Below are 57671 nucleotides of genomic sequence, written 5' to 3' on the forward strand. Positions count from 1 at the left end.
GGTTACTTTCATCAGAAAAGATGAAGCAACTCATGGGATATTTCCAAAGAACCTTTGACTTAGTGATTTATGACGTTCCTCCTATTGTTGGATTAGTTGATGCCAGAATGCTAGCACCCTACACAGATGGGGTAGTGTTAGTTGTCAGAATAGACAAAACAGACAAAACAGGCATTTTGCAAGCACAGGAAAGTCTCAGACTCTCACCCATTAATCTCTTAGGAGTTGTTGCCAATGCGGATAAAACTACATACAAAGGCTATAAGCATTACTATAAAACCTATTAGGTTGGGCATTGGGCAATTCAATTTTGGATTTTGGATTTGAGATTTTGGATTAGGTTTAAATCTAAAATCCAAAATCTAAAATCTAAAATTCCTAGCCCCTATTTTCACAGTACGTTAGGCTGTATTAGTTGGGTGTTCTAGATAAAGCCATGCGTGTTGCAGTGATATGGGGAATAGCGATCGCAACTATATTTGGATTTGCAGGATACACTGATAAATCGAGTTCAGCCATTCAGTTGCAAGATGGCACAGTATATTTTGCCTCACCACCGCGCCTGGTTGGTGCCTCTACCACTTTTAATGAAGTTTATGTTTGGGGTGCAACCTATTACTTTACTGCTCCAAAAAACTTACCTAAACTTGCTCAAACTTGTTGATTAGTTTAGCGTTTTCTTCCTGCTTCAACCAAGGTAGACGACTACTTCTTGTCCACAGGCGTATTCGTTAAGGTTGAGCCAACCTTACTTTATTAGATGGGGCATTTTCAAGGTTGATAGATGCGTTTTCATCTCGACATTGAATATGCCCACAGTTTTGACAGTTGAAAATTCTGTCAGACAAGCTCATCGGTTGAAGATGATGACATTTACAACACTGCCTGGAACTGGGATAGCATCTATCGACCAATTCAACTTTTGTGCCGTAAAAAGACTGCTTATAAGTTAATTGACGACGAATTGCGTAAAAGCAGTGATTGCTGACAGCATCAGCTAACTTATGGTTAGCAATCATCCCTTGGACATTTAAGTCTTCAATGCGAATAACATACGCTTTACGACTTAAGTCAGTTGTCATCTTTTGTGCCGTATCTTGCCTAATACTGGCAATGTGAGCATGTTTTTTAGCTACTTTGGTGTAGAATTTTTGGGCATTGTTAGATGCCCTGATTTTTAATTTCTTGTTCCCCATTACCTTATTTCGATTCCGCCATTGCAATAACTGAAGCTTGGTTTTCGCTATTTTTGTAGTAATTGGCATGGCATAAGTTGTGCCGTCAGAACAAGTTGCCAAAGTTTTTACACCAAGATATACACCAATTTTTTCTATTGGATGAATAATTGGTGGGACTTTTTCAGCATCCAACACAAATGATACGAACCATCTATCCGCAGTTCTTGAAACAGTAAATGTTTGCGAACTGCAAATAAAGTTAACCCCCTCCTTTAATCGCAAGCCGAGCGGAGTCGAGGCTTTAATTCCAGGAAGAGCAATATTTTTCCCTCGGTTAATTACCACTCTATTGGTAAAAGGTATCGCTGGCTTGCCTTTTTCTGGATAGATTCCTGATGTTTTGTAAATAGTGAACGAATCACCTTTCTTTTTACTTTTTTTGACCGGGAATTCTCCTGAGCCTTTACGCCAACGACTAAAAGCATTTTTCAAGTCTTGAAAAGCTGATTGATATACAGTGGATGGATACTTTTTTGTCCATGTATATTCTGGCTTATTCATCGTGACTTGAGTGAATACTTTTTTGATGGCATCCAGTCGTTTTGAATCACCGACTTTGATGTCATCAAAATCCCAACTTGCCATGATTAAATCCAGGGCATAGTTGTAAACAAATCTTCTGAATCCTGCCATGCCACGCATTAGAGAGCGCTCTTTCTTATTCAGTTTTAGCTCTCTGTTTATTGCATACATAGCTATACTTACTCAGACTTATTTATGCGAGTCAGTATATCGGTTATTCTGTACATGGGTCAATACTTTCTACATCTTTTTTACTGATGAACACCTGCTATTTCACCAAAATCAGATACCTTCCACATAAACTTCCTCATGTTGACTAACTATGAGTAAGTTTAAGTAAGAATTTCACTATTTAGTCAAGCTCTCAGCCTTCCAGAAAATGCTGGCGAACCCCTACAAAAAATCGCTATCAACCAGCGTGAAGGAGTAGACTATATTCGCTTCAATCTCAAAAATAGTTTTGCCTTTGAAGGGACGAGTTCCCATGAAGGGCAAAAGTTAGGATTAAAAGAGGCGAATAGCGAACGTAAAACTCAGACAGTAACACTGACATTTGATCCGCCAGTATCTCCCGGAAAAACAATTACAATTGCGCTCCAACCTCAACAGAATCCTTCAGTTTCCGGTGTTTATTTATTTGGTGTCACAGCTTTTCCCGCCGGTGAAAAATCTCACGGGCAATTTCTCGGTTTTGGCCGACTACATTTTTACAATCACGGCCACTCTATTTTTTCACCTTTTGGGTGGTGATATCAATTCAAAATTCAAAATTCAAAATTCAAAAATAAATTATCAATGCCCAATGCCCAATGCCCAATGCCCACTCGCCCTGAGCGAAGCCGTTCGCGTAGCGTCTCGAAGAGAAGGGATGCCCAATGCCCAATGCCCCATGCCCAATGCCCCATGCCCAATAAATATTACTTTTCCTTAAACGTCCACACACCTTCATCCCAGTCTGCGTCTGATGGCGGTGATTGTATCCAGTGCTGACAACGGCGCAGGTATAAGAGAGCCGCTTTATCATTACTATCAATAGCGAAGACTCGACTAAATTCGCTTAGTGCTTGCTGAAATTGCCGATTTAAGTAATACTCTCTTCCTTTTTGGTAGCGTTCAATTACTTCTAATTTTTGGCTACTAATGGAATCGGAACGTAAACTGATGAGTTCGTAAATCGCCACTGGCTCATTTCTGCCTTTAACACGAATATAATCTAACTCTCTGGCCCAAATATTATCTCGACATGGTTTATAAGTATTATCGCTAATAATGATGTCACAACCGTACTGTTTACTGACACTTTCCAGGCGGGAGCCTAGATTTACACCATCGCCAATGGCAGTAAATTCCATTCTTTTACTAGAGCCAATATTACCGCTAATTACGGTATCAGAATTAATGCCAATACCAATGTTAATTCTGGGTTTATTGGTGAGGTAGCGGCGATGATTAAATTCTTGCAAGCGATGGCGCATTTCTAATGCTGTTTGTACTGCCATCCAAGCATGTTCTTCTAATGGTAAAGGCGAACCAAATACAGCCATAATGGCATCACCAATATATTTATCGAGAGTGCCTTTATGTTTAAATACTGCTTCTACCATTGATTCAAAATATTCATTGAGCATACTCACAACTTCTTCAGCTTCGAGATTTTCTGTTAGCGTTGTGTAGCCACGAATATCAGAAAAGAGAATTGAAACTTCTTTGCGATCGCCTCCTAATTTGGCATCATCTAATTTGAGTAATTCTTCGGCTAATTCTTGCGTCATGTAGCGATACATAGTACTTTTAAGCCGCTTTTCATCGCTGATATCTTCCATGACGACTAGTGCGCCTTGAATTTTTTGGCGATCGCTAGCATCGGCAATGGTATTAATTGATAAATTGATGCTGTGCTGTTCTGTACCTGAAGCGATCAAAGTGCGATCGGGGTAATATTGCTGGCGATTTTTAAAGTCGGCTGCATTTAAGGCATTTTCACACCATTTACTAAAATTACCTTCTTTAATGTTAATTAAATCTTGAATTAATTTACCTTCTAATCGGTCTGATTCTGGTAATTCTAATAGGCGTTTAGCACTTTCATTGGCAGCAATAATTAATCCAGATTTATCTGTAGAAATTACCCCATTAGATAAACTGCGCAAAATATCTCGCTGCATTTGTTCTTGTTGTTTGACTTTGGCAAATAACTGGGCATTTTGTAGCGCTACACCTGCTTGAATATTAAAAGCTTCCATAAATTCTTCATCATCACGATCAAAACTTGCTTGGAAGCATTCTGGAGCTTTCGGCCAAAGAGAATAATCGTAGGGGGGAAAATCGCCTGATTTACGTTTATTCACTAATTGCGTCACGCCAATCAATTCTTGATCGGCGTTAAATACAGGCATACAAAGTAAACTACAGGTACGAAAATTAGTTTCTTGGTCAATTTTTTTGGCGGTTTCTGAATCTGGATGATTGTATAAGTCAAAGGGAATATTCAGTTTTTTACCTGAGGCGGCGACTATCCCCGCAAAACCTTTACCTATGGGAATTCGTAATTCTTTTTTTATGCCATTATCTTGAGTAATTTTCGTCCATAATTCTTGGCGATCGCGGTCGATTAACCATAATGTACTGCGATCGGCGTTCATCAGTTCCTTAGCTTCATCCATTACCCTTTTTAGGGTATCTTCTAAGTCTAAATTGCTTTGGGAAAGCGATTTAATGGCTTTCATTAAAGCGGCGGCGGCTCTTTGTTTTTGAGTAGCTATATAAAAGGAACGAGATGATTCTAAGATTAATCTAATTGATGGGGCAAACTCTTGAAATAATGCTTCGTCTGCTTTGGTAAAGCCTTGAGTATCGATTCGCTCGGCAATGGGAGAATTGAGATTATGGACGGGTTTTAATTTATTCAGTAATTGGACGACAGCAACTAATTTCCCTTGTTCGTTTAACAATGGCAAAGCCAGCATTGTATATGTTCGATACCCAGTGATTTTTTCTTGTTCTCTGGCAAATACTGAGCGAGGATCTTGATAAAAATCATAGGGAATATTGATGACTTTTTTAAAGGTTGCTACTTCGCCAGCAATTCCTTTATCGGCGGGAATGCGAATTTCTAAAGAGCGATCGCCTTCACTAGCCGCTAAAATTGACCATAGCTGTTGCTTGTCTTCATCTAATAAAAAGATTGTCGTTCTGTCTGCGCCTAATAATTCTCCGGTTTTGAAAGTAATTGAATGCAGCATTTCTTCCAAAATGGTATCAAACCCATGAGAATCTAATCTCGATAAGGTTTGATGCACAATCTGTAATTTCTGCTCGACTTCTTTGACAACTTGTTTAAAAGTTTCCTGAGTTAGGGGAGCAAGAAAAGAAGAAATAGTGCCTTGTCTTTTTGCCAACGCACCTACAGTAACGGTATTTTCTTGTAAATAGCCATTTTCAGAATTACGTACACCAATAATTAAATCGGCAGTCTCATCAAAACTAGGTTGATGCGATGACATAATGAGCTTTATATATATAATGGTTATATTTTAGAACTGGAATTTAATTGTTGCAGATGACAACAACCACTAGACAGTATCCACAGTTTAATCTGTTGTTGAGCTAGCGTCATCCTGTGGAAAACTGGGTAGAATTAATGATTCTGGATTTCTATTCAAATCAAATACAGTAATTTCCATGCCTTTACGCCTCTTGCGAGCTGCTTCAGGATCAGCAATGAGCCAAACTTTGATTTCTTTCCTTAGGAGTTGTGTGAAAATAAGTTGAACAATTTAATATTTGTAGTGTGGGCAGCGTTTGACTGAGCGCTCACGCCGAAGTCTTGCCCGCGCGAGCAAGATGCTCGCACTACTTATTTTTACTTGATGCCTTAGCCACTTTCTTACTGGCAAATTTCATCACAATCAAGACATACCCTAATTCTGGCTGGCTGTAAAGATATCATGCTGATACGTTGGGAAAATGTCAACAAATAAATCATCAAATTGCATAATTAAATATAAATACAGAGAATAACTGATTGGACAAGAGACTTTTATGGGAATAGAGGGTGTTGATGATTTAGTCAGGCGTGCAGATATTACGCGCGACCAAATATAAAGTTTTGTAAAAAAATTAGCTATCTGCATAAAACCTAGATAACAGGGCGATGTATAGATACAGACGTTGAATATTCCCTCAACAAAGTCTCAAACCTCATATTTTAATCTTTTTCCACAGGAAAATTAACTTATGGTTCAAACATTAGAACGCCCAACAACAGTAGTCAAGAGTACCTATACTCCCCCTAATCCCAAACCTTTATTACCGGATCTCGATCCAAAAACTGAACCCAAGGAGACAGAAGAAACTACTGCACCTGCGGAGACAGAAGAAACGCCTGCGCCTGCGGAGACACAAGAAGCTTCATAATCAAGGCCCATCACCAGGTATACTAGATTGCTAATGCCTTACCAGACGCTATTTATAGCGTTTTTTTTTGGTAATTTTTCAGCAGAGGCAAATTCTGGAGATGGGTAAAAGTTGGAAAAATTTTGCTTGTAAACTGGGTATAGCAACTCTTAGGGGAAGCAGTATAAGCTTGTTGATGAGCAACTGCGTATTTGCCCAGAGTGTGATTATTCCCGATAATAACCTTGGTAATGAAAGTTCTCAAGCGATCGCCAATTACCAAAATGCTACAGATGCGATCGCAGGTGGGGCAATACGCGATCGCAATTTATTCCACAGTTTCCGAGAATTTAACGTCAGTGAAGGACGTACAGCCGTTTTCTTGAGTCCTAACGGTAATATTCAAAATATCCTCGTGCGGGTGACTGGGAATAACCGCTCGGAGATTTTTGGCAAGCTGGGTATATTGGATTCTAATGCCAATTTATTTTTTATTAACCCCAACGGCATATTTTTTGGTGCTAATGCCCAACTGAATATAGCTGGTTCCTTTGTTGCTAGTACAGCCAGTGGCATTAAATTTGCTGATGATACAGTTTTTAGCGCTACTAATCCCCAAACAGCACCGCTATTAACCATTAGTACACCTGTGGGGTTGCAATTTGACAAACTAGGGGGAGAAATCAATCATTATGGCTCCCTACAAGTACCTACAGATAAAACTTTAGCTTTAGTCGGCGGGAATGTTAATCTATTTGGTAACGGTCAATTAGATCCCAATCGGAGAACGCTCAAAGTTATTGGTGGACAAATTGCGATCGCGGGAATCTCAGCACCAGGGACAATCCAAATCAATCTTGATAGTCAAAATCAGCCTTTAAGCTTTCCTGATAACATCACCCTAGCCGATATATCATTGCAAAATCTTGCTGTCATCTTAACTGATGGACTTGATGGTGGTTTTATTCAACTCCAAGGTAGACAAATTCAACTTACCCAAGGTTCAATAGCCCAAGCAGAAAACTTAAGCAGTGAAGATGGCAGAGGTATAGTTGTGCAAGCACAGCAGTTAACTCTGGAAGATGGTTCCCAAATTACGGCTAGTGTAGGTGAGAATATCACAGGTTCTGGAGGCAGTTTAACAGTTAAAGTCTCAGACTCAATTCAAGTCAGGGGAACTATCCCCCCTGGTAAACCTTTTGCGGGTGCGCCCAGTGGTTTAGTTACCAGAAGCTTTGGCGATGGTTCAGCTGGAGCCTTGACTGTAGAAACCAAAAAATTAATTATTGATGGTGGGGGAAATATTACCACTACTGCTTGGCGAGGTAAAAGTAATAGCGGCATATTAACAGTCACCGCCTCAGACTCAATTTTTCTCGATGGCGCTTCTTTTGAGGATTTCCCTAGCGGCTTGTTTTCCCAAACTCTCCGTTTAGGAAATGCAGGTTCCATAACAATTAATACCAGACAGTTTATTGCCAAAAATGGCGGAGTTGTCACCGCCGGCACAGGGAAAGATAGTCAAGGTAAAGGAAGTAACCTGACAGTAAATGCTTCTGAATTTATCGATTTAAGCGGAGTCTCACCCCGCGATAAAGATCCTAGCGGTTTATTTGCTCGCAGTCGCGGTACTGGTGAAGCGGGTTCCTTATTCGTAAATACACCAAAACTAATTCTCAGAGATGGCGCAAGATTGACAGTAGAAGCGCTAAAAACAGGAAATGCAGGTACATTGGCAGTTAATGCCACAGAAATGCGTTTGGAAAGACAAAGTAAAGTAGTTGCGGAAACTGTCTCTGGTAATGGTGGCGATCTCAGACTAGAAATTCAAAATTTACTATTGTTACGCGATCGCAGTCAAATCTCCACCACCGCAGGCACAGCTGGTGGTGGTGGTAACGGTGGTAATATTACCATTGATACCCCCAATGGCTTTATTGTTACCGTCCCCAAAGAAAATAGTGATATCACAGCTAATGCTTTCGCCGGTTCTGGTGGGAGAGTGCAAATCAACGCCTATGATATTTTTGGCATTGAACAGCGCAGCCGAATAGATTTAGTAACATTGCTCAACACTAACGATCCGACTAAACTTAATCCCCAACTGCTACAAACCAACGATATTACCGCCATTTCCCAAACAAACCCCACCTTAAACGGCGTAGTTGATATTAATACCCCAGATGTTGATCCCAATAGTGGCTTAGTCAACTTACCTACCCAACCGATAAACTTGAAAGTAGACGAAACTTGTAAAGTAATTGTCGCTAATAATAAAAGTAGTTTTACCATCGCCGGACGCGGGGGTATACCTTCCAGCCCCACAGAAACCTTGAGTAGTGATGCTGTCATGGCTGATTGGATTGCGGTTGATAGCATTCGTCAACCATCCTCTCAACCCACCGCTAACCTAGATTCCCCCCAATCTCCCAGCGCCAACATTGTAGAAGCGACAGGATGGGTAATTAATCCCCAAGGTGAAGTTGTACTCACAGCCAATGCATCGACCGCAGAAACTCACAGTTCTTGGTACAAGTCAAGTGATTGCAACATACCTCATTGAATCAATTCAAAATTCGCGCATTAAATACATTTTCACTCGCGGAGTGTTTGCGGTACATGAATATATTCTAGAGGGCATGGCAGTGCCATGCCCCTACCATCTGTCATATTCTTTTTTTAAATTGGTATGACTATTGACCATTGACTATTGACCATTGACTATTGACCATTGACTATTGACAACCCATCACCAGTATTTTCCTTACTGTCTCCTACTTGCTTGATAGTTTAAGACTGAAGTCCCTGGCTCTGAGATAATAAATAATGTTTGTCTAATCAATTAAGGAATACCAAAAAGGCAATTATCCGGGAATTTAGGGTATTTACGGGAATTTCGGGAATTTTTACCTTGGCTGTTCCTTATTTTCAATTACGAATTAGTCAGCCATCCTTTAGATGATGTCAAGAGAGGAATTTATGAACTGGATTCAGGTTATTGCTGAAAACGAACTACCACCAAATGAACGCAAAGTAGTCAAAGTTGAAAACCGTTCTATTTTACTAGTTCACCATAACAACAAAATTTACGCATTAGAAAATTCTTGCCCGCACATGAAATTACCCTTAAAGAAGGGCAAAATTACAGAAGAAGGTGCTATTGTCTGTCCTTTTCACCGTAGTGCTTTTGACTTAAATACTGGTAATCCTACTGAGTGGATTACTTTTCCACCTGGGATTAATAAGCTCATGGGTTTAGTCTCTCAGGAAAAAGCGATCGCTGTTTTCCCCACCCGCGTAGAAAATGGCAATATTTTGATCGGCGTGTAAAGCCTACCAAGTATTTCTTGTAGGTTGGCACGATCTCTCGATATATCTTTTAAGGTATAGCTGGAGATTGTGCTTCCTGATTTCATTACTTTGGTGCAAGATGAGAACTAACCAGCCTGCCAAATTCTGATGGTTTTATCTTCGCTGGCACTAGCGAGAATTTTAGCATCGGGGCTGATATCGAGAGATAAAATACTACCAGTATGTCCGGTGAGGGTTTGTAGCAATTGTCCTGTTTGTAAGTTCCAAATTTTGATGGTGCGATCGCCACTTCCACTAATTAAAGTCTGTCCATCTGGGGTAATGACTAAACTTTCGATTAAACCTTTATGTCCTTCTAGCTGTTGTTGTAGCTTTCCTGTTTGTAAGTTCCAAATGTTAATGGCGTTACCGTAACCGCCACTCGCAATAATTTGTAACGCTGAACTAATAGCCACTGTACGCACAAAACCAGGGTTATCGGGAATAGTGCGCAGGAGTTCGCCATTATCTAATTGCCAAATTTTAATGGCGCGATCGCTCCCTCCGCTAGCAATCAATTTACCATCAGGACTAATGGCTGCGGCGTACACTAAACCGCTATGTCCGGATAAGGTTTGCAGTAAATTTCCTGTCTGTAATTGCCAAATTCTAATCGTTTTATCCCTACTCCCAGTTACCAACAGTTGTCCGTTAGGACTAATCACCAGGGAATTAATCAAGTCAAAATGTCCCCGGAGGACGCGCTGTGGTCTGTTGACGTTCAGATGCCAAATTTTGATTGTATTATCGTTACTACCGCTCACAATTGTCTGTCCATCAGCTGCGATCGCTGCGACTATCCACATTCCCGTATCATTTAGCATCATTTGTTGCTTACCTGTTTGCAGGTTCCAAATTCTGATTGTCTTATCGTTGCTGCTACTAATCAAAATTGGCGAATTTTTACTAAAAGCAACAGATCTGACTAAGTTTCCATGTCCACTGAGACTATAAGCAAAAGCTGCTGCTTGGAATTGTGGTTTTGATTGCGGTTTTGATTGCGGTTGTGAGTATGGCTGTGAGTTTACAGGGGTATAGCCGCGCTGTATAGATAAAATATAATCACGCCCTTGCAGCGCTTGGGTAAACTGAGGATTGATCGTCAAAGCGCGATCGTAATCTGCAAGTGCAGCATCATAATTACCCAATTTTAAATACACATTACCTCGATTACACCAAGCCTCACAATAACTAGGATTTATTTGTATCGCTTGGTTGAAATCTGTCAGCGCACCTTGGTAATCTTGGCGTTGCAGTTTATCTAAACCCCACAAGTGAAAAGTTTGTGCATTATCTGGGGATTGGTTGTGAAAAACTGGTACGGTGGGTGGTATATTCGATGTCCGATACTGCAAATCTTGTAAAACTTCTGCTGCACTTTGATATCTTTCTCTCACTAAATGCTTCAGCAATTTATCAAGAATCTGTCCTAAATCCTCGCTAATACTTAAACCTTGTTCTCTCAACCTTTCTCGCCACAACCAGCGCGCCTCTCTTACATCATAAAGCGAGTCAGCCAAATTACCGTAAGCATCATGTAACGGCAAACATCTAGTTAACAACCGCGCACAAGTCGCACCCAAAGCATATAAATCGCTTGCTGGGTAAGCGTATCCTTGCATTTGTTCTAAAGGCGCATAACCAATTGTATAAATTCCCGTTCCTTGACGCGCTAAAGTTGTTTGGGTGACTTGTTTCGCACCGCCAAAGTCAATCAGTACCAATTTGCGATCGTAGCTTCTGCGAATAATATTTTCTGGTTTAATATCTCGATGAATGATATGGCGATCGTGAACAAATTGGAGAATCGGCAATAAATCATTTAACAATTCTCGAATCTGCGTTTCATCAAACGCATGTTGTTGGAGTTCTGTAGCTAAAGTTTCCCCAGGAATAAATTCTTGCACTAAATATAAATTTAATCCTTGCTCAAAATAAGCCACCAGTCGGGGAATTTGGGGATGATTTTCTCCCAATTCAAATAAACGCTTGGCTTCTTCTTTGAACATTTCCGCCGCTTTTTTCAACGCGCCTGTACCTTGCACTTGGGGAACAAACTGCTTAATGACGCAAGACGCTTCTAATCTATCTATATCTTTGGCTTCATAGGTTTTACCAAAACCACCTTCACCTAATAATCGGCTGATGCGGTAGCGGTTTTTGAACAATGTACCAAAATTATTAGTACCACAACTAGTGCAAAATCTATTGTTATCAGGGTTAAAAGGATTTGAGCAATTCAGATTTTGACAGATTTGCATATGTAAATAATTTAAAATTTATTAAATTTATCGATAACCAAGCTAGAAACGTTGTATTATTTAAAGTTAATATTTTTTTAATTGATAAATTAGCAATACTTACTGATACTATTTTAGTATTAAACTTGCGTAAAAAATTTTAACTAAAATTTAAATTTATTGGTAAATATTACAAAATATTAATAAGCGTAAAACCATTAGCCATGACTAATGACCAATGACAAATTACTGCAAAGCATAATTTTTGAATATATTTAACCGCAGAGTAGACAGAGGGCACAGAGAGTAGAAGATGAGTTTATCTGAGAATTGATGGTAGTAAACTTGGGGCTAATAATATTGCATAACCAATAAAGGCAAATATCCCGGTAATTAAAACAGTAAATATATAGCTAATACACATCAATAAACCATCAGATTCGATGGTGGCTACTGCTAATAATAAAATACCGACGGTAGGTAGAGGATTGGTAAAGGGAATTGGTGAAATCAGGAGTATTGTTAATAGAGAAATACAAAATCCATTGAATCGCCAAGCCCAACGACTATTAGCAATTTTTCCTAGTCGGGGACGCGCAATTTTTTCAAATATTCTGGTAACTCGGCGTAAGTTATTCAATAATATATGCGCGAAGCGACGCGGAAATTGATAGTTAGCTATTTTTTGAGGTAGCCAAGGCGATCGCCTGCCTAAAACCATCTGCATTGATAATATCAAACAAGCAGCACCAAAGGGCCCGGTTAATCCCGGTGGCATGGGAAATAAAAATGGTAAAACTAATAAAGCTATTACCAAGCTAAAACCACGTTCGGAAGTTTTAGCCAGAATTTCTCCTAAGGTTAACGGCTGTTCGGCTAAATTTTGCAGCAGTGACTTAATTTCTTGAGAAAATCTCAGGTGCGTTTGGCTTGATTCGAGGCGATTTTCCACAATACCCAGGTTTAGTTAAGTAAATCACTGATAAAGATATACATTTGTTCTACTCGGAATTCCGTAAAAAATCAAATTTTATCTATGTTTAATATCTTCTGTATTACTAATTTACCAGTCATTAATTAAAACTGTTCTCCTCCTGTCGGGACAAACACGGATATGGCTTTGGGAATAACGTAAAAATGCGCAGGTGTATAGGTAGTAATTTCACCATCGGTATTGATGGGGCGGGGTTTTCGCGTATAAATTACTATGTCTTGACCTTGCAAATCTCTTACTTGTTTCGCTTGGATATGTTTTCCTTGGCGCATAGCGGGAAGCAAAGGTATAATTTGCCACCAATAATTTATTTCTATGCTGTAGAGATCTAGTCTTTGATCGTCAATCGTAGCATCATGAGCTACTGCCATTCCCCCACCATAATAACGACCATTACCTACAGCGATTTGTACAGTGCGCACGCGAATTGATTTACCATTCATGCGAATTTCAGCGCTAAATGGTCGAGATTCCCAAACTACTTGTAATGCTGTAGCAAGGTAAGCTAATACTCCCCAGCGACGCTTGACTTCTTTGGTAAGTCGTTGAGTGATTTTTACACTCAATCCCATGCTAGCAACGTTGAAAAAATGCTTACCATTTACCCATCCTAAATCAATCCGTTGCTGCTGACCGTTGGCAATAATTTTGCAAGCTGCGGTTAAAGAATTAGGTATTCTTAAAGTTCTGGCTAAGTCGTTGGCTGTACCTAAAGGTAAAATACCTAAAGGTAATTGTGTTTTTACTAATGCATCGGCTGCAGCATTAAGTGTACCATCACCCCCACCAACAATTACTAAGTCCACTTGATTGCGATAGTGGAGGATAATTTCATGAATTTGATGGGGTTTTTCTGTAGATTCTTCTATTAAATCAAAGCCTGATTTTTCTAAACATTGAATTGCTTCTGCGAGGCGCTTTTGTCCGTGGCGAGCATGACGATTTACCAATAGCAGTGCGCGGGGAATCATGGATATTACCTTTAATATCGTCAGTTTTTAGTTGTCATTGGTCATTGGTCATTGGTCATTGGTCATTTGTCATTTGTTATTTGTAAGTAGGTAATATTTATGTGTTTTCTTTATGTTCTTATACCCTGATATCATGATTGTGATGAAATTTACTTGTAATCTGTTGAGACAAAGGTTTTTATATTGTCGGCGTTACTTTTTTAGAGGGTGTTTATTTAGTCTAGCTTTATTAACTTTGGGTGTACTCATCCCCAGGAAATGGAGTTATCAACAGCAGGATAATTGTAATTTAGATGTTTGTATTTCTAATACAGGTATTCATTCTAATATAATTTTGCCCACAAAGAATTATGCTTTTGATTGGCACGAGTATATATCTGTAGAGGGAATTGGTATAGATAATTTCAATGATTACAATTATCTCAGCTTTGGTTGGGGCGATCGCGCTTTTTATATGTCAACGCCTTCTATGGCAGATTTGCAATTGTCTACTACCTTTAAAGCTTTATTTTTACCTACTCCTTCAGTACTATATGTTAAAGGTTACCAATTAATACCAGATAATCTAGAGGTTAAATGTATTAAAGTTAATAAAAATAACTATTTGCAACTAATAAAATTTATTCAAGCTACTTTTAAGGTAGACGATCGCGGTAGAGTTATCCGCATTGGTAATGGTCACACTACTAATGCTGGCTTTTATGATGCCTTTGGTAGTTATTCAATATTACGAAATTGTAATAATTGGACAACAGAAGCTTTAAGACAAGCTGATGTGAATACTCCGCTTTGGGGTGGGCTTTCGGCGGCTATTATGTTGCAATTAAGAAGTGGGTGTGAGACGCGATGAACCCTTGTCTGTACAATAAATGGTCATTTGTCAGAATTTGAGGCGACAAATAGCAAATTTATTCCCCTAGTCCCTAGTCCCTAGTCCCCTATTTTCAAAACTACCTTTCGCCAATTAAAGTAAACGCCGCCCAATCGCCGGGGGAAGAAAACTTCTCCTTCGTCTTCAACATCGCCTGACGCAACGCCAGCGCTTTATCTGGCTGAGTTTGCAAACTCTTATAAAATTCCACCATTAAATATTGTGTCGGTGCATCCGGTACTTGCCATAGAGAAACTAACACGCTGGGAACACCCGCAGAAATTAAGGAACGCGATAACCCAATTACACCATCACCAGAAAGTTTTCCTTTCCCCGTTTCGCAAGCACTGAGAACTACTAATTGCGCTTTTAATTTTAAATCTAATATTTCCTCAGCTTTGAGTAAACCATCATCTTTTCCCGAAGGTGCAAGGGCTATCCAGCTACCCAAACCCCGGTAATCATCAGCCCAACCGTGAGTAGCTAAATGAATCACATCAACCTGTGATAAGCGTTGCAGAATATTTGCTTTAGTTGCATCTTTACCCAGAATTGCCTTAGTTTTTAATAAATCAGCAATAGTTTTTGCTTCTTGTTCCGCCCCTGGTAGTGGATCTAACCGTGTTCCCGGTTTACCTGGTTCTGTAGATACTACAGGCATAGTAGGATTACCGACAATCAAGGCATTCTGATAATTAGTTTGTCTCCCTTGCTCTAATTGATGAGTAAAGTTTAACACCTGAATTGCTGGGGCAGTGAGAATGGTATGTTTTTCAACTAAATATTTACCTTGTTCATCTCGCAAAGCTGGAAAAGGTGCAAGAAATAAAGAACCTTGGGGAATGAAAATAACTCGCTCGCTAGGGTTTTTTGGTAATAAATCAGCGATATTTTTAATTAAGATATCATGCAATTTTTGTAATGGCTTTTTAACATTTGCAGCCTCAGGATTTTGACTGACAGTAATACCGCCGCGACCTCTACCCACACCAATATTTATCCGACTATTGGTAATCAATTCATCTAAAGTTGTATTATCTTTTTGCCATAGTGGTTTAAGGTCAACTTTGCGGAATGTGACTTCCCCTGTTGGTTTGACAACCCAAATATAGAGGTTTGATTCTTTAGTTTGTTGTTTACCTCCTACTTTGAAATCATCAGTAATAATTGAATATTGAATGAAAGTGGCATTTTGCTGTTGAGCAATTTGTTTAATCTCGGCAATTGTCGGTGATTGTGGTGATTTATCCGCCTGTTGATTGTTAGTAGATACACGAGATGCTAACAACTCAACAAACGCCCTAGCGCGACCACGTTCGGCAATTTCTAAAGCTGCATCGGTTTTATTTTGAGCGATGAGGACTTGTTGTAAAGTTCTGTAGGTGTTGCTTTGGGTGTCAAAAAGTGAAATTTTGTTAGTATCAGCTAACTTTTTACCTCGTAGAGATTCATAAACCTGAATTCCCTCATACAGGGTTTTCTCTGCTGCGGAAAGATTTCCTTGTTTGTAAAAAGCATATCCTAGATTATTTAAAGATTGTCCCTCGCCTAATTTATCTTTAATTTCTTTGGCGATCGCTAATCTCTGCTGCTGGTAGTCAATCGCTTTTGGGTAGTCTCCCAAAGAAATGTACGCATTACCGAGATTACCCAGCGCCTGACTCTCGCCTAGTCTATCTTTAATTTGTTTGGCGATCGCTAAACTCTGCTCGTAGTACTCAATCGCTGTTGGGTAGTCTCCCAATGCATAGTAAGCAATACCGAGATTACCCAGCACCTGTCCCTCGCCTAGTCTATCTTTAATTTCACGGGCGATCGCTAATCTCTGCTGCTGGTAGTCAATCGCTGTTGGGTAGTCTCCCAATGCATAGTAAGCATTACCGAGATTACCCAGCGCCTGACTCTCGCCTAGTCTATCTTTAATTTGTTTGGCGATCGCTAAACTCTGCTCGTAGTACTCAATCGCTGTTGGGTAGTCTCCCAATGCATAGTAAGCATTACCGAGATTACCCAGGGACTGTCCCTCGCCTAGTCTATCTTGAATTTCTTTGGCGATCGCTAATCTCTGCTGCTGGTAGTCAATCGCTGTTGGGTAGTCTCCCAATGCATAGTAAGCATTACCGAGATTACCCAGCACCGTACCCTCGCCTAATCTATTTTTAATTTCTTTGGCGATCGCTAAACTCTGCTGCTCGTAGTCAATCGCTGTTGGGTAGTCTCCCAATGCATAGTAAGCATTACCGAGATTACCCAGCGCCTGTCCCTCGCCTAGTCTATCTTGAATTTCTTTGGCGATCGCTAATCTCTGCTGCTGGTACTCAATCGCTTTTGGGTAGTCTCCCAACTGAAAGTAGGCAATACCGAGATTACCCAGCGCTTGTCCCTCGCCTAGTCTATCTTTAATTTCTTTGGCAATTGCTAATCTCTGCTGCTGGTACTCAATCGCTTTTGGGTAGTCTCCCAACTGAAAGTAGGCAATACCGAGATTACCCAGCGCCGCACCTTCGCCTAGTCTATCTTTAATTTCACGGGCGATCGCTAAACTCTGCTGCTGATACTCAATCGCTTTTGGGTAGTCTCCCAAGGCTTTGTAAGCAAGACCGAGATTACCCAGCGCCGCACTCTCGCCTAGTCTATCTTTAATTTCTTGGGCGATCGCTAAGTTCTGCTGGAAGTACTCAATCGCTTTTGGGTAGTCTCCCAATGCACCGTAAGCAAGACCGAGATTACCCAGTGCTGCACCTTCGCCGAATGTGTCTTTGATTTCACGGGCGATCGCTAAGTGCTGCTGGAAGTACTCAATCGCTTTTGGGTAGTCTCCCAACTGAAAGTAGGCAAGACCGAGATTACCCAACGCCCCACCCTCACCTTGACGGTCTTTAATTTCTCGGTAAATAATTAGTGCTTGTTGCAATGATTGTAATGCAGCTTCAAATTGACTGGTTTGATACTGCTGATTACCTTGATTAAACAGTCTATCAGCTTCGGCTTTCCGCGCCTGTGGGGTTTGGGCTAACGCCTGGGTTATTCCCACTGTGGGTAGGTTGATGGGTGTTTGGGCGATGGTGGTGAGTAGGGCGATTAGGCTAACAAGTGCGATTTTCTGTAACTTCATGGGTGTTACTGCGGTAATCTTGTCAGTAGCATATATCTCTGTAATGGCAAAGCCTATGCAGTTTTGGTGAAATTTGTTTTTGGCATCAACGGCAGCAAAACAATGTTACATTACCCCCATCGTTGGTTGGTTGGGGCACGGCATCTACAAATTTTCGCTGATACAGATATTTGATCGGTGTCCATTGGTGTCAACTTAACGCGAAACCTGCTTGGCGATAACGTTCTGCCCTCACCCCCAGCCCCTCTCCCACCAGGAGAGGGGAGCAAGAGATTTAATTCCCCTTCTCCTGGGGGAGAAGGGGTGAGGGGATGAGGGCGAGGGTTTTTGTACAACACGCGCTGTATATAGCTTTTAGCTTAAGTTGACACCTATAATCGGTGCCGTGCCCCTACATGCATTTCCACGCTCATAAAAAAAGCTATAAATTGGTTCACAAAACCTGTAAATGCGATCAATTGCAGATTACCTTTCGCCAATTAAGGTAAACGCCGCCCAATCACGGGGGGAAGGAAACTTTTCTTTCGTTTTCAACATCGCCTGACGCAAAGCCAGTGCTTTATCTGGTTGAGTTTGCAAACTTTTATAAAACTCCACCATTAAATATTGTGTCGGTTCATCCGGTACTTGCCATAGAGAAACTAGCACACTAGGAACGCCGGCAGAAATTAAGGAACGCGACAACCCAATTACACCATCACCGGATAGTTTACCTTTACCCGTTTCACAAGCACTAAGAACAACTAATTGAGCTTTTAATTTTAAATCAAATATTTCCTCAGCCGTGAGTAAGCCATTATCTTTACCCGATGGTGCTAACGCAATCCAGCTACCTAAACCCCGGTTATCATCAGCCCATCCGTGAGTAGCTAAATGAATTACATCTGCTGTTGATAGGCGTTGCAGAATATTGGCTTTAGTCGCATCTTTACCAAGAATTGCTTTAGTTTTTAACATATCAGCAATCGTCTTGGCTTCTTGTTCCGCCCCTGGTAGTGAATCTAACTGTCTTGCAGGTTGATCTGGTTCCGTAGAGACTACAGGCATAACGGGATTCCCGGCAATTAGGGCATTATTATAATTTGTTGTTCTCCCCTGTCCTAATTTTTGAGTAAAATCTAATACTTGAATTGCTGGGGCGGTGAGGATGGTATGGTTTTCCAGCAAATACTTACCTTGTTGATCGCGCAAAGCTGGGAAAGGAACAAGAAATAAAGAACTTTGAGGGATGAAAATAACTCGATCGCTCTGGTTTTTTGGTAATAAATCAATAATATCTTTAATTAAGATGTCATACAATTTTTTTAAGGGTTTTTTACCTTTAGCAGACTGAGAATTTTGTACTGGTAAAATACCGCCAGCATTTCTACCTCTAAAAGCACCAACTCCTGTGCGAATTTGGGTAACTAATTCATTTAAATTTGTATTATCTTTTTGCCATAAGTATTTCAGGTCAACTTTGCGGAATGTAACTTCATCTGTTGGTTTAATAACCCAGATATAAAGGTTTGATTCTTTCGATTGTTGTTTACCTGCTACTTTGAAATCATCATAAATAATAGAATATTGCACAAGGGTGGCATTTTGCTGTTTAGCAATTTGCTTAATCTGGGCAATTGTGGGTGATGAAGATGATTGATTAGTCTGTTGATTTTGAGTAGATAGGCGAGATGCTAACAACTCAACAAACGCCCTAGCCCGACCACGTTCGGCAATTTCTAAAGCTGCATCAGTTTTATTTTGAGCAATGAGAACTTTTTGTAAAATTCTGTAGGTGCTACGTTGGGTGTCAAAAAGATATACTTTATTGGTATCAGATAATTTTTGATTTCGCAGAGATTCTTTAACCTTAATTGCCTCATATAATGTTTTCTCAGCAGCGGGAAAATTACCTTGTTTGTAGAAAGCTAGCCCTAAATTGTTTAAAGATTCACTCTCACCACTACTATTTTTGATTTGTTGGGCGATCGCTAAACTCTGTTGTTGGTACTCAATAACTTTGGGGTATTCTCCTAAAGCCAGATAAGCATTACCCAGATTACCCAGGGCGTTTCCTTCTCCTAATCGGTCTTTAATTTCACGGGCGATCGCTAAACTCTGTTGATAGTAGTCAATTGCTTTTTGGTAATCTCCCAAAGCCTCAAGCGCCAAACCAATATTACCTAAAGCCTGTTCCTCCCCTAAGCGGTTTTTGATTTGTTGGGCGATCGCTAAACTCTTTTGATAGTACTCAATGGCTTTTTTGTAATCTCCCACCGCATAGTAAGCATTAGCGATATTACCCAGGGCGTTTCCCTCACCTAAGCGGTCTTTAATTTCCACTGCGATCGCTAAACTCTGTTGTTGGTAATCAATCGCTTTTTGATAGTCTCCCAAAGAATAGTAAGTAACACCGAGGTTACTTAAGGATTTTACCTGACCTACTCGGTCGTTGATTTGTTGGGCGATCGCTAAACTCTGTTGTTGGTAATCAATCGCTTTTGGATAGTCTCCCAAAGAATAATAAGCAGCACCGAGATTACTCAGGGGTCTACCTTCTGCAAAACGGTTTTTGATTTCCCTAGCAATGACTAAACTTGAGGAATGGTAATCAATAGCTTTTGGGTAATCTCCCAACGCAGCGTAAGCAAGACCGAGATTCGAGAGTGCATTACTCTCACTGAATCTATCTTTAACTTCCACTGCGATCGCTAAAGTTTGCTGGAGGTACGCGATCGCTTGTTTGTAGTCTCCTAAAGCGTGATAAACAATACCGAGATTACCTAATGATTGTCCCTCACCTTGACGGTCTTTAACTTCAACTGCGATCGCTAAACTCTGCTGATGATACTCAAGGGCTTTTTGATAGTCTCCTAAATCATAGTAAACAAGACCGAGATTACCCAGCACTGCACCCTCACCTTGACGGTTGTTGATTTCTCGGAAAATAATTAGTGCTTGTTGCCACGATTGTAATGCCGCTTCAAATTGACTAGCATCATACTGCTGATTACCTTGCTGAAATAGTTTGTATGCTTCGGCTTTCCGCGCCTGTGGGGTTTGCGCTGACGCTTGGGTTATTCCCACAATGGCGCTTTGCTTAATTGGTGTTTGTCCAATGGTGATGAGTAGGGTAATGAGGGTAATCAGTGCGATTTTGCGTATTTTCATCGGTGTTACTGAGGTAATCCTGTCAGTAACATATATCTCTGTGATGGTTTAGGCTATGCAGTTTTGATGAAATTTTTTCTTTGTCAGTTGGTGATTGTCATTTGAGTACGTCGAAATAGCAAATGTAGTATCAACAACAGCAAGCCCTAATTACCGTTCCCCAATCAAGGTAAACGCCGCCCAATTCACAGGAGAAGGAAATTTCTCCTTCGTTTTCAACATCGCCTGACGCAAAGCCAGCGCCTTATCTGGTTGAGTTTGCAAACTCTTGTAAAACTCCACCATTAAATATTGTGTCGGTTCATCTGGTACTTGCCACAGGGAAACTAACACGCTAGGAACACCTGCAGAAATTAACGAACGGGATAACCCAATTACCCCATCACCAGAAAGTTTACCTTTCCCCGTTTCACAAGCACTGAGAACGACTAATTGAGCTTTTAATTTTAAATCTAATATTTCCTCAGCCGTGAGTAAACCATCATCCTTTCCTGATGGCGCAAGCGCAATCCAGCTACCTAAACCCCGGTTATCATCAGCCCAACCGTGAGTAGCTAAATGAATTACATCTGCTGTTGATAAGCGTTGCAGAATATTTGCTTTAGTCGCATCGTTACCAATAATTGCTTTAGTTTTTAACATATCAGCAATTGTCTTTGCTTCTTTTTCTGCGCCTGGTAATGGCTTTAACTTTGTTGCAGGTTGACCCGGTTCTGTAGAAACTACAGGCATATTTGGATTACCAACAATCAGAGCGTTATTATAATTTGTTGTTTTACCTTGATTTAATTGATGGGTAAAATCTAACACTTGAATTGCTGGCGCTGTCAGAATAGTATGTTTTTCAATTAGAGATTTACCTTGTTCATCCATAAGTGCGGGGAAAGGAACAAGAAACAAACTACTTTGCGGGACAAAAGTTACACGTTGATTGGAGTCAGTTGGTAATAAGTCAGCGATGGGTTTAATTAGTAGTTGATGGAGTTTTTGTAAGTTATATCTTTGGGCTTTTTCATTATTAGGGTTATTGAATTGTGATTCAAAAATACTCCTGTCGTCATCAACTACGCCCAAAGAGTCGCGGGTGCTGAAAACTAATTTATCTAAAGTTGTATTATCTTTTTGCCATAGGGGTTTAATATCAACTTTGCGGAATGTGACTTCACCTGTAGGTTTGATAAGCCAAATATAAAGGTCTGATTCTTTGAATTGTTGTTTACCTGCTACTTTGAATTCCTCATAAATAATAGAATATTGCACAAAAGTGACATTTTGCTGTTTAGAAATTTGTTTAATCTCAGCAATTGTCAGTGATGGGGATGATTTATCCGCTTGTTTATTATTAGTAGATACACGAAATGCTAACAACTCAACAAACGCCCTAGCGCGACCGCGTTCAGCAATTTCTAAAGCAGCATCAGTTTTATTTTGGGCGATGAGGACTTGTTGTAAACTTCTGTAGGTGTTGGTTTGGGTGTCAAAAAATAAGACTTTATTGGTATCAGCTAACTTTTGATCTCGCAAAGATTCTCTAACCTTAATTCCGTCATAAAGGGTTTTCTCGGCTGCGCTGAGATTTCCTTGTTTGTAGAAAGCATATCCTAAATTATTTAAAGAGTTTCCTTCCTCTAATCGGTTTTTAATTTCACGGGCGATCGCTAAACTTGAAGAGTGGTAATCAATAGCTTTTTTGTAGTCTCCCAAAGAAATGTACGCATTACCAATATTACCTAGCGCTTTCCCCTCGCTGTGACGGTCTTTTATTACATGGGAGATTTGGAAATACTGTTGATTATATTCAATGGCTTTTTTATAGTCTCCCAAAGAATAGTAAACATTACCAAGATTACCCCACACTTTCCCCTCACCTTGAAGGTCTTTTATTTTCTGGGCAATCCTTAATTGCTCCTGATATTTCTCAATAGATTTCGGGTAGTTTCCTTGAGAGTAGTAAGTATTGCCAAGATTACCCAGTGCATAACCCTCGCCTTGAAGGTCTTTAATTTCACGGGCGATATCTAAACTCTGTTGGTTGTATTCAATAGCTTTGGGGTAGTCTCCCAAAACATAGTAAACATTACCAAGATTAACTAGTGCAGAACCCTCACCGTAACGGTTTCTGATTTTCTGTGCGATGCTTAAAGACTCCTGATGATACTCAATTGCTTTTGAATATTCGCCCAAATTGAAATAAGCATTACCGAGATTATTCAGTGTAGTACCCTCACCTTGAAGGTCTTTAATTTCACGGGCTATTTTTAAAGATTGCTGATAATACTCAATTGCTTGTGGGTAGTTACCCAGAGCTAAGTAAGCATTACCAAGATTAACCAAGGACTGTAACTCGCCTTGGGAATCTTTAACTTCCCGTGCAATTTTTAAATCTTCATTATGATAATAAATCGCTTTCTTATACTCTCCCAAATTGTCGTAAGCATTACCCAGATTACCTAGTGCTTTTCCCTCATACTGACGTTCTCCAATTGCTCGAAAAATATTCAGTGCTTTCTCTTCATACTCAATAGCTTTTCTATAGTCTCCTAAAAAATTGTAAGTAGCACCAATACTATTCAGCGCCTTACCTTCTCCTTTCAGGTCTTTGATTTCACGGTAAATAATTAGTGCTTGTTGCCACGATCGCAATGCTGCTTCAAATTGACTGATTTGAAACTGTTGTTTAGCTTGGTCAGACAGTTTATCTGCCTCGGCTTTCCGCGCCTGTGGGGTTTGCGCTAACACCTGGGTTATTCCCACAATGGCGCTGTGGTTAATGGGCGCTTGCCCAATGGTGATGAGTAGAGTAATGAGGGTAATCAGTGCGATTTTGTGTATTTTCATCGGTGTTACTGAGGTAATCCTGTCAGTAACATATATCTCAGTGATGGTTTAGGCTATGCAGTTTTGATGAAACTTTGTTTTTGGCATCAACGGCAGCAAAACAATGTTACATTACCCACATCGTTGGTTGGTAGGGGCACGGCATCCACAGATTTTCGCTGATACAGATATCTGATCGGTGCCGTGCCCCTACGGCGGACTGGGGGGCGATCGCATTTCCCACATATACAATCAAAAAATCGCCTTGTATAATTAAAAACCTTTTGCCCTCTGCCTGGCACTGAGCGAAGTCGAAGTGCTGCCCTCTGCCTTCCCATAAAAAAAAGCCAAAAATAAAAGGCTGGTTGTCAACTAAAACCTTTTATTTTTGACTCGGTGCTAACCTTTCTTTGTTGTGTCGGGGGGACATTTTAGCCTACGTCATCGTGGGCAAATCTGTTAAATAGGAAGTCCAGGGCATAGTTCCGCAGCTTGTAATATTCTGGATCTTCCATGATGCGGGCGCGATCGCGGGGACGAGAAAAGGGTATTTCCATGACTTCTCCAATCTTGGCGTGGGGGCCATTGGTCATCATTACCAATTTGTCGGCTAAAAATAGCGCTTCATCAATATCATGGGTAATCATCAACACTGTGCAGCGATTATCACCCCAAATCTTCAGTAATTCTTCTTGTAATTCTTCTTTGGTAATTGCATCTAACGCCCCAAAAGGTTCATCTAAAATCAAAACTTTGGGACGAATCGCCAATGCACGCGCAATCGAAACGCGCTGTCTCATACCACCGGACATTTGCATTGGTTTCTTTTCCATTGCATCCCCCAGTCCCACCATTGCCAAATGTTCCCGGACGATCGCTCTTTTCTCCTGTTCTGGTTTTTCAGGATACACTGCATTTACAGCTAGATAAATATTTTCAAAGGCTGTGCGCCAGGGAAGTAAAGCATAGTTTTGGAACACCACCATTCTATCCGGGCCTGGTTTGGTGATGGGTTGACCTTCTAGGAGTACTTGCCCTGATGAGGGAAAGTTAAAACCAGACACCATATTTAACAAAGTGGATTTACCACAGCCAGAGTGACCAATTACACAAATAAATTCACCTTTTTCGACGTTGAGATTCACGCCATCAAGTACTGTGAAGGGGCCTTTTTTGGTGGGGTAAACTTTAGAAACATCTCTAATTTCTAGGAAAGGCTGACGGCTGCTTCCACTGGCGTAGCTTGTTCTTTGTGCATCTCTGGGGGTTTCGGCTAATCTTAAGTTGCGGTTTTGCATAGGGGTAAAGAAAGGTGAGAGATTAAGGTGTTGTTGCGGGGGTTTTAGGAATTTGTCTCACGCAGAGGCGCGGAGGCGCAGAGGTAGAGAGAATAGAAGGGTGAGATTGAGTCTTTGAGGCTGATTAATGAGTCTTTGATACTGATTAATGAGTCTTTGATACTGATTAATGAGTCTTTGATACTGATTAATGAGTCTTTGAGGCTGATTAATGAGTCTTTGAGGCTGATTAATGAGTCTTTGAACCTCATTAATGAACTTCTGAGCCTCGTTAACGGAGTGCAAAACTGAAATTATGTAGGTTGGGTTGAGGCTTTGCGAAACCCAACATTTTCGCGGTTTGTTGGGTTGCACTCCGTTTAACCCAACCTACAATGTGGAAAAATTATTTTGAATTTTGAATTTTGAATACTTCGACAGAGCTTCAGTACAAGTTTTGAATTTTGAATTCCCCCTACGCTGCTGTTCTGCGCGGTGCATCGAGAATAACTTCAGCAACGGAGAAGTCGCGCTTGATGTCTAAACTGTTGAGATAGGAGATTGGATCGTCAGCGTTAAATGGTTTACCATCAAATAGCTGAATCGGTTGGCGAGTATAGCTGATATCTAAACCTAATTCTCTGGCGGCGGTGCTGAAGACGCGGACGCGACAAACTCTTTCCACAACTTCTACCCAGTTTCTGGGGAAGGGAGTATCACCCCACCGCGCTAGTTGACTCATAATCCAAATTTGTTCGGTACGGCTGGGGCGGTTGATTGCCGACTCAGAATAAAATTGGTGATGGGCGTAATCCCGTAAGGGGTGGTCTAAATCACAGCTTAAATTTTCCGGATCTTCGAGTTGAATATACTCTATATCGGTGCTGACATAATCCCTACTGGCTGTAATTCTTCTAATTTCCTGGGCATTTTTGGGATCTGCACAGTAAACGCAAGCTTCTAGTAAGGCTTTGGTTAAGGCAATATGGGTATTGGGGTAAGCTTCCGCCCAGTCTTCCCGGACACCGAGAACTTTACCGGGGTGTCCTAGCCAAACTTCTAAATCTGTGGCTACGGTAAAGCCAACACCTTCAGCTGCGGCGCGGTAGTTCCAAGGTTCGCCGACGCAATAACCGTCAATACTACCATTTTGTAAGTCGGCTACCATTTGCGCTGGGGGAATGGTCTTCATATCCACATCAATATCGGGGTCAACTCCCCCAGCTGCTAGCCAGTAACGCAGCAGTAAGTTGTGCATGGATGCGGGATGCACCACCCCCATGATGTGGCGTTGTTCGCGGGTACGCAGAAGATATTTTTTAAAGTCTGATAAGCTTTGTACACCTTGGTCGTAAAAGCGTTTCGCTAAGGTAATAGCGTTACCGTTACGAGTCATGGTGAGGGAACTAACTACGGGTACTGGCTGGTTTTTATGTCCGCCCAATGTTAACCACATTGGCATACCCGAAGGCATTTGGGCTGCATCTAAGTAACCGCCAGTGATACCATCTTCAATCCCGCGCCAGCTTGTTTCCCGGACTAGGTTAACTTCATCTAAACCATGCTTGGCAAAAAAGCCTTTTTCTTTAGCAACCGCTAGAGGTGCGCAAGCGCTGAGGGGTAAGAAGCCAATTTCTAAGTTAACTTTTTCTAAACCATGACGAGAAATATTTGCTGTTTTCCGCGCCCGAATTTTCTTGATGCGTTTCTGCTGGTTGAGGAAGTAAATCATCTCGCTGCGCAGAATGTAGTAGCTGGGATGTTCTACTACTTCCATCCGTTTGCGGGGTCTGGGGATATCTACTTCTAGGATGTCACCAATTTTCGATTCGGGGCCATTGGTTAACATGACAATTCTGTCAGATAACAATACTGCTTCATCTACGTCATGGGTAACCATGACTGCGGTGACTTCGTTTTCTTCGCAGATTTGCATTAATTGTTCTTGCAAGTTCCCCCTGGTTAATGCATCTAACGCACCAAAGGGTTCATCTAGCAATAATAGTTTAGGACGAATTGCCAGAGCGCGCGCGATCGCTACCCGTTGTTTTTGTCCCCCAGATAACATCCCTGGTTGTTTATCAGCATGGGGACGCAAACCCACCATATCTATATGTTTCTCTACAATAGCTCGGCGTTCCGCAGCCGGCATCCCCTTCATCACGGAATCCACAGCCAAAGCAATATTTTCTCTAACAGTCCGCCAAGGTAATAAAGAATAGTTTTGGAATACCACCATTCTATCTGGGCCTGGTCTGGTGATTCTTTGTCCTTCCAAAGTAACCACACCTTCCGAAGGTAAATCTAACCCCGCAATCATATTTAACAGCGTAGATTTACCGCAACCAGAGTGACCAATTAAAGAAACAAATTCACCTTTTCTAATTTGTAGGTCAATTCCTTTTAGGGCAATATATTGACCGCCACCAGTTAACTCAAATACCTTATCAATTTGATCGACAGCAACGAATACGCTCATTTTTATTTGTCCTTTGTCAGTTGTGAGGCAGTGTGTTGGGCGGGTTTCCCGACTTGAAGCAACTGCCGAACCCGTAAGGGTCAGTTGTCAGTTGTTATTTGTCCTTTAACCATAGTCAGTAGTCAAATAACTATTGACTATTGACTATTGACCATTGACTAATAATTATTTCTGCTCTGCTGGTAAAATTAGGTTTTGTACCCAAGCCATTAATTTATCGAGGAGTAAACCAACTACACCGATATAAACTAGAGCCAAAATAACTTCGCTGACGTTGTTATTTTGATAAGCATCCCAGATAAAGAAGCCAATCCCGACAATACCTGACATAACGATTTCTGCCGCGATAATCGCTAACCAAGCCAAACCAATTGCAATTCTTAAACCTGTGAAAATGTAAGGTAGTGCAGCAGGAATTAAGATATTAGTAAAGTATTCTTTGCGGCTTAATTGCAGCACTTTAGCAACGTTGTTGTAATCTTGAGGAATTTGAGTTACACCCACAGCAGTGTTAATTAATATCGGCCAAATTGCGGTGATGAAGATTACGAATAAAGCTGCTGGTTCGTTTTGGCGTAAAGCTGCTAAGGAAATAGGAACCCAAGCTAGAGGTGGTACAGTCCGTAATAATTGGAAGATGGGGTCTAATGCTTTAGACATTGTTTGATTCACCCCAATCAAAATACCCAAACCAATACCAACAATTGCTGCTAGCGTATAGCTAATTGCTACCCGTTGGAGACTTGCCCAAATCTGCCAAAAAAGACCTTTATCTGTGCCGCCTTTGTCATAAAAAGGATACAAAATCAATATCCAAGTGTCTGTGATAACTTGAATTGGCCCTGGTAATGTAGCGCCGGGAGTCCAAGCAAAAAGTTGCCACACACCCAGAAATATGAGGATAGCGATCGCAGGCGGTACAACATTGGGAAATTGTTTTTGCAGCCGGGATATAAAACCGTTATCAAACTTAGGGTTTGCTGGGCGTTTTTGAGCAATTGTCATAAACTCTTATCTCCTAATTAATGTTGGTATTTGGTATTTGGTGGTATTTGGTATTTGCTATTGAAGATTTGTCATCTGTCACAGGTCATTTGGCATTGGTGATGGGAATAAATTGAGCTAATGACTGTTGACGGTTGACGGTTGACTGTTGACTGTTGACTGTTTACTGTTTACTAAACACTGACCTTTTTAATCTTGAGGCTCTTGAGATATTCTTCTGGTTTTTCGGGGTCAAATTTACTGCCATCAAAAAATTCTTCAACACCACGAGATGTATTTGTGGGAATATCAGCCGCCGCAATGCCTAATTCTTTTGCAGCTTCTTTCCAAATATCTTCGCGGTTAACTTTATTAATTAACTCTTTGGCTTTAGCCGCATTATTGGCGATGTAATCTTTGGGTAAGAATCCCCAGCGCACGTTTTCTGTAATGAACCATAAATCATGGCTCTTGTAGGGATAAGAAACGCTACCTTTTTCATCTTTCCAGTAGTAAGCCGCCATTGTTTTATCATCAATTTTGCGACCATCACCCATATCATATTTACCTTGATAGGGATCTGCCAAAATTTCTGGTGAGGGAAGGTTGAAATAATTACGAGCAGCAAGAATTTGTGCAGCTTCTTTGCGGTTATCAAAATTATCCAACCACTGCTGCGCTTCCATGATGCCTTTGAGTATGGCTTTGGTTGCTTTGGGATGTTTATCTACCCAATCGGCTCGTATAGCTAAGTATTCTTCGGGATGATTTTTCCAAATCTCTGCGGTTAATGCAGCCATGTAGCCAATTTTGTCTTTGACAATGCGGAAAGGCCAAGGATCACCTGTACTAAACGCATCCATTGTGCCGGTTTTCATGTTAGCTACAGTTTGCGCTGCAGGTACGGTGAGCAATTTCACATCTGCATCGGGATCTATACCACCGGCTGCTAACCAGTAGCGAATCCACAAATCTTGGTTAACGTGGGGGAAGGTGAAAGCGGCGGTGAAAGGTGTAGAAGACTTTAGTTGGGTAAATATGGACTTAGCGCTAGCTAACTGTAAACTAATACCTTTACCTTGGTGCTTATTTGCGATCGCAATTCCATTCCCATGTGTAATTAATTGACACAATACATACATGGGAATTTTTTGATTACCCTTGGTAATTAAACCTTCTGTAATTAAATGAGGCATTGGCATTTGCCATTGACCTCCATCAATCCCACCACCAGCCGAGCCAATTTCTAAGTTATCCCGTGCTGCACCCCAAGAAGCTTGTTTGGCAAGTTCTACATTCATGCCATGCTTTGCAAATAAGCCTTTTTCTTTAGCAATAATTAGCGGTGCTGCTTCTACAATTGGGATATATCCCAATTTAACTGTCGCAGTTTCTGGCTTTTGTTCGGGACTAATATTTGTTACTGGCTGTGCTGTTGCTGGTGTTGTCCCACCACTGCCAACATCCTCAGGAGGATTGCCCAAACAGCCTTTGAGGAATACCGCACCTGCAGAAGCTCCGGCGGTTATGATAAATTTGCGGCGAGAAACTTGATTAAAAAATTCCGTCATGATGTCTCCTTAAAAGTGCAATTTAAGTTTTTATGTATGGCAATTAAGACAAGAAAAATACTATTTCTTGCATGTCTTAATTTTTAATTTGATCTATTTTAGGTACACAGATTTTCGTCATTCCTAAAAGGAATGGCGAAGGCAACTGTTGTAATTATCAAAAAAACTTTGGGAATGAATAGATTAGAGTTTGGGCAACGGAAGAGGTATCACTTAACTTGTTAAATTTAGTTTACAGGTAGTACGGTAGAAATGGTTAACTTCGATCCTCTTTTTCTTAAATAAATATTAGATTAGATATATAAGTAAAATTTTATCTTTCACACTTAAAGTTGCTGTCAAGCTCTAATATATAAATTTTTCTCTATGGATTTGATTATTTAGACAATATGAATACATATTTTTAGGCTGTTTGCATTTCATTTACAATCATCATTTACGCAAATTTTCAATAATAACCATTGTATGAATCTATAATTAGCAATTTGACTCATAAACTAATGTAAACAGATAGAAAAGCCCAACAGTTTATAGTTGGGCTGTAGTAATTTACCGGAAAATACGGAAATATTGAGGCTTTATTCTCTAGATTTTGTAGGGTGTTTTATGGACTTTAGTCCTAAGTATCAAAAATTGAAGATTGTAGGGGCATGGCACAGCCCATACGTGTCAACTTAACGTAAAACCCCCATTCCATCTAGCTCCCATGCTCTGCGTGGGATCTGAGATTTATGAGGCTCTGCCTCAATTTATTAGAAGACGAGGCGGAGCCTCGCAATACGCATTTCCAGCCGGAGGCTGGAAACGAGATAGAGAAGGGTTCTGAGCTTAAGTTGACACCAATGGGCACTGCCATGCCCTCTAGAATATATTGATGTGTCGCAAACATTATTTGAATTGGTACAAGTATATTTTCGTTTTCTAATTCACAGACAAGGGGTTTGCATAATTAATCGGTGTTCTAGCTGCCGATGAGTGCCAAAAATAAAGCCCGCAAGGGCGGGCTAAGAAAGAAATATTATTAACTTGTTTTGCAATATTACCCAATTGGTAATCTCGTAAAACCGTTACTTAGTTGCTGTTTCTACAGCCGTGGTAGATTCAGGGATGGGATTCGTGGATGAACCAAAGGCAACCCGTAAAAAAGGTGGAGCGAGGAAAGTTGTCAAAATTACCATGATAATAATCGACACCTCCAACGGCTTATCCAAAATGCCGCTAGCAGAGCCGATGCCAGCAAACACTAGACCCACCTCTCCTCGCGGAATCATCCCAACCCCGATCGCCACTCGATTGATGCCGGGTTGTCCAAACACTGCCCAACCTGTGATCAGCTTGCCAATAATCGCCACCACCATCAAAAAGACAGCAATCAATAGTCCTGCCCTATTTTCCGGTACCGCAGGGTTTAAAACACCAAGGTCGGCACGCGCTCCCACCGTCACAAAGAAGATTGGTACCAGTAAATCGGCGATTGGTTTGATCAATTCATCTAACTCGTTTCGGGCATCGGTTTCATCAAGCACCAAACCCGCCGCAAAGGCACCTAAAATCGCTTCGAGATGAATAGCGTTGCCTAAAAATGCCATAAAGAAGGCGAAGATAAATGCTGGAATTACAATATTTCCACGGGTTTTGAGCTGATCTACGATCGCCACAAAACTTTTGTTAAAGATACCGCCCAACAAAATTGAGCCAATCAAGAATGCCGTAGCACTGACAATCAAGTAAATGACATTGGCAACATCAATCTCACCGGTTTTGGCTAAACTGGCGACTACAGCCAGGACAATAATGCCGAGGACATCATCAATTACCGCCGCGCCAACAATGATTTGCCCTTCTTTGGATTTGAGTTGACCTAACTCTGACAACACTTTAGAGGTAATGCCGATACTCGTTGCAGTCAACGCCGCCCCCGCAAAAATTGCCGGAATCGCCGCCACATGAAACAGCAACATCAACCCTGCTGTGCCCGCCGCAAACGGTGCCGCAACTCCCACACAGGCAACAACCGTGGCTTGAATTCCCACTTCCTTCAGTTGCCTTAGATCGGATTCTAGTCCAATTTCAAACAACAAAATAATCACGCCGATTTCAGCTAGAACCGAAATCACTTCACTTTGCGACTCAAAGATTCGGGTCAGCGCATCCGGTGCCAATTGATTTAATCCTTGCAGCGCTGTCATAATCACCGAGTCAGAAGCAGACAGCCCCCCTTCGGGAAAGATCACCAGGTGCAACGCCGAAACGCCGACAATCACACCGGCGACAAGTTCCCCCAAGACGGGGGGAAAATCCAATCGCCTAGCGACCTCTGCGCCGAACTTACTAGCCAGATAAATCACCACCAGCGTCAGCAATACGCCGGACAGAATAATGGGTGAATCCTCAGCAACAACAGTCGCCAGGAATGGTATCGGAGCCATGAGAGCGGCCATTCCTTCACTGAAAGGAGGCAGAATGTTAGACAAAATCATGAGTTTAAAGCAATGAAGGTTAAGGGTTTGAGAAAGTTATAAAACTGCGGGGGGAAGGACTTCTGTGCTAGGGTCAACGTCCTGCGGACAAGAAACACACTCACTCAAAAGCCGAGGTCATGACCTCGGCTTTTGGGGTCTGCATCGTCTTGATGCAACAGATGTCTGACCCACAGAAACTTGCACTAATGGCTGGCTTGTTCCTTTTATGGCGCGTCATTTCGACTCAACAGCCATCTGGCCCGCAGAAAGTTCTCCCGTACAGTACCTCTGCTTCACAGATATAGATAATGCCCGCATAATCGGTGAAAAACTTGATGGCGACCTGATCCGCAATCTTCTCTGCCATCTCCCGATTTTCGGTGAGTACCTCGAACTTTACATTGGAATCGGTGTCCGCAGTGTTGGGTTTACCCGTAGAGCGCACGTTGCGACTGCCTTTACCGCCAGTATCCACCACCGTATAACCGGTCGCCCCGGCTTCATCAATGATCTTGGCGACCTTTTTCAGCAGAACCTTTTCCGTGACTATGACGAGCTTGTTGGCACGCTTGGCCATGTTGCTTACCTCCTGAAATGATGTAAATTCATCTACTTGGTCTGCCCCGTCAAGGGAACGCTGACAGACCGTGACCCGTCTGGGATTAGCCGCCGATTGCCTGGGCAAGTCCGAGGAAGAACGGTATACACAAGCCGATCGCAACTGGCGTACCAATGGCTGTGGATGCGCCTATGTAGGCGGAGGGATTGGCTGAAGGGATACCGGCTCGCAACGTGGGCGGCCCTGAGATGTCTGAACTAGAGGCAGCGATGACAGCCAGGATAACGACACCGCCCATGCTGAATCCCGCGACTTGGTGGGCAATCATGCCGAGACCGAAGGCTATTAACCCATGCACAAACGGTGCCACCACACTATACACAACATACCACTGGGCGACTTTACGCAGTTCGCCAACTCTTGACCAAGCTTCCATACCCATGACCAGCATCAAGATTGAAAGCAAGCCACGAAAGAGGGGATCGTAGAAGCTTTTATAGACACTTTCCGGCTGGGTGAATATGCCAAGAGCAAGGCCTAACAACATTGCCGATAGGGCAGGCCCCCGGAGGCTTTCCTCGATAATTGGCCATATCTTGACCTTATTATCGCCATCCCCCTGCTGCTGGCTGAGATACTCCTGCCGGCTGCCGGGATAATCTTTTTTATCGGGATAATCGCCAGCCACAACAGGCTGCTCAATAGAGTAGGCTGCTTCTTTACGCTTCTTCTTGTTGAGATAAATATTAGCCACAACAATCGCAGTTACGAGCGCTGGGATATCCATGAAGGGATAGAGTGCGCCAGCCCATGCCTCGTATGCCATCTTTTGTTCTTCCAGTACCGTCAGACCGGCAGCCATTGTAGAACCACTCACGGCTCCAAACAATCCCCCAGTTGCGATCGCATCAACGACTTTGACCTTTGGCAGCTTGGCTAACGTATAACGCGAGATGAATACAATCGTAATCCCTGTTATTACAGCAAAGATCATGGGTAACACCATCTCCGTCAGATTAGAATTACGGATCGCAATTCCACCGGTTAGACCGATTTTGGTGAGCAGCATGAAGACGATGATCGTACAAATTGACTCTGGAATTACCAATTCGCTACCAAGGGCAGCAATGATCATCCCACCAATCAAAAAGGCGAGTGTTGGGGACTGCAACTGTTTAACGAAGTCCATTACAAATAAGGACCAAAAATCCACGAATACCTCCTTCTCCTCGGATGAGGATTATTGCAATAAATGAACTCAATGAACTTTGTCTGTATAGAAATTCTTCTATCGTTTTAGATCGCTGGCACCGCAAAGCCAGTGGTCGGGGGCAGCAGCCCGACAAGTCGTTGCAGAGGCGGAATAAAAGTTATGTTTCTGAAATTGATAGTATTGCTTACAGACATGATATGTAGGTGTTCAACACAAAAAAGGTTAGATTTTAAGCCCCAAAAACAAGAATTTACTGTTTTTAAATTTGCTTTGAAAACAGGATGATGAAATCAGTCCAGAAAAATAAGTTTTCTGGAATTAATTATGGAAATTAAGTCTGATGAGCAACGCCAATCTCAGATAGAAAAGGCGTTGCCAAAAGACTCATTGAAAAATTGATGATTGGTGTTGCTGATGAATGTCATTGAAAGCCATTTAGAATAGCTTACAGTGTTTAATCCCTACATAGATCATTTACATAGGTAATTATTAAATAAATATTTAGATTAATAGCATAGAGAAAAGTTTATATATTTTCCCTAGTTATCGGACTGATAATTAATACTAAGTAAAGTTATGTATGGCATGAAGTGTGAAGGTAAAATACTTGTGTAGTCCAGACTTCAAGCAATTAATTCTTAGACTACACAACCGTCAAAATTATCCAGCCGACTTTTCCACGCGCAAACCAAAGTAGGTGAGAACTAGTTCACTCGTACTATTGTTCACGACTTCGTGAACTTCCCCTGGTTCTACAGCTACACAGTTACCGGGAACCAAAGCATATTCTTTACCGTCAACGTAGATAACCCCTGCACCAGCTTCCACAAAGAACACTTCAGACATATCTTGATGGGCGTGGGCGGGGGCGCTTTGTCCGGGAGCAAAACGCGCTTGAGAAAAGTTCGTTAAATGGGGTAAGTCCCCCAGCTTTAGCATGACTTTTTTCTTGATTTGGGGATTATGAGATACGGGTTGTTCTGGTAATTCGTTCAGGGAAGTGGTAATCATTCAGGTCTCAAATCATTGGATAGTTCCACAATACCCCTAGAGCCATCTATCCGTACTCGCTGCCCATCTTGGAGTAACCAAGTAGCGCCACTTACATCCATAATTGCGGGAATTCCGTATTCACGCGCAACGATCGCACCGTGAGAAAGTCTACCGCCAGCTTCGGCAATTAAGCCGCCAGCCCTTACCAATATTGGTGCCCAGGCGGAGTCTGTGTAAGGTACTACAAGAATTGTCTCTCTATCTATTGTCGGTAGGTTTTGTAAATTGCGTAACACCTTGACTTTCCCTTCAGCTTGTCCATGACTGGCGGGAATTCCTTGTAAAACTTGATCGGAGTATAAGGCTGAGGGGGCTAGGGGATGGGGTGGTGTATGACCGTAAACTAAAAGAGGGATTTGGGTAATTTGGCTATCTTGAGAAAATTGCGATCGCCTTTTTTCGAGTAATTTATGTAATTGGTGACTCAGTTCTAAATCCGTCGCTGTCACTAAATTACCAATTTCCTCTAATTCCAAGAAAAAGATATCGCCAGCTTCTCTCAGCAAGCCAGATTTTAACCAAATCTGCTCTAAAGCGATAAAACTCCAGCGTAATTCAGCTAATAGGCGCGAATAAACCTCAGTTACTCTGCCTTTTAAATCCACGCGCCGTTGGACATTTCCTCGTTTGCGTTTCCCAGAAAATACTTGATTAATCGGATCTACACCATCTATCGCCGCGTCACTTCCCTGCATTAATTGCACAAACAGCTGTTTAACATATTCGGGGTTTTCTTTCCAAGTGCTAACGGAGATATCTGTACCCACTTCGCTTAAATAGCCGTAGTCTTGCAGCAGTTCGTTAAAATCGTAAATAATATTTTGTCCTTCTGGGGTTGCTTCTAACTGCTCAAAGACTTTCTCTGGCTCAAATTCGGGTAATACTTGTTTGGCATTTTGGGCTAAAGCACTGAGCGATCGCAATACGGCTACCTCTGGTGCCACACTATTATCAATCTCTCCATCTTTGACGCGATAAATTTTCTGTCTAATCGCCGCGCTGATAGGAGCGAAAATACTATAGTAAGTGGCAAGACGCAGCACTTCTAAAATCATGTCCACTCGCGCCAATAACTCTGCTGGCTCTAGTGCTTCAATAGATTCATGGGCTAATTGAGATAATACCGGCACAAACTTCTCGCGGTAATCTCGCTTAAAATCGGTTTCTAAATCCATTTCTCGCCGGATTAACCGCAGCAATCCCGGTATATTCTGTAAAGTCGAAAGTATGGGCGGTTTACTTAAGCTATCGCCTCTGGTTAAAAATTCTAAACTTTCTGGCGGTAATCCCATCCGCAAAAATATCTGTCCTAAGAGGGATGCGTTAAAGTACGCTCTGGAGTAATGCAGAGTTGCAGTTTCGGCAAAATCTAATCCTAAAACGCGATCGCCTAAACCTAGTGTAAATATTTCCCCCCAAACACCACAAGTTAAAGGACGGTTCACCGACCAAGTTAAGGGATGAATCACGCCGGGGATAACTTCAGCAGCGATTTTTCTTGTCCAAATGGGTAATAAAGTGGTGATGGGTCTAGCTTGTAATACCCACAAAGTTTGACCGTCATAACTCCACTCAATATCTTGGGGGATACCGTGGTAACGTTTTTCTAAACGTCGAGCTAATAATGCGACTTGTTTAATTAAGGCTTGTGGTACTCTTCCTGCACCTTCTAATTGTACGGAAGAGAAATTTTCTGTTTCTACCACAAAAGCCCGATATTGTTCTGGGGTGACTCTGCCAGAGACAACTTGACTGGCGCTACCGGGTAAAGCTTCAATGACAATGGCATCGCCTTGCTGAGTGATAGGATCGCGACTAAAAGCTACACCAGAATAGACACTTTGGACTTGTTGCTGAATCAGCACCGCCATTGCTTGGTCTGGTAAACCGCGATCGCGTCTATATTGTACCGCCGTAGGACTATCGTAGGAAGCTCGAACTTGAGCGATCGCTTCTGCTAATTTCTGTTCGCTGGTAACATCCAACACCGTTTCATACTGTCCAGCTGCTGAAGCTTGTTCCGAATCTTCGCCAATGGCTGAAGAACGCACTACTAAAGGCGATAATTCCGATGGCTGGAAAAAGTCGATTACTCCTGTGGGATCGTCTTCGGGAGCAAGTACCCATCCTTTAGGAACTGGGTAACCCCAACGCTTGAGTTGGGATAGCGCTGCTGCTTTATGTCCAACTTTTGTCTCATCTAACTCATCTTTGAGAGACATCAGCTGAGTTTCACCGCCCAATAATTCCAGCATCGCTTTCGATTCTGGTTTTGCACCTTGGGCTGGAAGTTTAAGATCGTCAGGAATTCTGAGATAAATCCAAGCTAATAAGCCAGCTAAACTAGCCGCAGCGATAACGCGGGGAAAATCTTCAATATGCAATATTAAGACAAATAGGGGAAATAATAACAAAACACCAAATTTGACGATTTTTTTCGATTGTAAAATCATCAAACTAATAGCGGCTAAAAAACCTGTAAACCCTGCCACTAGCGGATCGTGTACCAAAAATCCCCAGACGACGTTTGTTGTACCGGCTCCTTTGCCTAGAGAATATCTACCAATTACCAAGGCTATCAGGGCGATGATTTCCCAAGTCGATCCTTCGCTAAAAAAAGCACGGGCGATGAGAACAGCAGCAATCCCTTTAAACGCTTCTGATAATACGGCAAGAATCCCTACCAGTTTGCCACCGTGGTAAAAAGCAGCTGACACACTGATATTCCCCGTACCGAGTTTTGCTAATTTCCTCCCTGTTAGGGCGTAGGTAATCCAGGCAATTAGCGGTAACGCACCCAGTAAGGGGCAGACAATTAAAATCGTTAAGGCACCCCAAAGTTCAGACATCTTGGATTTTTGATTTTAGATTTATTTTGCACTTGGCATTTTGCATCTCAAATCTCAAATCTCAAATCTTACGGAAATTTTATTGATGCTTTCAAGGGCGCTTTGAAGAGTTAGGCAGGTTACACTTAGCTGAGGCAGAAGCCATCTTCGCCAGTGACCTGCCAACTGACCAAATACTAAGCAGCTAACTCTTAGTTTAGCGCATAAGCCGCTTGTAGTGCCCAAATAATTAGACCAGCGATTGAACCCAATAGCAGCACAGTAGAGATAGTAACCACTTTTGGAGAATCAGCTCCATCAAATTTCATGATGCCACGATTTAAGTCGGACATAGCTTTGTAAGCCTCCTTTGTTACAGTGCTAATTTGTCCGTTTTGATTGTAGTCTTTCTGTTTAACGATATTATTAAAATGTCATGATTATTTTGTTTAAGCTTTGCAACGAAAAGCGCCACAAATTTATTCATATCTTTAAAGATAAAAGTAATATTTTATACTAAGTGGTGATTAGTCATTGGTCATTTGTCATTGGTATCACAACAGATGACATCTGGCAATTTAGGGATAAAAGTGATTTATAATACTAGTCTTTAATTAGTTATACATAGATGAATTGAGGCAAGAAAGACAATAAATTATGAGAAATCTATGAAAAATCTGTCTCAGGGCTGAAATATAAATAGTATAATTTAATACTTTAAGTGCAAAAGATTAATTTTTTTAAATTAATGGGATGGTAATTTTGGGTGAAATTAGCCTTAGCGATCGCGTTGGCAGTAATTATCGGCTTACTGGTAGGAATTGAAGTAGGATTGCGATCGCTGTTTGGTTTTGGTAATCCCTTAATTTACATTAGCGATCCGCAGATAGGTTATTTGTTAGCGCCGAACCAAAAAACTCGTCGTTTTGGCAATCGCATTGAGATTAATGAATATTCTATGCGTAGCCAGCCGATTACCAAAACACCTGCACCAAATACAATCCGGGTGTTAATTTTGGGCGACTCCATCGCTAACGGTGGTTGGTGGACAGATCAAGATAATACAATTTCGCAGTTACTGATGGGCGCTTTAACTTCAGCCACTCAGGATAAATACCAGCAAATTGAAGTATTAAATGCATCAGCTAACTCTTGGGGGCCAAGGAATGAATTAGCCTATCTGCAAAGATTTGGGAATTTCCAATCTCAGGCGGTAGTGTTATTAATTAATACCGACGATTTATTTGCTACGGCTCCTACATCCTTACCAGTGGGACGCGATCGCAATTACCCAGATCGCAAACCACCCTTAGCTATAATAGAAGTCTGGGAGCGTTATTTAATTAAAGACAAGCCACATCCCGAACTTCAAGCCGTACAAAAAGAATCAGGCGATCGCGTGGGAATAAATTTAGCAGCAATTGGTAAAATCCAAGTGCTAACCCAACAAAGCAACAGCCAATTTCTCTTAGTCATGACTCCCCTATTGCGCGAAATTGGCGAACCAGGTTCTCGCGATTATGAAATTAAGGCGCGTCAAAGGCTCAAGGAATTTACTGAAGGGCAACAGATTACTTATATAGATGTATTGCCCATATTCAACAATACCCCAAACGTCAAAGCCTTGTATCAAGACCACATTCACCTAAATTTAGCAGGTAATCGAGTAGTTAGCCAAATGATCGCGCGATCGCTTTTAGGAATGATTGAAGAAGTGCGATCGGATTAACCTTTACAAATAATTGAGATTGCTATAAATATCGGATATGATTTCAAATATTTATTTAATTTGTGTTTCAATTGTATGTATTAAAAAGTAAGAGTACAACAGATGTTGTACCCTGAGATAATATCTACTTCATGAGTAATTATTTTGAAAATTTCTTAATAAACTAATGGAGTTGCACCCTGCATTTTTCTTAAAGAATTTATACAAGCGCCACAATCACAGCCAAATAAAGCGATCGCCATATCACTTTCTTGATCGTTAAACTCTAACATGGGTACCCCATCTGTAGATACTGGTTCGCTTTCTGGCTGATATTTCGGAAGTTCTGCCAAAACAGAAGCTCTGGCGCAGACTAAACCTACTTTATGTTTATTGCGGATACATGTAAGACGATCTTGTGTATTTGTAGGTTGCGGCTCGATAGCTTGAGCTTGATTAATGACGATTCCTGTAGACAGGATAGAGCTAATAACTACAGGAGTTGAAAGTAAGTGAAGCAAGAACTTGTTCATTAGGTTTCCAGGTGAAAATTTCAACTACTTAAATGAGCCGATTTCATCTTACAGTACAAACTAATATGCATCAGGAATGTAAGTTTTTTAACGCTGTTAACTCTTTTTCAGCCTGAAGCCAATGTTCTACAGATTTTCCTTCTGGATAGCCTGTTTTTTCCCAGATTGTATAAGCTAGCCTACGAATTTGCGCTTCATTTGGGCGGTTAGTGATAAAAAACTCACAAGAATTAGTCGTCAATTTATAAGGTGGTGTTCCAAAAAAATCTTGACGACCTAAAATTTCGGCTGTAAAACGGTAACACTCTTGTTTGATGGGACAATTTTGTCCGGGGCACAGAGTAATGTCGTAAGGCATAGAGTAAAATTAGGGCAGTTTTGGGTCAAATTGGGGCTGAAAGTTTCAACGCATAGGGGCGCAAAGGTAAACGCGAAGGTACGCGGAGGATTTGCTAAAGATCAATGACTATTGTGATTTTAGCTGTAGTGGCGAGGGGTGTAAACGGAGACATTACCATCAGGGCGTTGGATTGTTTTGGTTTTGCTAGAACCGATAATAATTAGGGTTCGCATATCGGCTACTTCTGGTGTTAAGTCCGCAAGGGTAATTACTTTTACAGTTTGTCCATTGCGTCCGAGGTTTCTCCCTAAGACTACTGGGGTATCAGGTGTTCTATAGCGCAGTAAGATATTTCTCGCTGCTGTCAATTGCCAAGTACGCTCTTTTGATACAGGATTGTAGAAAGCGATCGCAAAATCAGCTTCAGCCGCCGCCGCAATTCGCTGTTCAATTATTGACCAAGGTTTTAAAATATCTGAAAGGGAAATAGTACAAAAATCATGTCCCAAGGGTGCGCCAATAGCTGCTGCTGTGGCTTGCATGGCGGAAATTCCCGGTGCAACATGAATTTCTACGCTATCCCATTCGGGTTTATTGTGGCGATCCAAAACTTCAAAAATTGCTGTCGCCATCGCATAAATCCCCGGATCTCCAGAGGAGACTACAGCTACATATCGTCCTTGGGCTGCTAAATCTAACGCCATTTCCGCCCGTGATATTTCTTGGCGATTGTCAGAATCATGTCGTTGCTTACCTTCAGCCAAGGAACCTACCAAATTTAAGTAAGTTGTATAACCGACTAAATCAGTAGCAGCTTTGAGGATTTCTTTCACTTCCGGAGACATCCATTTTGAACTACCAGGCCCCGTACCAATCACCGCTAATCGTCCCCGTGATTGTCCGATATTGCTGGGGTTGATGGGTTCGGGGGAAATTGCGATCGCTATTCCTGTTTCTGTCTTAATTACTTCACCATCTGTCCCTATAGCGGCAATAGCTACCGCTTGGCTGGGGCTATAACCTTGTGTTAATAAACTTTTTAATTGATTTGAAGTAAAAAAGCGTGTAGGCACTTTCAAGGCGCTAGCAACGGCATGAATTACCGGATTTGCGGCGATGGTTAGGGGTGCAAATACCCCAGCTATCGATGCTGGTGCAATTTCCGCCTCTGTTAATAGTTGCTGTATGGAAGCTAGTACCTCATCCTCAGTTCCAGAAATTTCATTAATTGCGATCGCAATTGTTGCCGGATTGTATATTAAACAGTTTGGTGTCGGTTGAAGCAAGCGATCGCTAATTTTAATCGTCAAATTGCCATTTGGATCAATGGGTAATTGACTGTTAGTTAACCAAGGCGCTATTCCTTCCAACTTCACCTGCGCCCCAGCTAGCAAATCAGAAATAAAAGTTTTCGCATCATCAGGATTAGCTAAATGATAACCAGCAGGCGGAGACAACAACGCTGTGCGAAACCGAATATCGCCGGTAGTCGTAATTGCTGCTTTCACCTCAAAAACCTCAGCAATCCGCCGCGCTAAATCATTCACCCCACTCAATCCACCCAACAGGGGAACAACCGCGCTACCATCTTCAGCTACAGCGACTACTGGCGGTTCTTGGCGTTTATCAGAAATCATGGGCGCTAAGGTTCTAATTAAAATACCCGCCGCACAAATCCCAATCACTGGCGTTCCCTGGGTGAATAACTCCCGCACCGTCTCACCAAAATTATTAAAGCTAACATCTACCTCAGTAGTACGTCCCGCCAAACCGTATAACGTCGCCCCTGGTAAAACACTAATTATTTTGCGTGCTACTGCTACACTATTTTGACCCAACACCACAACAGCAGGTGCAACCTTCGTCATCATAAAAATTCTGGAACTGTATATTAGGTATAGTCAAGAGTCCAGAGTCAATAGTCAATAGTCATTTGTCATTTGTCATTTGTCCTCCTTGTCTCCCTTATCTCCCTTATTTCCCTTGTCTCCCTTGTCCCCCTTCCATGCCCAATGCCCAATGCCCAATGCCCCATGCCCAATGCCCCATACTTAATCCCCTTGAACCAATCAAAGATAATTTGGTAATATTCCAATGCGAAACCCTTGAAATAAAAGCAACTCTTCATTACCATGCCAACATCTGCAATTGACGCTCAAGACGCAGCAGCTATCCAAGCGGTAACAGAAGGGGTTGCTGTATGCGATCGCTCTTTTTTTGGACGCATTCGTGTTTCTGATAGCGATCGCATCCGCTTTTTACACAACCAAAGTACTAATGATTTCCAAAGCTTAAAACCTGGTCAAGGCTGCGATACGGTAATGGTAACATCCACCGCCCGCACCATTGATTTAGTTACCGCCTACGTTTTAGAAGATGCGGTTTTATTGTTGGTTTCGCCTAACCGTCGCGAATATATCATGCAGTGGTTAGACCGCTATATCTTTTTTGCTGATAAAGTGCAATTGACCGATGTAACGGCTGAAACTGCAACCTTTAGCCTCATCGGGACTGAAAGTGATGCAATTATCGAAAAATTAGGCGCAGAATCAATTATTGGTCAACCCTATGGAACTCATTTAGTAGTCAACGGTAACTTAATTATTGCCGTTGGTAGTGGCTTGGCTTCTCCTGGATATACCCTAATTTTGCCAACTTCCGAAAAAGAGAAACTGTGGAGTCAAATTTTAGAATTAGGTGCAGTAGAATTGAGCGATCGCGCTTGGGATACGTTACGAATATTACAAGGAAGACCCGCCCCAGACGCAGAACTCACAGATGATTACAATCCCCTAGAAGTTGGCTTGTGGCAAACTATATCCTTTAATAAAGGCTGCTATATCGGACAAGAAACCATTGCCAGATTGAATACATATAAAGGTGTAAAACAAAACCTTTGGGGAATACGGCTAAGTGGTTTTGCTGAAATTGGCAGTGCGATCGCCATTGGTGATGAAAAAGTTGGTAAACTCACCAGTTACACCCAAACAGCCGATGGACACTTTGGACTAGGTTACATTCGCACCAAAGCGGGCGGTGTAGGCTTGAAAGTACAAGTAGGAGAAACTAAGGGCGAAATAGTAGCAATCCCCTTTGTTTCTCATGAATATCCTTCAGTTTAAAGTTTTATTTATACCGACTGACTTACGGCTGAAAATTAGTCCTTAGTCAATAGTCAACAGTAAAAACTGTTCTAATGACAAAGGACAAAGGACTATTCAAAAATGAATAAAAATAGCTTCCTCTGGATTCCAATCAGCACCTTGACAAAACTCATCCACCCAAGAAGCTAAACTACGAGCATTACTACTAGGTGAGATTTTAGTTTTAGTAGGAACAACGGGTAATTGCATCTTCAACGGGCTATCATTGCTAGGAATTTTGATCGCAACAGCCAGCGATTTCAAGCTGGTGTAATTTTGGGGAATCTCCGTAGGCATTGCCGACGGTAAAATAGTTGTGCTTTGCCTAGAAATCTCACTAGCTAGCTTATCCATAACTAGCGTCGGCGCTGAAGATTCTCGACTTACTGGAGTAGCCACTGCAACTGATGTCACAGGTTGGCGATCGCGAACTACTTCATTAGCTCCCGTAAACGATGATACATTAATCTTGGTTGGAGCCATATCACCAAGCGGCTGCTCAGAATTTAATATTCTTGTTGGCGAATTAGAAATATCCTCTAAATTTTCAGTTACTAAAGATACATGCTGAACTCGATCCTCAATTTCTGTTAACGGCTCATTTGACAATGAATCAGCAGCCATAAAATCATCTTGAATTATCAAATCCAACTCTTCGTCAGGACTGAAGTTAAGACCCAAAGCCGCAATAATTTTATCAGGGTTATTGCTGAGTTCAGTTAAAAAATCAAGTATCTGTTCAAACTGCGGTTCTAATACAGATAAAGTCGCCAACATAAAACCAGAACAAGGCCGGCGCACGCCATCATAAGTACCCCAAATTCGCATTTTTACTAACCAAGGGCGATTTTGTGCGTAATAACCCAGCCACTTCATTTTTAATGATTGACGTAGCTGCTGAATATTCATTGGCTTCCTCACTTCGGTCAACAAAGAGTGCAGACTGATATATTTTGAAACACTTTATCCCTGGGGATGAAACCGATAATAAAGCATCTGCTTGACTCTTTGATCGCCTAATAGATGTTGTTCTACCAATAGAGGTACTTCACTGGGTTGAACGCCGCTATACCAGACCATCTCAGGTAATACTAATACCATAGGGCCATTGCCACATTGTCCTAAACAACCGCTAGCTGTAACAATTACACCAGCAACAGGCAAAGCAGCAAAGGCCGCTAAAACATCTGCTGCACCTTGTTTTTTACAAGTACGGTTTTGACAAACGCGCACGCATTTGGGTAAAGAATTGGGATCTGTTCTAGGAAAGTCCGATGATTGAGTGATGTTTGACATTTTTTCCAACCACAGAGACACAAAGGAGTCAGTGCATTGCGCGGGTTTCCCGCGTTGTAGCAACTGACATGGCGCAGAGGAGAGGACAAGGGAAGGGAAGGAAGACAAGGGGAATAAATGACAATTGTACAGACGCGATTAATCGCGTCTCTGACTAATCCACAGAAAGCCCCTTAGAAGCTAACCATTCGTGATTAAATATCCGCGACTGATATCGCGAACCACTATCACACAAAATGGTAACAATAGTATGTCCGGGGCCTAACTGTTTGGCTAAAGCAACAGATGCCGCCACATTAATCCCTGTGGAGCCGCCCATTAATAATCCATCTTTTCTCAGCAGTTGATAAACTACTCGCAAAGCTTCTTTATCATCTATCTGAATCGCATCATCGGCTGGTACGCCTTCCATATTCGCTGTAATGCGACTGTTACCAATACCTTCAGTGATGGAACTACCTTGTATGCTGATTTCACCAGTTTTGATGTAGCTGTAAAGCCCACTACCTAAAGGATCTGCCACAACGCATTTAACTGCTGGATTCTTTTCTTTTAAGTAAAGTGCCACACCAGCAAATGTACCGCCAGTTCCCGTTGCAGCTACCCAACCGTCAACTTTACCATCTGTTTGCGCCCAAATTTCTGGCCCTGTAGTTTCATAATGGGCTTGGCGGTTAGCTAAATTATCAAATTGATTCGCCCAAATAGCATTATCTAATTCAGCCGCTATTCTCCCAGAGAGCTTGACGTAATTATTGGGATCTTTATAAGGTACAGCCGGAACTGGGCGAACTTCTGCACCTAAAGTTGTTAATGCGTCTATTTTTTCTTGAGACTGAGTATTCGGAATAATAATTAGGCATTTATAACCTTTGGCGTTACAAATATGCGCTAATCCAATACCAGTATTACCTGCGGTACCTTCAACTACTGTACCGCCAGGTTTGAGTAAGCCTTTTTTTTCCGCATCTTCAATAATATAAAGTGCAGCGCGGTCTTTGACGGAACCACCAGGATTAAGAAACTCTGCTTTAGCAAGAATTTCACATCCCGTTTCTTCGCTAAAGCTGTTTAAGCGAATCAGAGGTGTATTGCCAATGCTACCGACGAAGCCATGTTTGATATCCATTTTTGCCTGTACCTAAGTTCTGTCTATAAAAATTTTGGCTTATAGTGGCGGCAATATGGATTTATTGTGTCAAGGAAAATGGGCATGGGGCATTGGGCATTGATTATTTCTCCCTTATCCCCAAATCCCTAGTTCTCAAAGGTTACTTTCAATCATTTGGCGGTACTCGCTTTTCTGCTTCACACCTTTGACTTCTTTGATCAGTTCTTTATTTTTGAACAATTGAATCGTCGGTGTACCTGTCACTCCAGCATTTTCGGCAATATCGCGGTCTTTATCGATATCAATTTCAATAAAGTGAATTTTGCCGTCAAATTCATCAACCACTTTATTTAAAATTGGTTTCAGGGTATGACAAGGGCCGCAACCAGGCGCAACATATTTTACCAGCAGCAAGCGATCGCTTTCATGGAAAAGTTTCCGCAAAGCATAACCACCTTCATGTCTTGTCGCATTTAAACTAAATTCTGCTTGTTGTTCAGCTTCGGTTTTCTTCGCTGCTGGCTGATGTTCTAATTCATTAGTTGGTGTTTCTGGCTGTTGATGGAATTCTTGAATCAAACCATTAGAAGATAACCAGCGTTCAGCCAGCATCGCGGACATACAGCCAGTACCTGCAGCTGTAATTGCTTGGCGAAACTCATGATCTTGCACATCACCAGCCGCAAATACACCTTCAACGCTGGTTTCTACAGAACCATGCTTAGTAGCAACATATCCGACTTCATCTAGTTCCAGTTGTCCCTTAAATAGAGAAGTATTCGGAGTGTGACCAATAGCGTAGAACAAACCCTTCACTTGCAGTTTGCTTTCTTCGCCAGTTTTGGTATTGCGGATTTTCACCCCATCCATGTGGCCGTTACCAAAGATATCTACGGCTTCTGTGTTCCAATGTACCTGGATTTTAGGATTGCTCAAAACCCTGTCTTGCATAGCTTTAGAAGCCCGCATTTTATCAGAACGCACCAGCAGATTGACTTTAGAGCCATACTTGGTTAAGTAAATTGACTCTTCCGCCGCCGAGTCACCAGCACCAATCACAGCCAGTTCCGCACCGTGGAAAATCGGCGTCGCACCATCGCAAATCGCACAAGCAGAAATTCCCCGACTCCAGAATTCATGTTCGCTGGGTAAACCTAAACGCTTGGCGGTTGCACCAGTGGCAATAATAATACTGTTAGCTTTAACTTCCCTTTCCTCTGAGCGCACAGTAAACGGACGCTGAGTCAAATCAACTGATATTACATCTTCTGTATATAACTCAGCCCCCCAGCGTTCAGCTTGCGCCTTCATTCTGTCCATCAATTCTGGCCCGGTAATCCCTTGGGGAAACCCAGGAAAGTTTTCCACTTCCGTCGTTGTCATCAATTGCCCACCAGGCAAACCCCCTGCTTGGAAGCCTTCAAATACCACAGGTTTCAAGTTAGCTCGCCCGGCATATATCGCCGCCGTGTATCCTGCTGGCCCAGAACCGATAATTACCAAATTTTCTACTGTCGGGTTGGTCATAACAGTTATACAAACTCATAACGACTACGCTTAATATAGCATAACAAACTGCGATCGCAATTGGGAAGACTAGGGAATTGAGAGCGATCGCAGGTTACAAGTAGATATGCGCAGACTAAGCTTCAATCGTCGTTCCTTGCGCCCTTCAACTTTTCTCACGGTAACGCTACTATCTCCTCATTACCTAAAATCTTGTATATGAAACAACACAAAAATATTTTTTCTACTTAGTGATATGAAACTGTAATCAGATGGGTAAGTTCTTTCTAGAACAAACAACTCACCCAGACCGCAGGGAAAACACTTATGAAAACCGAACTTAAAGCAAAATTCCTTCAGCACATTCTCGGTAAAAAGAAAGACGAACAAGGTTTCACACTTATTGAATTGTTGGTAGTAATCATCATTATCGGTATTCTGTCTGCGATCGCTCTACCTTCATTCCTCAACCAAGCTAAGAAAGCTAAACAATCAGAATCTAAGACCTATGTTGGTTCTATGAACAAAGGTCAACAAGCTTACTACACAGAAAATGACGAATTTGCAACTTCTGTGAATGACACAGGAATTGGCATTAAAAGCACCACTAGCAACTATAATTACTTTACAACAGCAGCAACAGGAACTGGCACTAATACTTATGCCACAAGCTATTCAACCGCCATTGCTACTGGACTGAAAAATTATGGTGGTAGAGTTTACTTACAAGCAGTAGGTACGAATTCTGAATTAACTAGTATTGCTTTCCTTTGTGAAGGAGTCAATGTAGCAACCTCTGGGCAGTCTTTGATAGATGCCTCTGCTGGTGCTTCCTCTTGCAACGCTAGCGGCAAGTTTATCAAATAAACTTCAATCAATCATTTGCTCTTACTCTATGCTAGTAAGAGATATATATTCACCCTCGAACAGTTTTTCGAGGGTGAATATTTTTCTTAAATTTAAAACTTGTTTTTAGATATTATTAATAATAATTATTTTCCTGCAAAAAATATTTGAATTTAATCATTACAATTTAAATTTAAATTCAACCATAATTAAAATATTGAGATATAACAGAACAGTAAATTCACTCAGAATTAAATATGATTTTAGCAAAGTTTCATGTCAATAAAAATGATTGGCAACAACAAGCCGAAAAATATATAATAGAAGAAAACTATAGCGCCGCTATTAGTGTTTACGAACAAGCAATTGAAATTCAGCCAGATGTCAAGTCTCACTATTGGTATTTAGGATTAATGTTGCTGCTGCAAGGTCAAGAAACTGAAGCTCAAATGACTTGGTTGATGGCATTATCAGACACAGAGCAAGAAGAATTTTATATAGCAGAACTGCTAGATATTTTAGAAACAGAAGCTGAACGTCGCGTAAGTATTAAAGATTATCAAATTGCATGGGCAATTCGCCAACATATAAAGGAAATTGCACCCGAAGATATCAATAATCTGCTGCGTATTCTTAAATTGTCTATCTTATTAAATAATTTCAGTGATGATAGCTCCAGTTTATTAGAATCAATCACTAGTTTATTCCCGGACAAAATAGATAATTTTGATGTTAATTTATTACTAGATTTAATTGTAGAACTTTTAATCTTTGCACCTACAGAAGAATCTGTTTTTAATTTTTTTGCAGCTTGTCTAAAATATTCTCCAGAACCATTAACTATTATTGATACTGCAATGCTGGAGGTTATAAATATTGCTGTTTTTAAAAGAATGCCTACATTAGCGTCACGCTTTGCAGAATTATGTTTACAGCAAGCTCCTAAACATCGAGGAGTAATTACACAATTATCTCATTTTTACCAAAATTCTCAACAATATGCCAAAGGCATAGAAACAGCTAAACTTTTTTACGAAATAGTAACAACACTAGCCGAAAAAGTTTGCGCAAATTCTTTAATTTTAAGAGCTTTTATGACCTCTGGTACTTATTGGCAAGAAGTATGCGATCGCTTGCAGGAGCAAGTCTTAACTGCCAAAGAACTGATACAAGAAAATCCAGATAATCTTGATAAGGTTACTGCTGCTCTACTTTTTAACTCAGTATTTTTCTTGCCATATATTTATGATGATCCACAAAATAATCATGGGATTCAAAATGAAATTTCTCGTTTGTCGCAAAAAAATTTAATAAAGTATCATAGTGAAATTGCGCTGCGTCAAAATGAATTATTATTGTCACGGAAGAAAAATATAAGTCAAGAGAAAAGAAATCTTAATATAGGTTATATTTCTCATTGTCTAAAAAGACATTCTGTAGGTTGGCTATGCCGATGGTTATTTAAATATCATAATCCCGAAAAATTTAAAATTCATAGCTATTTCCTGCATGAGTCAAGTACTGTAGAACAATTTACAAAAAATAATTTTATAGATAACTCTTATAAATTTCATCAATTTGGAATTTATGATTATGGTATTTGGGATCAAATTCAATCAGATGAAATTGATATTTTAGTGGATTTAGATAGTATTACCTTAGATCACTCTTGTGAGTTAATGTCCATCAAATCTGCGCCCATTCAAGTAACTTGGTTAGGCTGGGATTCCTCAGGCTTACCATCAATTGATTATTTTATCGCCGATCCTTACGTATTACCTGAATCTGCACAAGATTATTACAGCGAAACAATTTGGAGATTACCACAAACTTATATAGCTGTTGATGGTTTTGAAGTAGATGTACCTAATTTACGGCGGGAATATTTAGATATTCCTAGTGATGCCATAGTGTATTTTATGACTCAAAAAGGATATAAAAGGCATCAGGAACATTTACAATTACAGTTGAGAATTATTGCAGAAGTTCCTAATAGTTATCTACTGATTAAAGGTGACGCAGATCTAGAATCATCAAAAGAATTTTTTGAACGTATAGCAGAAAAAGAGGGTGTAGATTTCTCTCGCCTCAGATTTTTACCTGGTGCGCCTACCGAAGCAATTCACCGTGCCAATTTAGCTATCGCTGATGTAGTTCTTGATACCTATCCTTACAATGGTGCTACGACAACCTTAGAAACTCTGTGGATGTGTATACCTGTAGTCACAAGAGTTGGACAGCAATTTGCAGCGCGTAATAGTTACACAATGATGATGAACGCAGGGATTACAGAAGGTATAGCCTGGACTGAAGATGAATATGTAGAATGGGGTGTGCGCTTAGGTAAAGATGAAAAATTACGACAACAGATATCATGGAAACTTCGCCAATCAAGGCAAACAGCACCATTGTGGAATGCAAAGCAATTTACTCGTGATATGGAAAAAGCTTACGAGCAAATGTGGCAAAGGTATGTTGATGGGTAATGATATCAAATATAGCTATAGCTGTTGACTGTTGACTGCTCACAGACTTGAAAGGCTTTTATTATCAGGATTTTATCTTAGCTTGATGTCCTAATGTATCTGACTACGGCTATATAAAACCCATAATCAATAGTAGATGAAAAGCTTGCTTATGCGAGCTTTTGTATTATGTATTAAAAAATACCAGGGATTCAAATCTCTGGCTTATAGAACAATATTCAAGAAAACTATTAATTCAACTTTGATAACTAAACAGCAGTGATTTCTAAAATTGAATTCATAAGTTTATCCCAATCCCAAGCAGAAAGTTCTGCAATTGGTAATTGCGCCAATGCTAGCTTATCTTCAATCTCCAAAGTAATTCTTGCTGTTAAGTTAGGTAATAAAGCTTGCCACTGATGATTGCTTAATGGTTCTATCAAAGAAATTTCTAATCCCTCCGTTATATCTAAATCTTCGTTCATCATCAGATTCATAGCTACGCTTGATAAAAAGATTTCTGCATCTTCTACTGCAATATTATTTGTATCAATCAGCAAGGTAGTTTGTTGACTGTCAGGATAAGTAGCAAGAAATTTGATGACTTGTTCCAATTCTAAACCTAAAGATTCTTCTGATTGAGTCCAATCTGGGAAAATAATCAGGTTGATATCTCTCAAGGGTAGATTTTGGCTGAGAATCTCTACAAGATAATTATTGAAGAGTTGCTTAAATAAGCGTTCCATCTTAGCTGAATAGGAGCGGCTATCCAAAAAGCTAGGATTAGTTTGCATTTTTTCCTGAATTTGCTCTTTCTTTTGCTGGCGTAATTCAGGATTATTAGCAAGTGCGATCGCTAACTCTATATAAGACTCTTCGCTATCTGCAATTAAATCTTCTAGCTTCAGTTCTCGCAAAAGCGCCGCTCCCATCAAAGAACGGAAGGAGTGACCATCACTGATAACAGTTGGTAAACCTACTTCTAATGGGTCAATCAGAGAATTAATACTAGAAAATGGAAAAGAATCTAAATAAACATCAGCAATTTTTAAACGTTCTTTAACATCAGCACGGTTTGGTACAGGGTTAAGAATAATTAACCGCTCTTCAGCTATGCCATATTTTGCAAAGCTTGATGTTATGCGTTTTTTAAACTCAATCACTGGATAAGCAGAAGACCAATTAGGATTAAAGGGATAAAGTATTAGCCGAGAATTAGGCACGCTAGCAATTATTTTTGCCCAAGCTGCTTCTACTTCTGGAATAATTTTGTAAAAATTAGCTCCAGAAATATAAACAATTTCATCACTATCTATTCCTAAACTTTCTCGATTAACTGTGATTGTAGGAAGAATGTGTTCTTCAGTAGCAAAATCATGACAGTGCGCAGAACCATCTACCGTAACCAAAGTTTCAGTATATTGTTGTTGAGCATCATTTACAGGTTCAGTTAATTTACCTGATATATAGTAATCAACATTCCGCATTCCGGTTGTGACACAGGAACTAGTACTAGCAACCTGTATGCGTGCTAGGCGATGTAACGCTAACAATGTAATTTGATGAGTTACTGCGGTAACATTGGTTCCAATCAAGAGAATATCCAACTCATCTTCACGAATCACTTTTACTTGACTCGATAAATCTTGAGGTAAAGTGATTAGGGCATCACTATGACCACTACAATACCTTTCTAAACGATGATTCTGAGAATTTAAGGTATAGAGAATTATTTCAAATGCATCTCTATTTAAATGTTTATATACAGGTAGTGTTGTAAAAGTTTCTGTCTGGGGAGTATAGTGAGCAGCAAGAACTCCTAAACGGATTTTTTGAAGTTCTGGCGATCGCTCTGGAAACTCGTAGTCAATTTGGTAACCTTGAGTCTTCAAAGCATATTCCATAATCTCAGCGCGTTGGATATAAATGCCTTTTAAATTCTCTGTGGTGAAATATAGAGGGATGAAATTGGCAACTTGAAGGAAAAGATTGGCTATATGCTGCCATAATGCTGATTCTGGATTGCTGGATATATTTTTTTGTAGGTAATCTAGCCATTTTTGTAAATAGCGATAATAGTTATTCGCCTCTCCCTTTTCTTTAAATAAGCGAGGAGATTCAAATATATATTTCAAGTAATCATCTAGGAACCATTGAGGAATATCAGTTAATTCATATTGCAGTGGTAACTGGTCAGCACGACGATACAACATTGCTGTTAATAAGTATTGTATAGCCTCTGGCTGGCCAAGACCTTTAGTAATATCTACCTCAAGCTCATTGATAAAAGCCTGCTCAGTACTAGTCATTACTTCATTTTTAATACCACTATTTAGCAGCATTTTATATACTTGACCCAGATTACTGAGAAATATAATCTGGATATTTTCTGGATCTACACTCAATATTAAATTGGCAATATGCTCACGTAAATTACAGATATTGATTATTGGAACTGTATCTTGCGAATTATTTTGATATGTTTCAATAATATTTTTAATTTCATCTAAGTTAAATTTAGATAAATCCTCAACAATATTCTTAAACTGCAAAATAATATTTGCCGATTCTCGAATTTGCTCAACACTAAAAAGCTCTGGATGGCTAAAAACTAACTCAGCATATAGTTTATGATGATTAGGACGGGATTCTAATACATAAATAGAATCATTTTCTATTCTGTAATATGTGGTTATTTCCCTTGTACCTTGAAAATATATATTTTTTTGATGGCAACTCAACCAAAAGTCCCAATCTTCATAACCTTGGGCAACCATATCAGTCTTATAGCCACCGACTAATTTCCATACTTCCTTGGAAAACAAAGAAGATGTATGCAGCATATTGAAACTTTTTATATTTGCCGCAGAGTAGAGATCGGCACTAATAATTTGTTTTTGTTCTAATCCAAATATTTCATAGGAACCAAATGCTACACACAGGTCACTTTGATTTACCACAATTCTCACTAGATGACTGAGACAATTAATATCTAATTTACTGTCTGCATCTAATGGTAATATATATTCTCCCTCTGCCACTTCTATGCCGACATTGCGAGCACTTGCTAAACCACCATTATCCTTTTCTATAAGTTTTATTTTTTTATCTGCATAAAGTTTAATTAACTGTTGAGCAACTTCATTAGTATCATCTGCCCTGCCATCATTAACAATAATAATTTCCCAATTTTCATAGGTTTGAACTGCAACACTAGCCACAGATTGGGGTAGAAAGCGAGCTTGTTTGTAGCAAGGAATTACCACAGAAACTAAAGGTGATTTCTTCAGTTGTGTACCTTCGGTTGTATTATCACCAGAAATATTCTGGAAGTAAGAATAATTTTTTATATTACTGACAATATAACTTTGTAGATGGCTCGGTAACTGCCAATTAATCTTTGGATCTGGTTGATGTTGAATTGGTTGAACATTACCCCGCCATGCAACCCCCATAATCTGCATTGTTTGATATACAAGGGTTTTCCATCCTCTTTGTTTTAAGTAGTCTAAACCTTGGGATACTTCAGGAGAAGCTAAATCATGAAAGATAATTAAAGCATCTGGTTCAGCTAATTGTTCACAAATGATTGCATCATTAAGCGGGCCTGGAGCATCATGATTCCCATCAATAAAAATCAACGACCACTTACGTTGAAGTTGATCTGCTAATTCTTCAACTTTTTGTGGACTGTAGCCAGCGACTAAGTTTGTTGAGTCGATTACACCAGCAGCTTGCAATGAATTTCTCACACTCTCGTAAAATTCAGGCTTACTTAATAGAGGATCTACAACATCTAATTCCACACCAGCTAGAGCTAAGTGACAGGCTGACCAACCAAGCCAACAACCAATTTCTAAAGCTCTCTTACCTTGGAATTGCAGAGCAGTATTGTAGAGAATATGAGCTTCGTCTCGGCTAAGAAAACCTACTATTGGTTGCCGCCGATCTACATACCAATTGTGTGCTATTTCCCGCCGTAGGTAAGGCCATTGGCAACCCTTGGTATCACCTACAATCATGTTAGGAAAGCAGTGATCCGGTTGAATAATTGAAAGACCAGGTGAAACATAATCTCCCACTGGCAATAATGCTCTTTCTATAGTTGCCACAGTTTCTTTTAGCATTCTTTCTTCTGTAAATAATTCCTCTGCACGCTTTTTGCCAGCTTGTCCCACAGAGTACCTAATTTCTGGATTTTCTACCCAATTTTGAATGGTTGTTGCTAGTTCTTGAATAGTTAATTCTGGATTTTCTTTGGGATCGACTAGTAATTTTCCTGTATTACCAAGTTCTTCTGGAATACCACTCACCGCTGAAGCAATTACTGGTAGTCCTTTTGCCATAGCTTCCATGACTGCTAAAGGCATTCCTTCCGCCTCTGAGGGAAGAACAAAAATATCACTAGCATCTAGCCAATCAGATATATCCCAACGTTGTCCTAGTAGTTTAATTTTGTCGGAAATTCCCAGTTGATTAATTATTTGCCTGAGTTGTGGCTCTAAATCTCCAGCACCAGCCCAAACAAAATAAAGTTTAGACCATACTGAACTGTGCTGTAATTGCTTAATAGCCTCTAGCTGATATTGGTAGCCTTTAACAGGTGTCAAACGAGCTGCTGTGAAGCAGATAACTGCATCATTAGGCAGACCAAGTTCTTGACGTAAGCGATCGCGAACTGAAGACAAAGGTGGTATGAAATATGATGTTGGTCGACCATAATAAATTACCTCTCCTTTATTTCCAAGTAGCCTAAATAGTGTGTGCAGTAAACTTAAATTTTCACTGGAGACAGCAATTACTGTCTTTGCTTGCCTAAAATAATGGGATAATTCATCTAAGTAGCTAGCAAAGCGCTCTGCTAAGTAAGGTGCAACAAAACCTTCAACTATGATGTAGGGTATTTCCAATTGAGTTGCAACTCGCTTTGCTGCCAAATTTGAAAAAGGACAAGCATCACTAAAAATAATTAAGTCTGCCTGGGCAAGCTCTATAATTTTTTGAGCATCAGAGGTGTTTGTTAAAGTGCGATTAAAGTCTTTCGCTGCATCAAATTCTAACCACAAGTGCTTTACTCCTAATTTTTTTTGTTCTTGGAGTAAGGGATTGGAACTGCGTTCTTGTACGCAAGAAACTTGGTAACCTAAGCCAACCAGTTCACAGAGAATTGAGTGATTATATTGTGCAACACCGCCTACCCCGGAGTCATCTGTATATAATAAAATATGAGTTTGTTTGTTAATAGCAGCGATTGTAGTTTTTAGTTGGAATTTCTTGTTAATGACCATCTTGTTTTTTGAGTAATTAGTTTCTTGAAAATTTGTATATTTCGCCAAAGTTTTATTTCTGTTATATAAATTTTCTGCGTTTATAAGTTGATTACGAAGCTCTAAAGGAGATTTAAAATATTCAGCACCCATATAGTAATTAACAAGATCCATCTGTTGTGCTGTAACATAGGGCTGTCGAGTTTGGAACACAGATTGTAAAAATAATTCTTTACTAGTTTCTACAAGTGGTACTTCTTTGTGAAATAATTCCTCGCTTTTAGCTGTCCAGTGATATTTAGTATTGGTTTCTAAATGAAAATACGAGCAACCTGCTTTTACAGAGTAAAATATATGAGACCCAAGACAATTGCTAGCAGCATAACTATGCATAGAGCATAAATGGTAAAACCGAAACAAGAAGTCTGGATCGTCTCTATAACCTGCTGAAACCACATTAAATCCTCTGCGTTGAAATGGGATATGACGACCCATATAAAAATCCGCCCAGTAAATACATACTGTTACTGGTTTATATTTGTCATCTAAATGTATTAATTCTTCTGCAAGTTGCTCAAAATCCGTTTGTGCGAAGACATTGAATGTAGAATGAGCAGGAAAAAAAATTGTACCTTTTCTTGTAGGCTTTGATATCTCCCTTAGCAAATCACAAACGTAAAGAAATGGAGAAGATGCTAAAGAAACTATTTTGTTTGACTGTTTTTCTTGAATCGCATTAATGTAAGCAGGCTGTCTGTATGCAGGATAACAGAATATTATAGATAGAGGATTATCTATTTCCTCTTCGCTAACAACTGAATCACTAAAATATACTCCATGAGGTACGAGAACTTTCAAAGAATATTCTTGAGGAATACCTACATATTGCTTTAATATGCCATCAATACCATAAAAAAAATTTCCCCAGAAAAGCTCATTTGTATTTACAGGCTTTGCCTCACATAACCTAGCTAGGTCTTTCTGGCTATAGAGTACTTCTTCAAGAGTTAACATAATTCAATTTTCATTACTGAGAAACGAAGAACTATCAAACATTTTTAGTCACACTAACAAGAAAAAGTAAGATTTACACTTAAAGTATTTATACTTGCCCTTGATAATATGCATTTAATACAGTAGATTCCATGTTACTGCTGTACCCTTTTTAACATCTTGTTTAATAGTTCGTCCAAGAAAAATATCGTAATATTTAGGAGATAAACCTGCGCCTGGACGCACTGTTCTCAAATTAACAGGTGTAAAAATATCACCAGCTTTCATATCTTGTGCAACGTAGAGCGATCGCCTAAAATTTAACGATGCTTTCTCGGCTTCTATCGGGCCGTAATTTATATTACCCAGTGCT

General features: G+C 40.6%; 38 protein-coding genes and 1 pseudogene (2 of these 39 only partly in view). 13 read left to right on the forward strand and 26 right to left on the reverse strand.

All coding sequences use genetic code 11. The annotated features are described in order from the left end of the window. Together AACW45_RS01405 and AACW45_RS01410 are read left to right on the forward strand one after the other, a co-directional pair. Positions 1-287: the 3' portion of a GumC family protein gene (locus tag AACW45_RS01405; protein WP_190626925.1), read on the forward strand. It extends 1909 nt beyond the left edge of the window; 287 of the gene's 2196 nt are visible here — the last part of the coding sequence; its start codon lies beyond the left edge, outside the window; it ends in the stop codon at positions 285-287. Positions 288-436: 149 nt separating this feature from the next. Next, positions 437-664: a DUF2808 domain-containing protein gene (locus AACW45_RS01410; RefSeq protein ID WP_190626927.1), complete on the forward strand. Its 228-nt coding sequence runs from the start codon at positions 437-439 to the stop codon at positions 662-664. Positions 665-731: 67 nt separating this feature from the next. Here AACW45_RS01410 and AACW45_RS01415 read toward each other — a convergent pair whose 3' ends face one another. Beyond that, complete coding sequence (locus AACW45_RS01415; RefSeq protein ID WP_190626929.1) at positions 732-1931, reverse strand: RNA-guided endonuclease InsQ/TnpB family protein; 1200 nt, start codon at positions 1929-1931, stop codon at positions 732-734. Between the two features lie 192 nt (positions 1932-2123). On the opposite strand from AACW45_RS01415, the pseudogene AACW45_RS01420 reads away from it, so the two are divergent. Both AACW45_RS01420 and AACW45_RS01425 read left to right on the forward strand, forming a co-directional pair. Then, positions 2124-2510: pseudogene (locus AACW45_RS01420) on the forward strand (DUF2808 domain-containing protein); the annotation flags it as partial. A 52-nt stretch (positions 2511-2562) separates the two neighbouring features. Then, on the forward strand, positions 2563-2691 hold the full coding sequence (locus tag AACW45_RS01425) for a hypothetical protein (RefSeq protein WP_277880179.1): 129 nt from the start codon (positions 2563-2565) through the stop codon (positions 2689-2691). Here the strand turns inward: AACW45_RS01425 and AACW45_RS01430 are convergent. Beyond that, positions 2678-5263, reverse strand: a complete 2586-nt coding sequence (locus AACW45_RS01430; RefSeq protein WP_190626937.1) for an adenylate/guanylate cyclase domain-containing protein — start codon at positions 5261-5263, stop codon at positions 2678-2680. The two genes, AACW45_RS01425 and AACW45_RS01430, sit on opposite strands and share 14 nt — an antisense overlap. Positions 5264-5996: 733 nt before the next feature. On the opposite strand from AACW45_RS01430, the gene AACW45_RS01435 reads away from it, so the two are divergent. The 3 genes from AACW45_RS01435 to AACW45_RS01445 all read left to right on the forward strand — a co-directional run bounded on the left by AACW45_RS01435 (position 5997) and on the right by AACW45_RS01445 (position 9485). Beyond that, positions 5997-6176, forward strand: coding sequence for a hypothetical protein (locus AACW45_RS01435; protein WP_190626939.1), 180 nt, complete (start codon positions 5997-5999; stop codon positions 6174-6176). A gap of 175 nt (positions 6177-6351) precedes the next feature. Next, positions 6352-8718 (forward strand): filamentous hemagglutinin N-terminal domain-containing protein, encoded by a 2367-nt coding sequence (locus AACW45_RS01440; protein ID WP_242045434.1) that lies wholly within the window; start codon positions 6352-6354, stop codon positions 8716-8718. Positions 8719-9134: 416 nt separating this feature from the next. Continuing rightward, positions 9135-9485, forward strand: coding sequence for a Rieske (2Fe-2S) protein (locus AACW45_RS01445; RefSeq protein WP_096642154.1), 351 nt, complete (start codon positions 9135-9137; stop codon positions 9483-9485). A gap of 107 nt (positions 9486-9592) precedes the next feature. Here the strand turns inward: AACW45_RS01445 and AACW45_RS01450 are convergent, their stop codons facing one another. The 3 genes from AACW45_RS01450 to AACW45_RS01460 form a co-directional block, all read right to left on the reverse strand. Continuing rightward, positions 9593-11767: a protein kinase domain-containing protein gene (locus AACW45_RS01450; protein ID WP_190626941.1), complete on the reverse strand. Its 2175-nt coding sequence runs from the start codon at positions 11765-11767 to the stop codon at positions 9593-9595. A 298-nt stretch (positions 11768-12065) separates the two neighbouring features. Further along, positions 12066-12698 (reverse strand): exopolysaccharide biosynthesis protein, encoded by a 633-nt coding sequence (locus AACW45_RS01455; protein WP_190626943.1) that lies wholly within the window; start codon positions 12696-12698, stop codon positions 12066-12068. 125 nt (positions 12699-12823) lie between these two features. Further along, positions 12824-13711 carry a lipid kinase gene (locus AACW45_RS01460; protein ID WP_190626945.1) on the reverse strand — a complete coding sequence of 296 codons (888 nt, stop codon included), beginning with the start codon at positions 13709-13711 and terminating at the stop codon, positions 12824-12826. 112 nt (positions 13712-13823) lie between these two features. Here AACW45_RS01460 and AACW45_RS01465 point away from each other — a divergent pair, with 112 nt between their 5' ends. Continuing rightward, entirely contained in the window at positions 13824-14561 is a 738-nt protein-coding gene (locus AACW45_RS01465) for a TIGR02117 family protein (protein WP_242045435.1), read from the forward strand. A gap of 100 nt (positions 14562-14661) precedes the next feature. On the opposite strand, the gene AACW45_RS01470 is transcribed toward AACW45_RS01465, so the two are convergent. The 12 genes from AACW45_RS01470 to AACW45_RS01525 form a co-directional block, all read right to left on the reverse strand. After that, positions 14662-17697, reverse strand: a complete 3036-nt coding sequence (locus tag AACW45_RS01470) for a CHAT domain-containing tetratricopeptide repeat protein (protein ID WP_190626946.1) — start codon at positions 17695-17697, stop codon at positions 14662-14664. A gap of 465 nt (positions 17698-18162) precedes the next feature. Further along, positions 18163-20847, reverse strand: a complete 2685-nt coding sequence (locus AACW45_RS01475) for a CHAT domain-containing protein (RefSeq protein WP_190626949.1) — start codon at positions 20845-20847, stop codon at positions 18163-18165. A 150-nt stretch (positions 20848-20997) separates the two neighbouring features. Next, positions 20998-23685: a CHAT domain-containing protein gene (locus AACW45_RS01480; protein ID WP_190626951.1), complete on the reverse strand. Its 2688-nt coding sequence runs from the start codon at positions 23683-23685 to the stop codon at positions 20998-21000. Positions 23686-24095: 410 nt separating this feature from the next. Further along, entirely contained in the window at positions 24096-24962 is an 867-nt protein-coding gene (locus tag AACW45_RS01485) for a nitrate ABC transporter ATP-binding protein (protein WP_190626953.1), read from the reverse strand. A 454-nt stretch (positions 24963-25416) separates the two neighbouring features. Then, a complete protein-coding gene (locus tag AACW45_RS01490; protein ID WP_190626955.1) occupies positions 25417-27420 on the reverse strand; it encodes an ABC transporter ATP-binding/substrate-binding protein in 2004 nt (667 codons plus the stop codon). 165 nt (positions 27421-27585) lie between these two features. Next, on the reverse strand, positions 27586-28425 hold the full coding sequence (gene ntrB / locus AACW45_RS01495; RefSeq protein ID WP_190626957.1) for a nitrate ABC transporter permease: 840 nt from the start codon (positions 28423-28425) through the stop codon (positions 27586-27588). Between the two features lie 173 nt (positions 28426-28598). Beyond that, positions 28599-29975, reverse strand: a complete 1377-nt coding sequence (locus AACW45_RS01500) for a CmpA/NrtA family ABC transporter substrate-binding protein (protein WP_190626959.1) — start codon at positions 29973-29975, stop codon at positions 28599-28601. A gap of 1067 nt (positions 29976-31042) precedes the next feature. Then, positions 31043-32455 carry a cation:proton antiporter domain-containing protein gene (locus AACW45_RS01505; protein WP_190626960.1) on the reverse strand — a complete coding sequence of 471 codons (1413 nt, stop codon included), beginning with the start codon at positions 32453-32455 and terminating at the stop codon, positions 31043-31045. Positions 32456-32681: 226 nt separating this feature from the next. After that, positions 32682-33014, reverse strand: coding sequence for a P-II family nitrogen regulator (locus tag AACW45_RS01510; RefSeq protein ID WP_190551385.1), 333 nt, complete (start codon positions 33012-33014; stop codon positions 32682-32684). An 85-nt stretch (positions 33015-33099) separates the two neighbouring features. After that, positions 33100-34209, reverse strand: a complete 1110-nt coding sequence (locus AACW45_RS01515) for a sodium-dependent bicarbonate transport family permease (protein WP_190626962.1) — start codon at positions 34207-34209, stop codon at positions 33100-33102. Between the two features lie 660 nt (positions 34210-34869). Next, positions 34870-35220 (reverse strand): cupin domain-containing protein, encoded by a 351-nt coding sequence (locus AACW45_RS01520; RefSeq protein WP_190626963.1) that lies wholly within the window; start codon positions 35218-35220, stop codon positions 34870-34872. After that, the gene (locus tag AACW45_RS01525; RefSeq protein WP_190626965.1) at positions 35217-38111 is read right to left on the reverse strand and encodes a glycerol-3-phosphate acyltransferase; all 2895 of its coding nucleotides are present in this window, start codon (positions 38109-38111) and stop codon (positions 35217-35219) included. The genes AACW45_RS01520 and AACW45_RS01525 overlap by 4 nt, the downstream gene beginning before the upstream one ends. Before the next feature lie 745 nt (positions 38112-38856). Here AACW45_RS01525 and AACW45_RS01530 point away from each other — a divergent pair. After that, positions 38857-39819: a GDSL-type esterase/lipase family protein gene (locus AACW45_RS01530; protein WP_190626967.1), complete on the forward strand. Its 963-nt coding sequence runs from the start codon at positions 38857-38859 to the stop codon at positions 39817-39819. Positions 39820-39974: 155 nt separating this feature from the next. On the opposite strand, the gene AACW45_RS01535 is transcribed toward AACW45_RS01530, so the two are convergent. From AACW45_RS01535 to cobJ, 3 genes are all read right to left on the reverse strand, one after another. Further along, positions 39975-40331, reverse strand: a complete 357-nt coding sequence (locus tag AACW45_RS01535; RefSeq protein ID WP_190626970.1) for a hypothetical protein — start codon at positions 40329-40331, stop codon at positions 39975-39977. A 70-nt stretch (positions 40332-40401) separates the two neighbouring features. Continuing rightward, the gene (locus AACW45_RS01540) at positions 40402-40689 is read right to left on the reverse strand and encodes a DUF2934 domain-containing protein (RefSeq protein WP_190626972.1); all 288 of its coding nucleotides are present in this window, start codon (positions 40687-40689) and stop codon (positions 40402-40404) included. 119 nt (positions 40690-40808) lie between these two features. Further along, positions 40809-42542: a precorrin-3B C(17)-methyltransferase gene (gene cobJ, locus AACW45_RS01545; protein WP_190626974.1), complete on the reverse strand. Its 1734-nt coding sequence runs from the start codon at positions 42540-42542 to the stop codon at positions 40809-40811. 155 nt (positions 42543-42697) lie between these two features. Here cobJ and AACW45_RS01550 point away from each other — a divergent pair, with 155 nt between their 5' ends. Both AACW45_RS01550 and ygfZ read left to right on the forward strand, forming a co-directional pair. Next, positions 42698-42823 carry a hypothetical protein gene (locus AACW45_RS01550; protein ID WP_277880180.1) on the forward strand — a complete coding sequence of 42 codons (126 nt, stop codon included), beginning with the start codon at positions 42698-42700 and terminating at the stop codon, positions 42821-42823. Beyond that, positions 42804-43793, forward strand: coding sequence for a CAF17-like 4Fe-4S cluster assembly/insertion protein YgfZ (ygfZ, locus tag AACW45_RS01555; RefSeq protein WP_190626976.1), 990 nt, complete (start codon positions 42804-42806; stop codon positions 43791-43793). The genes AACW45_RS01550 and ygfZ overlap by 20 nt, the downstream gene beginning before the upstream one ends. 96 nt (positions 43794-43889) lie before the next feature. Here ygfZ and AACW45_RS01560 read toward each other — a convergent pair whose 3' ends face one another. From AACW45_RS01560 to trxB, 4 genes are all read right to left on the reverse strand, one after another. Then, on the reverse strand, positions 43890-44723 hold the full coding sequence (locus AACW45_RS01560) for a DUF5331 domain-containing protein (protein WP_190626978.1): 834 nt from the start codon (positions 44721-44723) through the stop codon (positions 43890-43892). Between the two features lie 54 nt (positions 44724-44777). Then, on the reverse strand, positions 44778-45110 hold the full coding sequence (locus tag AACW45_RS01565; RefSeq protein ID WP_190626980.1) for a (2Fe-2S) ferredoxin domain-containing protein: 333 nt from the start codon (positions 45108-45110) through the stop codon (positions 44778-44780). A 154-nt stretch (positions 45111-45264) separates the two neighbouring features. Beyond that, the gene (locus AACW45_RS01570; protein ID WP_190626982.1) at positions 45265-46239 is read right to left on the reverse strand and encodes a cysteine synthase A; all 975 of its coding nucleotides are present in this window, start codon (positions 46237-46239) and stop codon (positions 45265-45267) included. 135 nt (positions 46240-46374) lie between these two features. Continuing rightward, positions 46375-47748, reverse strand: a complete 1374-nt coding sequence (gene trxB, locus AACW45_RS01575) for a thioredoxin-disulfide reductase (RefSeq protein ID WP_190626985.1) — start codon at positions 47746-47748, stop codon at positions 46375-46377. A 306-nt stretch (positions 47749-48054) separates the two neighbouring features. Between trxB and AACW45_RS01580 the strand changes: the two genes are divergently transcribed. Together AACW45_RS01580 and AACW45_RS01585 are read left to right on the forward strand one after the other, a co-directional pair. Continuing rightward, the gene (locus AACW45_RS01580; RefSeq protein ID WP_190626987.1) at positions 48055-48594 is read left to right on the forward strand and encodes a type IV pilin-like G/H family protein; all 540 of its coding nucleotides are present in this window, start codon (positions 48055-48057) and stop codon (positions 48592-48594) included. Positions 48595-48830: 236 nt separating this feature from the next. Continuing rightward, a complete protein-coding gene (locus AACW45_RS01585; protein ID WP_190626989.1) occupies positions 48831-51059 on the forward strand; it encodes an O-linked N-acetylglucosamine transferase, SPINDLY family protein in 2229 nt (742 codons plus the stop codon). Positions 51060-51307: 248 nt separating this feature from the next. On the opposite strand, the gene AACW45_RS01590 is transcribed toward AACW45_RS01585, so the two are convergent. Then, positions 51308-57319, reverse strand: coding sequence for a glycosyltransferase (locus AACW45_RS01590; protein WP_190626991.1), 6012 nt, complete (start codon positions 57317-57319; stop codon positions 51308-51310). Between the two features lie 114 nt (positions 57320-57433). Then, a protein-coding gene (gene pseI / locus AACW45_RS01595) for a pseudaminic acid synthase (RefSeq protein WP_190626992.1) crosses the window boundary here: on the reverse strand, positions 57434-57671 show its end. It continues 815 nt past the right edge of the window; only the last 238 of its 1053 coding nucleotides appear in the window; its start codon lies beyond the right edge, outside the window; the stop codon is at positions 57434-57436.

Origin of the sequence: Calothrix sp. FACHB-168, from assembly GCF_963889195.1 — a bacterium.
Lineage (GTDB): Bacteria > Cyanobacteriota > Cyanobacteriia > Cyanobacteriales > Nostocaceae > Aulosira > Aulosira anomala_A.

Bases quoted from the DNA above. Each gene is read 5' to 3' on its own strand.
- AACW45_RS01590 (WP_190626991.1), bottom strand. From the start codon at position 57,319: ATGTTAACTCTTGAAGAAGTACTCTATAGCCAGAAAGACCTAGCTAGG.
- AACW45_RS01435 (WP_190626939.1), top strand. From the start codon at position 5,997: ATGGTTCAAACATTAGAACGCCCAACAACAGTAGTCAAGAGTACCTAT.
- AACW45_RS01540 (WP_190626972.1), bottom strand. From the start codon at position 40,689: ATGCCTTACGACATTACTCTGTGCCCCGGACAAAATTGTCCCATCAAA.
- AACW45_RS01490 (WP_190626955.1), bottom strand. From the start codon at position 27,420: ATGAGCGTATTCGTTGCTGTCGATCAAATTGATAAGGTATTTGAGTTA.
- AACW45_RS01570 (WP_190626982.1), bottom strand. From the start codon at position 46,239: ATGGATATCAAACATGGCTTCGTCGGTAGCATTGGCAATACACCTCTG.
- AACW45_RS01410 (WP_190626927.1), top strand. From the start codon at position 437: ATGCGTGTTGCAGTGATATGGGGAATAGCGATCGCAACTATATTTGGA.
- AACW45_RS01520 (WP_190626963.1), bottom strand. From the start codon at position 35,220: ATGATTACCACTTCCCTGAACGAATTACCAGAACAACCCGTATCTCAT.
- AACW45_RS01550 (WP_277880180.1), top strand. From the start codon at position 42,698: ATGCCCCATGCCCAATGCCCCATACTTAATCCCCTTGAACCAATCAAA.
- AACW45_RS01585 (WP_190626989.1), top strand. From the start codon at position 48,831: ATGATTTTAGCAAAGTTTCATGTCAATAAAAATGATTGGCAACAACAA.
- AACW45_RS01465 (WP_242045435.1), top strand. From the start codon at position 13,824: ATGTTCTTATACCCTGATATCATGATTGTGATGAAATTTACTTGTAAT.
- AACW45_RS01475 (WP_190626949.1), bottom strand. From the start codon at position 20,847: ATGAAAATACGCAAAATCGCACTGATTACCCTCATTACCCTACTCATC.
- AACW45_RS01565 (WP_190626980.1), bottom strand. From the start codon at position 45,110: ATGTCAAACATCACTCAATCATCGGACTTTCCTAGAACAGATCCCAAT.
- AACW45_RS01525 (WP_190626965.1), bottom strand. From the start codon at position 38,111: ATGTCTGAACTTTGGGGTGCCTTAACGATTTTAATTGTCTGCCCCTTA.
- ygfZ (WP_190626976.1), top strand. From the start codon at position 42,804: ATGCCAACATCTGCAATTGACGCTCAAGACGCAGCAGCTATCCAAGCG.
- AACW45_RS01430 (WP_190626937.1), bottom strand. From the start codon at position 5,263: ATGTCATCGCATCAACCTAGTTTTGATGAGACTGCCGATTTAATTATT.
- AACW45_RS01510 (WP_190551385.1), bottom strand. From the start codon at position 33,014: ATGGCCAAGCGTGCCAACAAGCTCGTCATAGTCACGGAAAAGGTTCTG.
- AACW45_RS01480 (WP_190626951.1), bottom strand. From the start codon at position 23,685: ATGAAAATACACAAAATCGCACTGATTACCCTCATTACTCTACTCATC.
- AACW45_RS01485 (WP_190626953.1), bottom strand. From the start codon at position 24,962: ATGCAAAACCGCAACTTAAGATTAGCCGAAACCCCCAGAGATGCACAA.
- AACW45_RS01580 (WP_190626987.1), top strand. From the start codon at position 48,055: ATGAAAACCGAACTTAAAGCAAAATTCCTTCAGCACATTCTCGGTAAA.
- ntrB (WP_190626957.1), bottom strand. From the start codon at position 28,425: ATGACAATTGCTCAAAAACGCCCAGCAAACCCTAAGTTTGATAACGGT.
- AACW45_RS01425 (WP_277880179.1), top strand. From the start codon at position 2,563: ATGCCCAATGCCCAATGCCCACTCGCCCTGAGCGAAGCCGTTCGCGTA.
- AACW45_RS01415 (WP_190626929.1), bottom strand. From the start codon at position 1,931: ATGTATGCAATAAACAGAGAGCTAAAACTGAATAAGAAAGAGCGCTCT.
- cobJ (WP_190626974.1), bottom strand. From the start codon at position 42,542: ATGATGACGAAGGTTGCACCTGCTGTTGTGGTGTTGGGTCAAAATAGT.
- AACW45_RS01440 (WP_242045434.1), top strand. From the start codon at position 6,352: ATGAGCAACTGCGTATTTGCCCAGAGTGTGATTATTCCCGATAATAAC.
- AACW45_RS01535 (WP_190626970.1), bottom strand. From the start codon at position 40,331: ATGAACAAGTTCTTGCTTCACTTACTTTCAACTCCTGTAGTTATTAGC.
- AACW45_RS01505 (WP_190626960.1), bottom strand. From the start codon at position 32,455: ATGATTTTGTCTAACATTCTGCCTCCTTTCAGTGAAGGAATGGCCGCT.
- AACW45_RS01470 (WP_190626946.1), bottom strand. From the start codon at position 17,697: ATGAAGTTACAGAAAATCGCACTTGTTAGCCTAATCGCCCTACTCACC.
- AACW45_RS01445 (WP_096642154.1), top strand. From the start codon at position 9,135: ATGAACTGGATTCAGGTTATTGCTGAAAACGAACTACCACCAAATGAA.
- AACW45_RS01450 (WP_190626941.1), bottom strand. From the start codon at position 11,767: ATGCAAATCTGTCAAAATCTGAATTGCTCAAATCCTTTTAACCCTGAT.
- trxB (WP_190626985.1), bottom strand. From the start codon at position 47,748: ATGACCAACCCGACAGTAGAAAATTTGGTAATTATCGGTTCTGGGCCA.
- AACW45_RS01500 (WP_190626959.1), bottom strand. From the start codon at position 29,975: ATGACGGAATTTTTTAATCAAGTTTCTCGCCGCAAATTTATCATAACC.
- AACW45_RS01460 (WP_190626945.1), bottom strand. From the start codon at position 13,711: ATGATTCCCCGCGCACTGCTATTGGTAAATCGTCATGCTCGCCACGGA.
- AACW45_RS01560 (WP_190626978.1), bottom strand. From the start codon at position 44,723: ATGAATATTCAGCAGCTACGTCAATCATTAAAAATGAAGTGGCTGGGT.